Origin of the sequence: Streptomyces sp. NPDC004609, from assembly GCF_042873655.1 — a bacterium.
Lineage (GTDB): Bacteria > Actinomycetota > Actinomycetes > Streptomycetales > Streptomycetaceae > Streptomyces.
The window spans coordinates 225,318-282,988 of the sequence record NZ_JBIALS010000008.1; the positions used below are offsets into that span (position 1 = coordinate 225,318).

Annotated in this window: 45 protein-coding genes, 1 pseudogene and 1 riboswitch (1 of these 47 only partly in view); of the genes and pseudogenes, 21 read left to right on the plus strand and 25 right to left on the minus strand. The window is 72.6% G+C overall.

Annotated elements, in window-relative coordinates:
• Positions 1-826 carry the 3' portion of an FAD-binding protein gene (locus tag ACFYT4_RS11365; protein WP_389267312.1) on the plus strand. Its footprint begins 560 nt before the window's first position, so only the last 826 of its 1,386 coding nucleotides appear in the window; its start codon lies off the left edge, out of view; it ends in the stop codon at positions 824-826.
• A gap of 162 nt (positions 827-988) precedes the next feature.
• Positions 989-1,744 (plus strand): decaprenylphospho-beta-D-erythro-pentofuranosid-2-ulose 2-reductase, encoded by a 756-nt coding sequence (locus ACFYT4_RS11370; RefSeq protein ID WP_389267314.1) that lies wholly within the window; start codon positions 989-991, stop codon positions 1,742-1,744.
• A 33-nt stretch (positions 1,745-1,777) separates the two neighbouring features.
• On the opposite strand, the gene ACFYT4_RS11375 is transcribed toward ACFYT4_RS11370, so the two are convergent.
• The 3 genes from ACFYT4_RS11375 to trpS all read right to left on the minus strand — a co-directional run bounded on the left by ACFYT4_RS11375 (position 1,778) and on the right by trpS (position 4,472).
• Complete coding sequence (locus ACFYT4_RS11375; RefSeq protein ID WP_389267315.1) at positions 1,778-2,413, minus strand: hypothetical protein; 636 nt, start codon at positions 2,411-2,413, stop codon at positions 1,778-1,780.
• 76 nt (positions 2,414-2,489) lie between these two features.
• Positions 2,490-3,077: a 2'-5' RNA ligase family protein gene (locus ACFYT4_RS11380; RefSeq protein ID WP_389267316.1), complete on the minus strand. Its 588-nt coding sequence runs from the start codon at positions 3,075-3,077 to the stop codon at positions 2,490-2,492.
• A gap of 381 nt (positions 3,078-3,458) precedes the next feature.
• Positions 3,459-4,472, minus strand: coding sequence for a tryptophan--tRNA ligase (gene trpS, locus ACFYT4_RS11385; protein ID WP_389267317.1), 1,014 nt, complete (start codon positions 4,470-4,472; stop codon positions 3,459-3,461).
• A 28-nt stretch (positions 4,473-4,500) separates the two neighbouring features.
• On the opposite strand from trpS, the gene ACFYT4_RS11390 reads away from it, so the two are divergent.
• From ACFYT4_RS11390 to ACFYT4_RS11400, 3 genes are all read left to right on the plus strand, one after another.
• The gene (locus ACFYT4_RS11390) at positions 4,501-5,133 is read left to right on the plus strand and encodes an RNA polymerase sigma factor (protein ID WP_389267318.1); all 633 of its coding nucleotides are present in this window, start codon (positions 4,501-4,503) and stop codon (positions 5,131-5,133) included.
• Positions 5,126-6,037 (plus strand): hypothetical protein, encoded by a 912-nt coding sequence (locus ACFYT4_RS11395; protein ID WP_389267319.1) that lies wholly within the window; start codon positions 5,126-5,128, stop codon positions 6,035-6,037. The genes ACFYT4_RS11390 and ACFYT4_RS11395 overlap by 8 nt, the downstream gene beginning before the upstream one ends.
• 170 nt (positions 6,038-6,207) lie before the next feature.
• Positions 6,208-6,954 carry a hypothetical protein gene (locus ACFYT4_RS11400; RefSeq protein WP_389267320.1) on the plus strand — a complete coding sequence of 249 codons (747 nt, stop codon included), beginning with the start codon at positions 6,208-6,210 and terminating at the stop codon, positions 6,952-6,954.
• Between the two features lie 646 nt (positions 6,955-7,600).
• Here the strand turns inward: ACFYT4_RS11400 and glyA are convergent.
• Complete coding sequence (gene glyA / locus ACFYT4_RS11405; protein ID WP_389267321.1) at positions 7,601-8,869, minus strand: serine hydroxymethyltransferase; 1,269 nt, start codon at positions 8,867-8,869, stop codon at positions 7,601-7,603.
• Positions 8,870-8,965: 96 nt separating this feature from the next.
• Positions 8,966-9,056, minus strand: a riboswitch (ZMP/ZTP riboswitch).
• 135 nt (positions 9,057-9,191) lie between these two features.
• Between glyA and rocD the strand changes: the two genes are divergently transcribed.
• Positions 9,192-10,397, plus strand: coding sequence for an ornithine--oxo-acid transaminase (rocD, locus tag ACFYT4_RS11410; protein WP_389267322.1), 1,206 nt, complete (start codon positions 9,192-9,194; stop codon positions 10,395-10,397).
• 470 nt (positions 10,398-10,867) lie between these two features.
• The gene (locus ACFYT4_RS11415; protein ID WP_389267372.1) at positions 10,868-11,854 is read left to right on the plus strand and encodes a hypothetical protein; all 987 of its coding nucleotides are present in this window, start codon (positions 10,868-10,870) and stop codon (positions 11,852-11,854) included.
• Between the two features lie 684 nt (positions 11,855-12,538).
• Here ACFYT4_RS11415 and ACFYT4_RS11420 read toward each other — a convergent pair.
• The gene (locus ACFYT4_RS11420) at positions 12,539-14,860 is read right to left on the minus strand and encodes a chitinase C-terminal domain-containing protein (protein ID WP_389267323.1); all 2,322 of its coding nucleotides are present in this window, start codon (positions 14,858-14,860) and stop codon (positions 12,539-12,541) included.
• Between the two features lie 472 nt (positions 14,861-15,332).
• On the opposite strand from ACFYT4_RS11420, the pseudogene ACFYT4_RS11425 reads away from it, so the two are divergent.
• Positions 15,333-15,671, plus strand: a pseudogene (locus ACFYT4_RS11425) (SDR family NAD(P)-dependent oxidoreductase); the annotation flags it as partial.
• A gap of 252 nt (positions 15,672-15,923) precedes the next feature.
• Here ACFYT4_RS11425 and ACFYT4_RS11430 read toward each other — a convergent pair.
• The gene (locus ACFYT4_RS11430) at positions 15,924-16,460 is read right to left on the minus strand and encodes a VOC family protein (protein WP_389267324.1); all 537 of its coding nucleotides are present in this window, start codon (positions 16,458-16,460) and stop codon (positions 15,924-15,926) included.
• A 182-nt stretch (positions 16,461-16,642) separates the two neighbouring features.
• On the opposite strand from ACFYT4_RS11430, the gene ACFYT4_RS11435 reads away from it, so the two are divergent.
• On the plus strand, positions 16,643-16,756 hold the full coding sequence (locus tag ACFYT4_RS11435) for a hypothetical protein (protein ID WP_389267373.1): 114 nt from the start codon (positions 16,643-16,645) through the stop codon (positions 16,754-16,756).
• A gap of 145 nt (positions 16,757-16,901) precedes the next feature.
• Here ACFYT4_RS11435 and ACFYT4_RS11440 read toward each other — a convergent pair whose 3' ends face one another.
• The 3 genes from ACFYT4_RS11440 to ACFYT4_RS11450 are packed head-to-tail and all read right to left on the minus strand — an operon-like array spanning position 16,902 to position 17,786.
• On the minus strand, positions 16,902-17,360 hold the full coding sequence (locus ACFYT4_RS11440; RefSeq protein WP_389267325.1) for a hypothetical protein: 459 nt from the start codon (positions 17,358-17,360) through the stop codon (positions 16,902-16,904).
• Positions 17,338-17,604: a hypothetical protein gene (locus ACFYT4_RS11445; protein WP_389267326.1), complete on the minus strand. Its 267-nt coding sequence runs from the start codon at positions 17,602-17,604 to the stop codon at positions 17,338-17,340. Before ACFYT4_RS11445 ends, ACFYT4_RS11440 begins: the two co-directional genes overlap by 23 nt.
• Positions 17,601-17,786, minus strand: a complete 186-nt coding sequence (locus ACFYT4_RS11450) for a hypothetical protein (protein ID WP_389267327.1) — start codon at positions 17,784-17,786, stop codon at positions 17,601-17,603. The genes ACFYT4_RS11445 and ACFYT4_RS11450 overlap by 4 nt, the downstream gene beginning before the upstream one ends.
• Before the next feature lie 151 nt (positions 17,787-17,937).
• On the opposite strand from ACFYT4_RS11450, the gene ACFYT4_RS11455 reads away from it, so the two are divergent.
• From ACFYT4_RS11455 to ACFYT4_RS11475, 5 genes are all read left to right on the plus strand, one after another.
• A complete protein-coding gene (locus ACFYT4_RS11455) occupies positions 17,938-18,765 on the plus strand; it encodes a Scr1 family TA system antitoxin-like transcriptional regulator (RefSeq protein ID WP_389267328.1) in 828 nt (275 codons plus the stop codon).
• Positions 18,762-18,980 (plus strand): DUF397 domain-containing protein, encoded by a 219-nt coding sequence (locus ACFYT4_RS11460; RefSeq protein WP_389267329.1) that lies wholly within the window; start codon positions 18,762-18,764, stop codon positions 18,978-18,980. The genes ACFYT4_RS11455 and ACFYT4_RS11460 overlap by 4 nt, the downstream gene beginning before the upstream one ends.
• A 96-nt stretch (positions 18,981-19,076) precedes the next feature.
• Positions 19,077-19,295 carry a DUF397 domain-containing protein gene (locus tag ACFYT4_RS11465; protein ID WP_389267330.1) on the plus strand — a complete coding sequence of 73 codons (219 nt, stop codon included), beginning with the start codon at positions 19,077-19,079 and terminating at the stop codon, positions 19,293-19,295.
• 364 nt (positions 19,296-19,659) lie between these two features.
• A complete protein-coding gene (locus tag ACFYT4_RS11470) occupies positions 19,660-20,250 on the plus strand; it encodes a hypothetical protein (protein ID WP_389267331.1) in 591 nt (196 codons plus the stop codon).
• A 633-nt stretch (positions 20,251-20,883) separates the two neighbouring features.
• On the plus strand, positions 20,884-22,338 hold the full coding sequence (locus ACFYT4_RS11475; RefSeq protein WP_389267332.1) for a S28 family serine protease: 1,455 nt from the start codon (positions 20,884-20,886) through the stop codon (positions 22,336-22,338).
• A 168-nt stretch (positions 22,339-22,506) separates the two neighbouring features.
• On the opposite strand, the gene ACFYT4_RS11480 is transcribed toward ACFYT4_RS11475, so the two are convergent.
• The 6 genes from ACFYT4_RS11480 to ACFYT4_RS11505 all read right to left on the minus strand — a co-directional run bounded on the left by ACFYT4_RS11480 (position 22,507) and on the right by ACFYT4_RS11505 (position 29,886).
• Complete coding sequence (locus ACFYT4_RS11480; protein ID WP_389267333.1) at positions 22,507-23,496, minus strand: malate dehydrogenase; 990 nt, start codon at positions 23,494-23,496, stop codon at positions 22,507-22,509.
• A gap of 682 nt (positions 23,497-24,178) precedes the next feature.
• Positions 24,179-25,495, minus strand: a complete 1,317-nt coding sequence (locus ACFYT4_RS11485) for an RNA polymerase sigma factor (protein WP_389267334.1) — start codon at positions 25,493-25,495, stop codon at positions 24,179-24,181.
• Complete coding sequence (locus tag ACFYT4_RS11490) at positions 25,468-25,887, minus strand: YciI family protein (protein ID WP_389267335.1); 420 nt, start codon at positions 25,885-25,887, stop codon at positions 25,468-25,470. The genes ACFYT4_RS11485 and ACFYT4_RS11490 overlap by 28 nt, the downstream gene beginning before the upstream one ends.
• A 310-nt stretch (positions 25,888-26,197) precedes the next feature.
• On the minus strand, positions 26,198-27,556 hold the full coding sequence (locus tag ACFYT4_RS11495) for a DUF2690 domain-containing protein (RefSeq protein ID WP_389267336.1): 1,359 nt from the start codon (positions 27,554-27,556) through the stop codon (positions 26,198-26,200).
• 461 nt (positions 27,557-28,017) lie between these two features.
• A complete protein-coding gene (locus ACFYT4_RS11500) occupies positions 28,018-28,962 on the minus strand; it encodes a DUF3017 domain-containing protein (RefSeq protein ID WP_389267337.1) in 945 nt (314 codons plus the stop codon).
• Between the two features lie 63 nt (positions 28,963-29,025).
• Entirely contained in the window at positions 29,026-29,886 is an 861-nt protein-coding gene (locus ACFYT4_RS11505; RefSeq protein ID WP_389267338.1) for a bifunctional methylenetetrahydrofolate dehydrogenase/methenyltetrahydrofolate cyclohydrolase, read from the minus strand.
• A 383-nt stretch (positions 29,887-30,269) separates the two neighbouring features.
• Here ACFYT4_RS11505 and ACFYT4_RS11510 point away from each other — a divergent pair, with 383 nt between their 5' ends.
• Positions 30,270-30,911, plus strand: a complete 642-nt coding sequence (locus ACFYT4_RS11510; RefSeq protein ID WP_389267339.1) for an RDD family protein — start codon at positions 30,270-30,272, stop codon at positions 30,909-30,911.
• Positions 30,912-31,134: 223 nt separating this feature from the next.
• On the opposite strand, the gene purH is transcribed toward ACFYT4_RS11510, so the two are convergent.
• Together purH and purN are read right to left on the minus strand one after the other, a co-directional pair.
• A complete protein-coding gene (gene purH / locus ACFYT4_RS11515; RefSeq protein WP_389267340.1) occupies positions 31,135-32,706 on the minus strand; it encodes a bifunctional phosphoribosylaminoimidazolecarboxamide formyltransferase/IMP cyclohydrolase in 1,572 nt (523 codons plus the stop codon).
• On the minus strand, positions 32,703-33,302 hold the full coding sequence (purN, locus tag ACFYT4_RS11520; protein ID WP_389267374.1) for a phosphoribosylglycinamide formyltransferase: 600 nt from the start codon (positions 33,300-33,302) through the stop codon (positions 32,703-32,705). The genes purH and purN overlap by 4 nt, the downstream gene beginning before the upstream one ends.
• Before the next feature lie 419 nt (positions 33,303-33,721).
• On the opposite strand from purN, the gene ACFYT4_RS11525 reads away from it, so the two are divergent.
• On the plus strand, positions 33,722-34,510 hold the full coding sequence (locus ACFYT4_RS11525) for a hypothetical protein (protein WP_389267341.1): 789 nt from the start codon (positions 33,722-33,724) through the stop codon (positions 34,508-34,510).
• 386 nt (positions 34,511-34,896) lie between these two features.
• On the opposite strand, the gene ACFYT4_RS11530 is transcribed toward ACFYT4_RS11525, so the two are convergent.
• Complete coding sequence (locus ACFYT4_RS11530) at positions 34,897-36,642, minus strand: DUF6350 family protein (protein ID WP_389267342.1); 1,746 nt, start codon at positions 36,640-36,642, stop codon at positions 34,897-34,899.
• Between the two features lie 125 nt (positions 36,643-36,767).
• On the opposite strand from ACFYT4_RS11530, the gene ACFYT4_RS11535 reads away from it, so the two are divergent.
• Positions 36,768-38,222 (plus strand): sigma factor-like helix-turn-helix DNA-binding protein, encoded by a 1,455-nt coding sequence (locus ACFYT4_RS11535; protein ID WP_389267343.1) that lies wholly within the window; start codon positions 36,768-36,770, stop codon positions 38,220-38,222.
• A gap of 165 nt (positions 38,223-38,387) precedes the next feature.
• Here the strand turns inward: ACFYT4_RS11535 and sucD are convergent, their stop codons facing one another.
• From sucD to ACFYT4_RS11560, 5 genes are all read right to left on the minus strand, one after another.
• Positions 38,388-39,272, minus strand: a complete 885-nt coding sequence (sucD, locus tag ACFYT4_RS11540; RefSeq protein WP_389267345.1) for a succinate--CoA ligase subunit alpha — start codon at positions 39,270-39,272, stop codon at positions 38,388-38,390.
• A gap of 19 nt (positions 39,273-39,291) precedes the next feature.
• Positions 39,292-40,473: an ADP-forming succinate--CoA ligase subunit beta gene (gene sucC, locus ACFYT4_RS11545; RefSeq protein WP_389267346.1), complete on the minus strand. Its 1,182-nt coding sequence runs from the start codon at positions 40,471-40,473 to the stop codon at positions 39,292-39,294.
• A 1,128-nt stretch (positions 40,474-41,601) separates the two neighbouring features.
• Positions 41,602-42,798 (minus strand): VWA domain-containing protein, encoded by a 1,197-nt coding sequence (locus ACFYT4_RS11550; protein WP_389267347.1) that lies wholly within the window; start codon positions 42,796-42,798, stop codon positions 41,602-41,604.
• A gap of 464 nt (positions 42,799-43,262) precedes the next feature.
• Positions 43,263-45,950 carry a DUF5682 family protein gene (locus ACFYT4_RS11555; protein WP_389267348.1) on the minus strand — a complete coding sequence of 896 codons (2,688 nt, stop codon included), beginning with the start codon at positions 45,948-45,950 and terminating at the stop codon, positions 43,263-43,265.
• Positions 45,947-47,059 carry an AAA family ATPase gene (locus tag ACFYT4_RS11560; protein WP_389267349.1) on the minus strand — a complete coding sequence of 371 codons (1,113 nt, stop codon included), beginning with the start codon at positions 47,057-47,059 and terminating at the stop codon, positions 45,947-45,949. The genes ACFYT4_RS11555 and ACFYT4_RS11560 overlap by 4 nt, the downstream gene beginning before the upstream one ends.
• 138 nt (positions 47,060-47,197) lie before the next feature.
• Between ACFYT4_RS11560 and ACFYT4_RS11565 the strand changes: the two genes are divergently transcribed.
• Together ACFYT4_RS11565 and ACFYT4_RS11570 are read left to right on the plus strand one after the other, a co-directional pair.
• On the plus strand, positions 47,198-48,547 hold the full coding sequence (locus ACFYT4_RS11565; protein ID WP_389267350.1) for an SWIM zinc finger family protein: 1,350 nt from the start codon (positions 47,198-47,200) through the stop codon (positions 48,545-48,547).
• 25 nt (positions 48,548-48,572) lie between these two features.
• The gene (locus ACFYT4_RS11570; RefSeq protein ID WP_389267351.1) at positions 48,573-50,240 is read left to right on the plus strand and encodes a DUF5691 domain-containing protein; all 1,668 of its coding nucleotides are present in this window, start codon (positions 48,573-48,575) and stop codon (positions 50,238-50,240) included.
• 487 nt (positions 50,241-50,727) lie between these two features.
• On the opposite strand, the gene ACFYT4_RS11575 is transcribed toward ACFYT4_RS11570, so the two are convergent.
• Complete coding sequence (locus tag ACFYT4_RS11575) at positions 50,728-51,141, minus strand: cobalamin B12-binding domain-containing protein (protein WP_389267352.1); 414 nt, start codon at positions 51,139-51,141, stop codon at positions 50,728-50,730.
• 384 nt (positions 51,142-51,525) lie between these two features.
• Between ACFYT4_RS11575 and ACFYT4_RS11580 the strand changes: the two genes are divergently transcribed.
• A complete protein-coding gene (locus ACFYT4_RS11580; RefSeq protein ID WP_389267375.1) occupies positions 51,526-52,659 on the plus strand; it encodes an alpha/beta fold hydrolase in 1,134 nt (377 codons plus the stop codon).
• A 298-nt stretch (positions 52,660-52,957) separates the two neighbouring features.
• Positions 52,958-54,769 (plus strand): M23 family metallopeptidase, encoded by a 1,812-nt coding sequence (locus tag ACFYT4_RS11585; RefSeq protein ID WP_389267353.1) that lies wholly within the window; start codon positions 52,958-52,960, stop codon positions 54,767-54,769.
• 276 nt (positions 54,770-55,045) lie between these two features.
• Here ACFYT4_RS11585 and pcrA read toward each other — a convergent pair whose 3' ends face one another.
• Positions 55,046-57,526 carry a DNA helicase PcrA gene (gene pcrA, locus ACFYT4_RS11590; RefSeq protein WP_389267354.1) on the minus strand — a complete coding sequence of 827 codons (2,481 nt, stop codon included), beginning with the start codon at positions 57,524-57,526 and terminating at the stop codon, positions 55,046-55,048.
• Between the last annotated feature and the right edge of the window lie 145 nt (positions 57,527-57,671).

The following is a 57,671-nucleotide window of genomic DNA, read 5'->3' on the forward strand; positions in this document are numbered from 1 at the left end:
GACCATCCGGCTGCACCGGGTCGAGACCTCGATGATGTCCGTGGACACGGAACGGGCCACCGACCTCGACGACGCGATGGCCAGACTCAGCGCCGGTGACCAGCGCCACCGCTACTCCGTCGCCTGGATCGATCTGCTGGCACGCGGGCGCGCGCTCGGCCGCTCGGTCATCACCCGGGGGGAGCACGCGCCCCTCGCCGCGCTGCCCGCGCGCGCCCGCCGGGCGCCCCTCACGTTCCGGCCGGGACAGTTGCCCGCCGCGCCCGCCTTCGTACCCGGGGGTCTGCTCACCCGTACCACGGTCGGGCTGTTCAACGAGTTCTGGTACCGCAGGGCCCCCCGCTCCCGGACGGGCGAACTCCAGCGGCTCTCCACGTTCTTCCACCCGCTGGACGGCGTCCCGCACTGGAACCGGATCTACGGCCGCGACGGCTTCGTGCAGTACCAGTTCGTGGTCGGCCACGGCCGGGAGGAGACGCTGCGCCGGGTCGTACGCCGGATCGCGCGCCGCGGCTGCCCCTCCTTCCTCGCGGTCCTCAAGCGGTTCGGCGCGGCTGACCCCGGATGGCTGTCCTTCCCGATGCCCGGCTGGACGCTGGCGCTGGACATCCCCGCCGGCCTTCCCGGCCTGGGCGCGTTCCTGGACGAGCTGGACGAGGAGGTCGCCGGCGCGGGCGGCCGGGTCTATCTCGCGAAGGACTCCCGGCTGCGGCCCGAACTGCTCGCGGAGATGTACCCCCGGCTCGCCGACTTCCGCGCGCTGCGGACCCGGCTCGACCCCCAGGGGGTCTTCACCTCCGACCTCTCCCGCCGGCTCGCGCTCTGAGCCACCCCGGCCCGTTCGCACCCTCCCGGCCCGTTCGCACCCCGCCCGGCCGTTCGCACCCCGCCCGGCCGTTCGCACCCCGCCCGGCAGGCATCGGCAGACCCACGCCCCGCTCCACCCCCACCTCCCCCTCCCCCAGGACCTCTCAAGGAGTCACCGGTCATGAAGGACGCCTTCGGCACCCCGCAGTCCCTGCTCGTCCTCGGTGGCACATCCGAGATCGGGCTCGCCGTCGCCCGCCGGCTGATCGCCCGCCGCACCCGTACGGTCTGGCTCGCGGGCCGCCCCTCCCCCGACCTCGAAGCCGCGGCCGAGGGGCTGCGCGCGCTCGGCGCCGACGTGCGTACGGTCGCCTTCGACGCGCTGGACCCCGCCCTCCACGAGGAGTCGCTGGGCAAGGTCTTCGCGGAGGGCGACATCGACATGGTGCTGCTCGCCTTCGGCCTGCTGGGGGACCAGGCCAACGACGAGGGCGACCCCCCGGCCGCCGTCCGGGTCGCGCAGACCAACTACACGGGAGCCGTCTCGGCGGGACTCGTATGCGCCGCCTCGCTCCAGAACCAGGGGCACGGCTCGCTGGTCGTGCTCTCCTCGGTCGCCGGGGAGCGCGCCCGGCGCACCAACTTCATCTACGGCTCCAGCAAGGCCGGTCTCGACGCCTTCGCCCAGGGACTCGGGGACGCGCTGCACGGAACGGGCGTGCACGTGATGGTCGTACGCCCCGGATTCGTCCGGACGAAGATGACGGCCGGCCTCCCCGACGCGCCGCTCGCCACCACGCCCGAGGCGGTCGCCCTCGCCGTGGAACAGGGGCTCCGGCGCAGGTCGGAGACGGTGTGGGTACCGGGTGCGATGCGTGTGGTGATGTCGGCGCTGCGTCATGTCCCGCGCCCGCTGTTCCGCAGGCTGCCGGTGTGACGCGTCCCCGGTGGGCGCCGCGGGCGGGCGTGATCAGTACGGGAGCCCGATCAGGCCCCAGCCCCGTGCCCCGGCCCGCGTGACCACCTCGCCCCACTCGCGCATGAGCGCGACGGCGTCGTCGAAGGTGTCGGGGCGGCCCGCCCAGCCGAGGGCCTCGGCGTCGAAGGGCTCGCGGAGTTCCGCCAGCCGCGGCGCCGCCAGTTCCCAGGCGCGGACGAGCTCCGGCACCTCGTCCGGCGCGCGGAGCAGAAGCACCCGGGGGCGCCACGGTGCGGGGTCGTCCGGGAAGCCGCCCGCAGGCGGCGGGTCGTCATCCGGGTCCGTCCCCGCGCCGCCGCCCGGACCGTCCCCCACCAGGCCGCCCAGGAAGCGGTCGAGGGCGTCCCGCAGGCCGGGCGCGGCCGCTGCCCTCATGTCGCCCCAGGCATTGGCCAGATGGACGTGCCAACCGTACGAACCGCTGGTCCCGAAGAACCGGTACTCGGCACACCACGACGACTGGCGCGGCCATACCCAGCCGCCCCGCACCGCGAGGCCGGCCTCCTCGCACGGGACACAGCAGAAGGACGGGTACACGGCATCGGTCAGCGCCTCCAGGCGCCCGGCCGCCGGTATCCGGGCCAGCCGCTCCCAGTCGGCCATGACCACGGTGATGTCCAGTCCCATCGGCGCAGGCTAACAACCGGGCGCGGATCCGAGGGCCGCGCGACCGGGGCTCCGCGCCCGACCGGCCGGACACGTCCTACGTGAAGGGCGCCGCCGCGGGCTCGTCGACCGGGGAGCCCTGCGACGGTACGCCTCCGATGCCGCCCCCGAAGGCGTACTCGTGCAGCTTGCGCCACACCCCGTCCGGGCCCTGCTCGTACAGCGCGAACGAGGCGCAGGTCCAGGCCGCCTCGAAAGCGGCCAGTTCCTCGTACGCCCGGTCCATCGCCTCCTCGGCGATGCCGTGCGCGACGGTCACGTGCGGGTGGTACGAGAACTGGAGCTCGCGCACCAGCGGCCCGGACGGCTCCCGCACCTGCTGCTGGAGCCGGGAGCAGGCCGCCGCGCCCTCGACGACCTGGACGAAGACGACGGGGGAGACCGGGCGGAACGTTCCGGTCCCGCAGAGCCTCATGGGGAACGGCCTGACCGCCATGGCCACCCCGGTCAGATGCTCCTCGATCCCGGGCATCGCCCCGGGGTCGACCTGGGTGGGCGGAAGGAGGGTGACATGGGTGGGAATGCCGTGCGCGGCAGGATCCCCGAAGCTCGCGCGCCGCTCCTGGAGCAGGCTGCCGTAGGGCTCCGGGACCGCGATCGAAACGCCGAGCGTTACGGTCCCCACGTCGTTCTCCTCAGTCGTCTCGCGGCTGTCCTGCCGGGCTGCTGTTCGGTCTGTCGTGCGATCTGTCGTACGGTCCGCCGCGCGTGGGCCGCGCGGCTGCCCGCCGAGGTCCGCCGAGTGTTCGCCGGCTGTCCGCCGGTCGAGCCCTCGGGCGGGCTCTCGGGTCGTGCGTGCTCGTGCTCTCTGGTCGTCCTGTCCGTCGTCCAGCCGCCAGTGTGGCGGCTGGACGACGGATGTGGCCAGAGGCGTTGGACACACTGGCCCGCGACCATCCGGCCCTGCTAGGTGCTCCGCCGCAGCTCAGGCCGGTGCCGGACCCTGAATCCCCGCACGCTTCAGGGTCCGGACCGGTGGGTGTCGCGGGGGGCCGGGTGGCTGGATTCAGTGCTTGGCGGGCAGGAATCCGACTCTGTCGAACGCCGTGGCGAGCGTCTCCGCGGCCACGGAACGCGCCTTCTCCGCGCCCTTGGCGAGGATCGAGTCCAGCGTCTCGGGGTCGTCGAGGTACGCCTGCGTACGGCTGCGGAACGGCGTGACGAACTCCACCATCACCTCGGCGAGGTCCGTCTTCAGCGCGCCGTACATCCTGCCCTCGTACTCCTTCTCCAGCTCGGCGACCGTCCGGCCGGTGAGGGTGGAGTAGATGGTGAGCAGATTGCTGACACCGGGCTTCTCGACGGGGTCGAAGCGGATCACCGTGTCGGTGTCGGTGACCGCGCTCTTGACCTTCTTCGCGGTCGCCCGGGGCTCGTCGAGCAGATTGATCAGGCCCTTGGGGGTGGACGCCGACTTGCTCATCTTGCTCGTCGGGTCCTGGAGGTCGTAGATCTTCGCGACCTCCTTGACGATGTACGGCGCCGGGAGGGTGAAGGTCTCGCCGAAGCGGGTGTTGAAGCGCTCCGCGAGATCGCGGGTCAGCTCGATGTGCTGGCGCTGGTCCTCGCCCACCGGGACGGCGTCCGCCTGGTACAGCAGGATGTCCGCGACCTGGAGGATCGGGTAGGTGAACAGCCCGACCGTGGCCCGGTCGGCGCCCTGCCTGGCCGACTTGTCCTTGAACTGCGTCATCCGGGACGCCTCGCCGAAGCCGGTGAGGCAGTTCATGATCCAGCCGAGCTGCGCGTGCTCGGGCACATGGCTCTGGATGAACAGGGTGCAGCGATCGGGGTCCAGCCCGGCCGCGAGGAGCTGGGCGGCGGCGAGCCGGGTGTTGGCGCGCAGCTCGGCGGGGTCCTGCGGAACGGTGATCGCGTGCAGGTCGACGACCATGTAGAAGGCGTCGTGGGTCTCTTGCAGCGCCACGTACTGACGGATCGCTCCGAGGTAGTTCCCGAGGTGGAACGAGCCTGCGGTGGGCTGGATACCGGACAGAGCGCGGGGTCGGAGTGCGGCCATGGTTCTCATTCTCTCAGGTGTGGAACCGATGTCCGGCCGCCGGTGTATCAAAGGTGTGAGCACGCGGGAGGGGACCCTGGAGGGGGGCCGCAGCGTCGTCGACGAGCAGGCTGTGATCGCTCGGGTGCGCGCCGGAGAGCCGGAGGCGTACGCGGAGCTGGTGCGCGCCCATACGCAGGTCGCGCTGAAGGCGGCGGTCGCGTTCGGCGCGGGGGCGGACGCGGAGGACGTGGTGCAGAGCGCGTTCCTCAAGGCGTATCAGGCCCTGGGCCGGTTCCGGGAGGGCGCCGAATTCCGGCCCTGGCTGCTGCGGATCGTGGTCAATGAGACGAGGAACACCGTGCGCTCGGCCGGGAGGCTGAGAGCGCTGGCGGGCCGGGAGGCACTGCTGCTCGGCCCGGAGCCGCTGATACCGGAATCGGCGGATCCGGCGGTGGCCGCCGTCCGGGAGGAGCGGCGGGAGCAGCTGATAGCGGCACTGGACGAGCTGAGCGAGGAGCAGCGCCAGGTCGTGGCCTACCGCTATCTGCTGGAGATGGACGAGGCGGAGACGGCGGAGGCGCTGGGCTGGCCGAGGGGGACGGTGAAGTCCCGGCTGAGCAGGGCGCTGGCGAAACTGGGGCGGTCGATAGGGGCGACGGGAGGTGAGGAGCATGAGTGAGGACTTCGGCGCCGCCGCCGGTGGAGACGGGGGCAGGAGCAGGAACGGGGACGGGAGCAGGGGCAGGGACGGGGGCAGGGGCAGGGACGGGGGCAGGGGCAGGGACGGGGGCAGCGGGCGGGACCGCGAGACACCGGCCCCCGACACCCTGGCCGAGGAGCTGCGGGCGATCGGGCGCGGGATGAAGGTCCCGGATGTCGACGGCGAGACGATGGCGGAGCGCGTGCTCGCCCAGCTCCTCGCCGATGCGGTTCCGGTGCCGCCTCCCGGTCGCGCCGAGCGGCTGCGCGGCTGGGCGCGCCGGAGATGGCGCGCCCTGACGATGCTCCTGTCCGGGGTGCTGGTGGTGCTGGCGCTCACTCCCCCGGTGCGGGCGGCGGTGGTGGACTGGTTCGACTTCGGCGGTGTCGAGGTGCGGTACGACCCGTCCGCGACCCCGGCTCCGGGCGCTCCCGTCCCCGGCTGCCCGGCGCCGGTCACCCTGGCGGAGGCCGAGCGCCGGGCGGGCTTCCGCGCGCTGGTCCCGGAGAAGCTCGGCCCTCCGGACGCGGTCTCGGTCGCGGAGAGGCCGGGTGACCGCGCGATGCTGACCCTGTGCTGGGGCGGCCCCGACCGGACGGTCCGGCTGGACCAGTTCCCGGCGCGGCTGGACTTCGGCGTCGCCAAGCTGAGCGCTCACCGCCCCGATTGGGTCTCCATGGCCGGAGGCACGGGCCTGTGGTTCCGCAGCCCCCACCTCCTCCGTTTCGCGCTGCTCGACGACCGGACCGGCACCTGGACGGAGTCCGGACGGACCGCGGGCCCCACCCTGCTGTGGCTCACCTCCGACGAACGCACCACGCTCCGTCTGGAGGGCGTCGACGCGCTGCCCGACGCCCGGGAAGTCGCCGAATCGACCCCGTGAGGCACCGCTCCGGCCGGTCGTCCGCGCCGCGCCGGGTCTCCGTGGCCCCGCCCTGAAATCGGTGGGCGCGGAGTGGGAACGGGATCGCGGTGGGCGGTGTATCAGAGGTGACGCGGTACGGAGGGACCGTACCGGCGCATCGGGTGACCGATCTATCGACAGGGGGAAGTATGCGACTGCTGCGACGACTTGCCGCGCTGGCGGCGGCGCTGGTGCTCGGCCTCGCGTTCGCGCCGAGCGCGGTGGCGGGTGGACCGACGAGTGTGCTGCTGGTGTCTCCGTCGACCGGTGAGACGGCCTCGCTGTATGCCGACGACAGGAAGTACACGACCCTTCAGGACCAGCTGGGCGGCGGCTTCGACCAGCCCCAGGGCGGGGCGAAGCCGCCGACCGGACCGGATCTGAACGGCCGGCTCGGCCAGATCAATGTGACCTGGATGGTCCATGACGCGCAGCCCTGGCGCTGGGATCGCGTCTATCTCGGCTCCGACCCCCGCGTGGTGTGGATCCACTCGACGGTGACGGAGACGGGCGCGGACGCCTGGTCCGAGCCGGGCGCCTGGCACCGGGCCGAGGACCCGCGCGCCCTGACCGCGCTGCTCCGCTCCCTGGGGATCTCGGCCGAGAAGACCGCGACCGGCGAGGGCGGGGTGACCCCGGTGGCGCCCACCTTCGAGCCGCCCGGGGCGGAGGAGGGGAAGCGGGCCGGGGCCGACGACCCCGTCCCGGCCACCAGGACGGCCGCCGCGTCCTCGGACGCGACGGCCAACTGGTGGTGGGCGATACCGGGCCTGGTCACGGGGGCGGTGCTGACCGTCCTCCTGCGCCCCCTGCTCTCCCGGCTCCCGCGCCCGTCTTTCAGGAGGCCCGGCGGCCGCCGGGGCAAGGAGCCCCGCGGACAGCTCCTGGACGGCTGACCGCCCGACTCCGGCCACGGACCGCGCCCGGGGCCGGGCGTCTCAGCCCCGGTCCACGGCCAGGCCCGGGACCACGGGTCGGACCGGGACCACGGGTCGGACCGGGACCACGGGTCGGACCGGGACGGGGCCGGGACCGGAACCCGGGGTGAGACGTCGGCTCGGACCTGAACCGGGCCGGGACCACGGCTCGGACCAGGACCGGGCCCCCGGGCCGGGACCCGGGCTGAGACGCCCGGGCCCGACTCGGCCCGAGGCCAGAGCGGGGCCAGGGCTCCGGGGCCGGGAGGCCGGGGCGCGGGGCCACGGACCGGCGGCGGGGACCGGGAGCATGACCACCGCGAGCACGGCGATGATCGGGGAGACCACCAGCGTGACCCATGGCCCGCGCGGGAACACGGGCGCCGTAGCCCCTGGTGTCCGGGGCGGAGGCGGTCGAGGTCGCCCGGGACGTCATCCGCGCGGGTACGGACCCGGCCACCGGCTGGGACCGTTCCCGCCCGGATCATCCGATCGCCGGTCCGGGTTGTGCCGCTGACGGATGTGCGGTGGGCGCTGATCGAGCCGCTCGGCGCGATGATCCACACCGGGACACCGGGACACCGGGACACCGGGACACCGGGACACCGGGACACCGGGACACCGGCTATGCGGAGAGCCCCGGCGCGGGATACGCGGACATCAGCTCGGCGACCTCGGCGCGGATGGCGGCGAGCGCGTCCTCGTCGCCGGAGCCCGCCGCGTTCACGCTCCGGTCGATCCAGTCGGCGACGGCGGCCATGTGTTCCGTACCGAGACCACGCGAGGTGAGGGAGGGGGTGCCGATGCGGATGCCGGACGGGTCGAAGGGCTTCCTCGGGTCGTAGGGCACGGTGTTGTAGTTGACGACGATCCCGGCCCGGTCGAGGGCCTTCGCCGCCACCTTGCCGGGCACGTCCTTGGGGGTGAGGTCCATCAGGATCAGATGGTTGTCCGTGCCGCCCGACACCAGGTCGAAGCCACGGGCGAGCAGCGCCTCGGCAAGGGCGGCGGCGTTGGCGACGACCGCGTGGGCATAGGTCCGGAAGGAGGGCTGGGACGCCTCGTGGAGGGCGACCGCGATGGCCGCCGTGGTCTGGTTGTGCGGACCGCCCTGGAGGCCGGGGAAAACCGCCTTGTCGATGGCCTTGGCGTGCTCCTCGCGGGACATCAGGATCGCGCCGCGCGGGCCGCGCAGGGTCTTGTGGGTGGTCGTGGAGATCACATCGGCGTGCGGTACCGGAGAGGGGTGGGCGCCGCCCGCGATCAGCCCGGCGATATGGGCGATGTCGGCGACCAGGACCGCGCCGGCCTCCCGGGCGATCTCCCCGAACGCGGCGAAGTCGATGGTGCGGGGCAGCGCCGTGCCCCCACAGAAGATGATCTTCGGTCGCTCCTTCAGGGCGAGTTCACGGACCTCGTCGAAGTCGATGAGCCCGGTGTCCTGGCGTACGCCGTACTGGACGCCCCGGAACCACTTGCCGGTGGCCGAGACGCCCCAGCCGTGGGTGAGGTGGCCGCCCATCGGCAGGGCCATGCCCATCACGGTGTCGCCGGGCTCGGCGAAGGCGAGATAGACGGCGAGGTTGGCCGGGGAGCCGGAGTAGGGCTGGACGTTGGCGTGGTCGACGCCGAAAACGGCGCGGGCGCGGGCGACGGCGAGGCGTTCGACCTGGTCGATGATCTGCTGGCCCTCGTAGTAGCGGCGGCCCGCGTACCCCTCGCTGTACTTGTTCTGGAGCACGGTACCGGAGGCTTCCAGCACCGCGCTGGAGACATAGTTCTCGCTGGGGATCAGACGCAGGGTCGCGGCCTGGAGCTGTTCCTCGGCGCCGACGAGCGCGGCCAGTTCCGGATCCGCCGTGGAGAGTGCGGGGTGGGGCAGGGGAAGGGTCATGGTGTCCTCCGAGCTCACTGAGACGGTTCCCCGGAAGGGCTGCCCAGGTCACCGTCCGGCGGCGGACCCGGGCGCGCCCACCCGGGGGTGGGGTCGCCGGGGTACCCAGGCGGGCGGCACCTCGTGTGCTCCTGCACGCACGGCTCCCTCGGGGTTACTTCCCCGTACGCCAGTCGCCGCGCGTACGGTCAACTTTAGTGCTCGCGGAGACAGGAAGGTTTCCTCATACCCGCCGCGAGTGACGATAGGAACAGGGGCAGGGGGCCGTCCCAGCCGGACGACTTGCCCCACCGGACGCCTGTCACACCTGAACGGAGATCCCGTGTCTGCTTCGGAGAGTGCCATCGCCGCCGCGGAGGCCCACAGCGCGCACAACTACCACCCGCTCCCCATAGTCGTCGCCTCGGCCGACGGCGCCTGGATGACCGATGTCGAGGGCCGCCGCTATCTCGACATGCTCGCCGGGTACTCGGCACTCAATTTCGGCCATGGCAACCGCAGGCTGATCGACGCGGCCAAGGCGCAGCTGGAGAGAGTCACGCTCACCTCGCGGGCCTTCTACCACGACCGGTTCGCCGACTTCTGCGCCCAGCTCGCGCAGTTGTGCGGCATGGAGATGGTGCTGCCGATGAACACCGGGGCGGAGGCGGTGGAGACCGCGGTGAAGACCGCCCGCAAGTGGGGCTACCGCGTCAAGGGCGTCCCGGACAACATGGCGAAGATCGTCGTCGCCGCGAACAACTTCCACGGCCGGACCACGACGGTCATCAGCTTCTCCACGGATCCGGAGGCGCGGGCGGACTTCGGGCCGTACACCCCGGGGTTCGAGATCGTTCCGTACGGGGACCTCACCGCGATGGAGGCGGCGCTCACGGAGAACACCGTGGCGGTGCTGCTGGAGCCGATCCAGGGCGAGGCCGGGGTGCTGGTGCCGCCGCCGGGGTATCTCCCGGGGGTCCGCCGGCTCACCCGCGACCGGAATGTGCTGTTCATCGCGGACGAGATCCAGTCGGGGCTGGGGCGCACGGGAAAGACGTTCGCCTGTGAGCACGAGGACGTCGTGCCGGACATGTACGTCCTCGGCAAGGCCCTGGGCGGCGGTGTCGTACCGGTGTCGGCGGTCGTCTCCTCCAACGCGGTGCTGGGTGTGCACCGGCCCGGCGAGCACGGATCGACCTTCGGCGGCAATCCGCTGGCCTGCGCGGTGGCCCTGGAGGTGATCGCGATGCTGCGGACCGGGGAGTACCAGCAGCGCGCGGCCGAACTGGGCGAGCACCTCCACCACGAGCTGGGCCTGCTGACCGGCACCGGCGCGGTGGAGGCGGTGCGCGGACGCGGGCTGTGGGCGGGCGTGGACATCGCGCCCTCGCGCGGCACCGGCCGGGAGATCTCGGAGCAGTTGATGGACCGCGGTGTGCTGGTCAAGGACACCCACGGTTCGACGATCCGGATCGCCCCGCCGCTGGTGATCAGCAAGGAGGACCTCGACTGGGGCCTGGACCAGCTGCGGGCGGTCCTGACGGACTGACCTCCGCCGAGGTCTTCACGGTCGCGGGCCGGCCACCCCGCGCCGGGCCCCGCCCCGCGACCGTCACCCCCCGTATCCCTCGCCCCCGGGCCCTCGCCCCGCAGTCCGCCGCGCTGTAGCCGTCACCCCCGGGCCCCCGACCCGCGCCCGCCATTGCCCACCTGGCCCCGCCCCGTAGCCGTAACCCGGCCCCCGCCCGTGACGGCCCGCCTCGCACCCTCCGTGGTTGACGGCGAGCAGCGGGGAACCCCCGGTCCGCGGCCGGACCGAAGCGCGCCGCCCCGGAACCCACCTGTTCGACCGGTCGGGCCCTTCGGAAGGGTCGGTCCCTTCGACCGGTCGGGCAGCCGTTCGGGCCCCTTCGACCGGTCGGGTTCCGGGCGGGCTTCTTCGGACGGTCGGGTTCCGGGCGGGCTTCTTCGGACGGTCGGGCAAGCATTCTGATCTACAGTCAGTTTGTGCTCTTTGGGATGATGTGCGCGTTGGCTTCGGCGGTCTGCTACGGCACCGCCTCCGTTCTCCAAGCAGCCGCCGCCCGCGCCGCCGAACCCGGCACCGGCTCGGGCGTCGACGCGGCGCTGCTGCTGCGCGCCCTGCGGCAGTGGCGCTACCTCGTGGGGCTCGCGCTCGACGGGCTCGGCTTCGTCCTCCAGATCCTCGCCCTGCGCTCCATCCCCATCTACGCCGTGGGCGCGGCCCTCGCCGCCAGTCTCGCGGTCACCGCCGTGGTCGCCTCCCGGGTCCTGCGCGTCCGGCTCAGCGGCAGGGAGTGGGGTGCGGTCGGGGTGGTCTGCGCCGGGCTGGCGATGCTCGGGCTGGCGTCCGGTACGGAGGGCTCCGGCACCGGCCCGCCCGCACTGCGCTGGTCCATGCTGGGCATCGCCCTGGCCGTCCTCGTGGTCGGCGCGCTCGGGGGCCACCTTCCGGACAGGCCCCGCGCCCTGGTCCTCGGCCTCGGCGCGGGCGCGGGCTTCGGCGTCGTGGAGGTCTCGGTCCGGCTGATCGACTCGCTCGCGGTACCGGCGGTGTTCGGCAACCCGGCGCTGTACGCGCTGCTGCTCGGCGGAGGCGCGGCCTTCCTCCTGCTCACCTCGGCGCTCCAGCGGGGCTCGGTGACGGTGGCGACGGCGGGCCTGGTGATCGGCGAGACGATCGGCCCGGCGCTGGTGGGGGTGGTCTGGCTGGGCGACCGTACCCGTGAGGGACTGGAGTGGCTGGCGATCACGGGCTTCGTGGTGGCGGTCGCGGGTGCGCTGGCCCTGGCACGCTTCGGCGAACCGCCCGCCGGGGCGTCCGCCCCGAAGGACAGGGAACACCCGAAGGACAGCGGGCACGCGAACGACAACAGGCAGGCGAAGGACAGCAGGCAGGCGAAGGCACCCGACACGCGCGCCGCCCACCGGCCGGCCGGCGAACCCCCCGCCCCGCCGCCCTCCGGAACGAACCCGAGCCGCTGACCGGGGCAGATCCGGCCAGGCGACAGGTTCGTCCGTATGACTCCCGACAGCCACGGCAACGGCGACCGGCTCCCCGAGCACGCCCCCCACCTCGGCGCGTACCCCCAGGGCTGACCGGGGAGTGTCGTCACACTGCCGTCGTCCGCCCGGAGACCAGGCCGGGCACGCAGGGCAGGCCGGGCAGGCCAGGCACGCAGCGCAGGCCAGGCAGGCCGGGCAGGCCGGACTTCGACGAGATGGCCAGAGCCGCGGGGCACCAGCCGAGAGGCGCGAAAGGACCCGGCATCGACGGTGCCTGTGCGAGGAGTCGGCGCGGGAGTCCCCGTACGGCGGACCGGCCCGGCACGCGCCCGGGCCGACGCCCGTGGGGCGCCCGGGGCTGCGCACCACGCGGCCACCCGCCCGGACCGCCCCGCTGGTCGACCGCGTAGTGCCGCGCAGGTCGCCCCGCCCCGGAAATCGGCCGGCGCGCCCGTCGTCCCGCCCGTCGTCCCGCCCGTCGTCCCGTCCGTCATCCCGTCCCGGAAATCGACCGGCCCGCCCCGGCTCCGGTCGGCGCCCGCGGTGGGCGGTGGTGCGGCCCCGGCCGGGACGGCCCCCGGGCATGGAAGAACCCGGCGGCGCAGGGTCAGGGACTGCGCCGCCGGGTTGTCAGGGGAAGTACCCGGTGTCAGGTATCAGACGTCAGCAGGCACCCAGGTCCTGCCACACACCCCATTCACCGGTGGTTCCGGGCTCCTCGCCCTTCGTCCACCACTTGGACTTCCAGCTGTGGCCCTTGTGGGACACGGTGGTGCCGCTGCCGTACTCGGTGCCCGCGTTCCAGGGGGCCGCGGTGCAGGTGCCACCGGTGGTGCCGGTGGTGCCCGTCGTGCCGCTGGTGGTGCCCGTGGTAGTGCCCGTGGTCGTACCGCCGGTGGTGCCGCCCGGCTCGACGACGGTCGCGCCGCGCGTCAGATCACTGGCCACGGCGTACGTCTTGCCGCCGAAGGTGACCGTCCAGTTCGACGGGGTCGAGGTCGGCAGGTAGTAGACGAAGTCCAGCTCGACCGAGGCTCCCGGAGCCAGCGTCTGCCAGCCCGGCAGCTTCAGGGAGACGCGGTTGAAGTCGCCCTTCAGACCACCCACGTTGTTGCCGGTGTGGTCGCTGCGGACGATCGTCGCGCCGAAGCCCGACTGGTCCTTGGCGTTGGCGGGCGCGGAGGTCGCGTAGTCGAACTGGAACTCCGTGCCGCCGGGCAGCGTCGCCTTGGTGTTGTTGGTGATCTTCAGCTTGGGGCTGATCGGGTAGTTCGAGTCACCCAGGGGGAACTGGCCGAAGTCGAAGTCGACGTTGATCGCCTCGGTCGGCAGCGTGATGCTCGACTTCTTCGCGCCGTACGGGGCAGCCGCCTTGTACTTGTTGTACATCAGCGTGGTCAGGGTGTCCCCGGGCTCGTACTGGCCCTTGGCGGTGTTGTACTGGTAGTCACCCGCCAGCTCCCAGATCATGGTGCCGCCGAGGCCGTTGTTGACGACGTAGTCGGCCTTGGCCCCGATGGACTGCTCGTCCTCGGTGGAGATGAAGACCTTCTTCTGCGCGTTCCAGAGCCACGGCGCGACGAGCGTGGAGTCGTACTTGCGTACGTACGTGCCGGTCAGCTGGGTGTCGGCAGGCAGCCCGAACTTGGTGACATAGTCGCCGACGACACCCTTTTCCAGGTTCTTGGCGTGCCACATAGGGTTGAAGCCCGCCGGGGCCTCCTGGCCGTTGGTGTCCTTGTCGTGCCAGACGTTGTCGATGCCGACGGCTCCGTCACCGCACTTGGTGAGACCCGATCCGGGCGGGCAGGTGGTCGCCGCCGCCTTGCCCCACAGTCCGTCGGTGCCGCCCTGCACGTTCTTCCAGCCGCGCGTGTAGTACGGCAGACCGGCGTTGATACGGCCGGCCGGCATCGAGCCGCGGAAGTAGTGGTACGCCCAGTCGGTGTTCAGGTAGCCGATGCCGCCGTACTGGGAGGTCGTGTAGACGCCTGCGGCGGCCAGCTCCGAGTCCTTGCCGTCGTCGTAGAGGGCGGCGTTGGGACCGACGTGCTCGTTCCAGGTGCCGTGCAGGTCGTACGACATGATGTTGACGTAGTCCAGGTACTTCTGGACCTGGAACGTCTCCATGCCGCGCAGCAGATAACCCGACGAGGGCGCGGCCACGGTCAGCAGGTAGTGCTTGCCGTCGGTGGCGCTCGCGCGGTCGAGCTTCTCGCGCAGGGTCTTCATCAGGGCGGCGTAGCCCTTGACGAGCCCGGCGCGGCGGGCGTTGGCGACGGGCCAGTCGACCGGGTTGCCCGCGTCCTTCATCGACGTCGGGTACTCGTAGTCGACGTCGACGCCGTTGAAGCCGTACTTCTTGATGAACTCGACGGCCGAGTCGGCGAAGGTGTCGATACCGGCCTGGTTCACCGAACCGTCGGCGTTGGTGGCCGTCTTGTAGAAGCCGCCGCTGTCCGCCCAGCCGCCGACGGAGATCAGCGTCTTGACGTTCGGGTGCAGCTTCTTGAACTTCGACAGCAGGTTGAAGTGGCCCTTGTAGGGGAGGGCCGGGTCCATCTCGGCTCCGGCGACGCCCGGCCAGGTCATCCCGGTGTTGGCGTTGTCCGGACCGTCGGCGCCCACGCTGATCTTGTTGGCCGAGTCGATGCCGGCGAACGCGTAGTTGATGTGGGTGATCTTGTCCCACGGGATGTTGTTGGCGAGGTAGGCGGGCCTGCCGTCCTTGCCGGTGCGCCAGTTGGCGAAGTAACCGATGATGCGGCGCTGGTGGTCCGCGCCCATCTTCTCGCGGCCGTCGGTGTCGTAGACCGAGCAGTACGGCACATCGACGCCCGGTGTCGTGTACAGCCCATCGGGGCGACAGGCCTCCTGCGACGCGGCCTGCGACACGCCTGACGTGAGCGTCCCTGCCAGCAGTCCACCGACGGCGGCGGCGCCGGCGGCGAACAGCATCACTCTCGTTTTCTTGGGGGACAGCACGTTCGGATCCTCCAGGTGGGGGGTCCCGCGCCCACCGGGGCGCAGGGTGTTCTGCCTCGCACAACTTGCATGGGGGGTGGGCGCGTTGACACCGGGTGTGCGTATGTCCCGGGGCCGGATCCGCAGAGGTGTCGCAGACATTAAGAGGACTAGACCAGTCAGTCAATAGGTCTGGACCTTACCGATGCGTTTTCTCATGTCCTGATCGAGTGGCCGATTCCGCCCCCTCCGAGGCGGGAGGCCGATCGGGACCCCGAAAACGGGGTCGCACCCGCGAAACCTCTGGTGAGAGGACCTTCACGAGTCCATGAGCCGGAAGGGCCCGGATCCCCTGTTTTTTCTCATGAACCCATCGAGGCATCGCAAATCCGAGACGATACGAACCGTCTTGCGTGCCGATCCCGCGCGACCTCCAGTGATTCCCATGAGTCGAGACGAAGCGTCTCGCCCAAGACAACCGGGAGCCCTCTCGATGACCGAGTCCCCCGCGCCCGCGCCCGCCCGGACCCCGTCCCCCGGCCGCGTGTGGTTCATCACCGGAGCGAGCCGGGGACTGGGGCGGGCCTTCGCCGAGGCCGCGCTCGCCGCCGGGGACAGCGTGGCGGCCGTGGCCCGTACGACCTCCGCGCTGGACCCGCCGGCCGAGGAGTACGGCGAGCGGCTGCTCGTCCTTCCGCTCGACGTCACCGATCGCGCCGCCGTCCGCGCCACGGTCGACGAGGCCGTACGCCACTTCGGCCGGCTCGACATCGTGGTCAACAACGCCGGCTACCTCGCCATGGGCATGATCGAGGAGTTCACCGAAGAACAGGCCCGCGCCCAGCTGGAGACCTGGCCGTCGACACCACCCGCAGGCGCAGGGAGACCTGGGCGTCCTGGGAGGAGACCAGCCGCGCGGCGGAACACGCGGTACCGCCGCCGGAGGGGTACGGCGCCTGAGCGGCTGGCGGGGGCTCCGGTCAGGGGCGGGAGGCGAGGACGGCTTCGTGGCGGACGGACTCTCCGAAGCGGCCTACGGGGACCGGCAGACTCCGACCCGCCTCCTCAGCCGAGTCCAGTGGCATCAGGCATGCTCCTCATGGTCGCCGCGACCGACGCCCGGTGGGGTGATCCCGACGGCTTCCAGGTTCCGCGCCTGCTGACTGTCCGGATCAAAGGGCTTCGCCGCAGTGAAAACGATCCGTGCGTTCTCGGGGGTGATCACCTCCACATCGCGGGTGTTCCAGGGAGTGTCCCGTGGACCGTCGACCGAGTTCGGGCGCACGGCACGACAGGCCTCGACAAGTGAATCGACCTGGCTCAGCACGCACGCGAAACTGAGGCTCATCGCCGGCGTCTGCTCCGGAGCGCTCGCCGCCGGGACGAGGAGTACGTCCTGGAACGCCCACCGGCGCAGATGCACAAGCCTGCCGGGGATGCTGAACAGTTCGAAGAACCCGAGCCCGCGAATCCAGAAGTCCACCGATGCCGCCAGATCGCTCGTGGGGATCGTCGCGAACGCGGGCATCCCATAGATGCCGCGGAACGGCTCCGGCGGAACCGCATCCGGGCCGGGAGCGGGCACGGGACTCGTCTCAAACGCGTTGTAGTAGTCGCTCATGCACCCCACCGTCCAGTTTTACGCAACGTGAAGGTCAAGCCGGGTCCGTGAATCTCGCCCTTACCCGACGACGCAACCGACGTCGTGGCCGGGTTCACCTCTCAGGGGGCTGTCCCGCCCGACGGGGGCCGGGTTCCGGCGGGGGTGGCCTGCTGCGCGGGCCGGGTTAGGCGCGGGCCCGGATTGGGGCACGGGCCCGGATTGGGGCACGGGCCCGGATTGGGGCACGGGCCCGGATTGGGGCACGGGCCCGGATTGGGGCACGGGCCCGGATTGGGGCACGCGTCGCCGTGTGAAGGACCCGTCCGGCTGCCCTTGTTCTCCGGGGACGGCAGCCGGACGGGTTTCCCGCACCCCGAAGCGGGGACGGAGCGCGGAGTGCCGGGGGTGTCACTCCGTCCGCTCCTCATCGGGGGCGGTGACATAGTGCGGGCGGCGGGCCTATTCGCCGTCGTCCCGTCGCGATACGGAAAGGCGCTCGTCCCATTCGGCCTGGAGCCGGTCGTACGCGGGGCTGGCGCGAATCGCGTCGTACTCCGGATCCGAGAACTCGAAACAATGCCCTCCCGGATGCGAATCGAACAATGTGCAGGCGTCCACTTCCGCGCCGGGCAGCGTATTGACCGCCGGGCAGTCCGGCAGCACGGCCACGACATCAGGCTCTCTTCCGCACTCCCACAGGACCCACACCTCGCCCCTGCTCGCGTCGTTCAGTTCGCGTACGAGATCACCATGCGGCCCGCTCGTGTGCGCTTCGAGACCGCACCGGAGTCCGGTGACGATTTCCATCGGATGAACGTCCTCGTCGGGGACGATGTCCAGGACGAGCACCATGGTGCGCAGCGGCAGGTTCGCGGTCGCGGCGCAGATGTGCCGTTCACCATTCGGGCGACCGCTCATCGCACCTCCCCCGCCGGCTCAGTGCGTTCGCGTCGGCCACGGCTTCGCTCATCGCGTCCGACTGGGCGGCCGGCCGCAGGTCCCCGGGCAGCGCGTCCCACTCCCGCCCGCCGTTGAGCGGTCTGAGCTGCACCCGCGCCCCCACCCGGTCCATGACCCGCCCCACCTTGCGGGTGGCCGCGTCCCGGACCACGTCCCCGGGCTCCGGTTCGTACGGATGCTCCCGCGCGGATTCCTCGTTCACGTCAGGTGCCTCCGCTGCCCGCCCGCGACCGCCGCCGGAATCTCCGGCGTCCCTTCCGCGTATCCGCCGCGCGGCACCCATTCCGGAGCGAGCCGCCGGAATCCCCCGCGCCGTAACAGCGCGGCCGGCTCACCCGTCTCGTCGGCATCCGACCGCCCGGTGGGCATTTCCTGATCGGTCATGATTCCCTTGCCGTCGCCCTTCGCATCGCCATCCGATTTCCCGTTCGCATCCTCAATTGCCGTGCCGGGCCATATCGTTGCGTGCGGCAGCGCGGGACCGGGAGTACTTCATGTCCCGGCCCGCGTCACGGGAAACAATCAGGGAGGCATCGTGGTCGCACGTTCGCGCGAATTGACACCGGACCGCTCGGCGAGGGACCTGTTCGGCTCGGAGATGCGCCGGTTACGCACGGCGGCGGGCATGAGCCTGGAGCGGCTGGCCGACGTCCTGAAGTACAGCAAGAGTTCCCTCGCCCGCTTCGAGACGGCGGAATCGATGATCCCGCCGGACCTTCCGGCGAAGCTGGACGCGGCGTTCGGGACGGACCTGTTCGAAAAGCTGTACAGCTTGGCGCGGAAGGAGATCCATCCGGATCAATATCGGCGCCGCATGGAACTCGAAGCCCGCGCCCGGGTGATCGCCGAGTATCTGGGCCACGTCGTGCCGGGTCTCCTGCAGACCGAGGACTACGCCCGCGCGCTGTTCCGGGCACACATGCCCGAGGCTTCTCCGGACACGATCCAGGATCTCGTCACCGCCAGGCTCAGCAGGCAGGACCTGCTGCGGGGCGCGCGCCCGCCGCACTACTCGGCCATTCTGGACGAGGCGGTGCTCAGGCGGCCGGTCGGCGGACCGGCGGTGATGCGGGCCCAGCTCGCGGCCCTGCTCCCCCTCGTGGACAGCCCCACCACCATGATCCAGGTTCTCCCGTTCGAACACGGGGAACACAGCCTTCTAGGAGGCACGTTGACGCTCCTGACGTTGGAGAACAGAAGCGCCGTGGCCTACGAAGAGAGCATTGCCACGGGGACTCTGTTCGAAGACCCTGAAAAGGTGGGCGCACGAGAGCGCGCCTACGAGCTGATGAGGGCCTCTGCGCTGTCGCCCCGAGAAACCACGGCCCTCATCCGATCCACGATGGAGGCATTGCCCGCATGAGAACGAACCTGGACCTCACCCGCGCGACGTGGGTCAAGTCCTCGTACAGCAACGGCAACGGGGGCGGCTGCGTTGAACACGCGCCCGCGTTCGCCATATCCGGTGCTGTCCCGGTCCGGGACAGCAAGGACCCCGAGGGCCCGGCGCTCGTCTTCTCCGTCGACGGCTGGCACGGTTTCATCTCGGCCGTCAAGGCAGACGAATTCGCCGTCTGATCTTCCCCTCTGGTCCCGAGAGACGCCCCGCCGACTCCACGCCCCGGAGCGGCGGGGCCCGACGTTCATCCGGTCGGTAAGGGAGGAACTACCGTCATGAGTACTGAGCCGAACTTCCCTGGCACGGAATGGATCACGTCCACGTACAGCGGCAATGGAGGGGGCAACTGCGTCGAGTGGGCGCCGGATTACGCGCGGACGCACGGTGTTGTTCCCGTACGGGACAGCAAGATGGCGACCGGCCCCACGCTCACCCTCTCCCCCCAGGTCTGGGCGGGCCTGATCGCCTACGCCCGCACCGCCACGCGCGGGTAACCAACACCCTGTGCCCCGCCGGAAACCCCTTCAAGGGCGGCGGGGCTCATTCGCCCCGGGTGTCCACTCCCCTGTCGCATGCGACTTCGAGGGCAAGCCGATCACGCAGCGCGGTCTCGGGCTCCGTCCGGTCCTCCTCCACGAGGGAGAACCCGCGTCACGACACCCTCGCCGCCGCCTGAAGCATGGGCGGCGACCGCCGCGATCCGGTCCTCCGGCCGCCCCTTTCACCGGCGGACGCGAACGCCGCGGCCCACCGGAACTCCGGTGCACAGGACGTGCGGAGTGCTTGCCGCGATCTAAGGTTCTCGGGCAGGGGGGGCGCCGCCCCTCCGGATACGGCTGGGGGCTGAGCATGGCGGAGATGACGGTCCGGCGTCGTCGGAGGCTCGCGTGGGGGCTGGTGGCGGCCTCGGGAGTCCTGGTGGTGGCCGAGGCGGTCGGCTGGTGGTCCAGCCGGTCGGGCGGACTGCTCGTGGTGGCTCGGGTCCTCCACCATCCCCTGCTGTTCGGCTTGTCGGTCCTGGCGGCCTTGACGGCCGCCGTGTTCATCGGCCTTCGGAACGTCGTCGTCCGGGTCCTCTCGGCGGTCGCGGCCGGCGCCGTCGCCCTCGTCGCCGTACCGCTCGCCCTCTTCGCCTCTTCCGGGAACGAGGTGACGACCGACGAAGCGGCGCCCGGCCGCTCCGACCGGCGTCTCGTGGTGGAGGAGGGCGCCGCGCTGATCGACCCGTTGTGGTGGGTCTATGTCGACGAGGGTTCCGGGCTCACCAAACGCCGCTGGCAGGTGGGCTATTTCAACGGTGACGTCGGCGGCAATGCGCTGGCCGAGGCGTCGTGGGAGGGGCCCGACCGGATACGCCTGGTCACCGGCGAGGCCGAGGAGGCGCGGGTCCACCTGGTCGACCTCCGCCCCGGGACCGGTGAGCCCCTGCGCACGATCTCCATGGACTGAGGACTGTCCCACAGCCACCGAGACCGTACGCACCGGTCCGCACCGGTCCGCACCGGTGACGGTCGGCACCTGCCGCCACCCCCGGGCCGGGCCCCGCGGCGCCGCTCTCAGGGCTGAGGCCGGATCGGTCGCAGGGGTCATGGGGTGTCATGCGGGCGCTCTTTCCGGCCGTTCGTGGTGCGCGCGCACCATGAATCGACTCCATGCGCTTGCATACACCACCCGAAAGAGGCCGAGGACCTCCACGGGAAGACGGGCCCCCGGGTTGCGCATGGCGCAATGGGGGTACCACCGGCCGGAATATGAGGGTCCGCAAAAACGGCAGCGGTGTCGCGCAACCACGTTGACCTGGGTGAATTCCCCTGCCCCAGACGGACGTTGGCGTGATTCACATCAATCGGGGACCCGATCACAACCGGCCGAAGGAAGGGGCGCACAATATGCCCTGCAGTTGCTCGAAACAACCAGTGCAGTCGGCCGGAAGCCCCACAGACGCGTCCGGCCGGGCGGTCGGGCACAGGGCGTTCCGTTCGGATCGGGCTGCGTGAGCCCAGCAGGGTCCGAGCGAGCCGCCCTGGCCTCCGGACGCACCCCGGAGGACCGATCGCACCCCCCACCGATACGGAGCAAGCAATGCGCAGAGCGCTCACCGGACTTTTATCGCTGGCCGTGCTGCTGGGCACGGCAACGGCAACGGCGACAGGAGCCATCAGCCCGGAGTCACTGACGCCGCCGGGCATGAGCACAGCACAGCAAACGGACATCAAGGACCTCATCCTCGCGATACCGGGGATGCGGCTGATCAAGGAGACCCCGCATCCGGACTACCGTTTCTTCACGCTGAGCTACAGACAGCCCATCGACCACCGCGACCCGTCGAAAGGAACGTTCCAGCAGCGGCTGACGCTGCTGCACCGCGACACCGCCAGGCCGTCGGTCTTCCACACCAGCGGCTACAGCCTCTACCCGTCCCTGATGCGCACCGAGCCGGCGCAGATCATCGACGGCAACGAGGTGTCGCTGGAGCACCGGTTCTTCTCCCAGTCCCGGCCCGAACGCGGGGACTGGACCACCATGACCATCCGTCAGGCAGCCGACGACCAGCACCGGCTGTTCACCGAGCTGAAGAAGATCTACACCAAGAAGTGGATCTCCACCGGCAGTTCCAAGGGCGGGATGACGGCCGTCTTCTACGAGCGCTTCCACCCGAAGGACATGGACGGAGTGGTCGCCTACGCCTCGCCCAACGACGTCGACGACACCGAGGACTCCGCCTACGACCGCTTCTTCAACTCGATCGGCACCCCGGAGTGCCGGGACAAGCTCAAGAGCCTCCAGCAGGAGGCGCTGGTCCGCCGTGTGCCAATGGAGAGACGGCTCGACGACTGGGCGGTGGCCAACCGCGCCTCGTTCAAGACGCTCGGCTCGCTCTCGGAGGCGTACGAGGCGGCCGTCCGGGATCTGGCCTGGAACTACTGGCAGAGCGGCGCGCGCGACAACTGCGCCTCGGTGCCGGATCCGACCACCGCGTCCGACCAGGATCTGTACGACGCGATCAGCTGGATCACCCAGTTCTCGTCGCTCTCCGACCGGGGCCTGAAGGACACCAGCCCGTACTACTACCAGGCCGGTACCGAACTGGGCTCCCCCGCACTCGACCTGCCGCACCTCAAGGGGCTCACCCGCTTCGCGCCCCCGTCGCCCCGGACGTTCGTACCGCGGCACATCCCCATGGCGTTCAAGCCGGGAGTGATGAAGGACATCGACCGCTGGGTGCGGAACCACGCCCGGCGGATGCTGTTCGTCAACGGCGAGTTCGACCCCTGGAGCGCCGAGCCCTTCCGGCTCGGGGAGGACACGGAGGACAGCTATGTCCTGACCGCGCCGGGCACCAACCACTACACCGAGATCGCGAGCCTGAAGGCCAGGGACAAGGCGCTGGCGACGGCCCGGATCCAGGAGTGGGCGGGTGTCGCGCCCGTGGGCGAGGACCCGTCGGAGGCCGAGGCCCTCGCGCCGTACGACGCCACGCTGGACCGCCGGGCCCGGGACCAGCGTCACCCGGGGCTCAGGCTGCTCGGGCCGTGACGCGGACCGCCCCCGGGTGCAGTGAGAGCACCCGGGGGCGGGTCCTGCCGTGTGGGCAGCCGGCCGGTCGTACGGAAGGCCGTACCGCGCTACGGAACGGCCGGGCTGCCGTACCGCTGCCGTACCGGACGGGCGGCAGGGGCTGCCGTGACGGACGGGAGGGCGGGATCAGATGAGGCCGAGCGCGCGGACCGCCTCGCGCTCCTCCGTCAGCTCCTGCACGGACGCGTCGATGCGGGCGCGGGAGAACTCGTTGATGTCGAGGCCCTGGACGATCTCGTACACGCCGTCCTTCGCGGTGACCGGGAAGGAGGAGATCAGGCCCTCCGGCACACCGTAGGAGCCGTCCGACGGGATGCCCATGGAGGTCCAGTCGCCGTCGGCGGTGCCGTTGACCCAGGTGTGGACGTGGTCGAGCGCGGCGTTCGCGGCGGAGGCCGCCGAAGAGGCGCCACGGGCCTCGATGATCGCGGCGCCGCGCTTGGCGACGGTGGGAATGAAGGTGTCGGCGAGCCACTTCTCGTCGTTCACGACCTCGGCGGCGTTCTTTCCGGCGATCTCCGCGTGGAAGATGTCCGGGTACTGGGTCGCCGAGTGGTTGCCCCAGATCGTCAGGCGCTTGATGTCGGAGACGGCGGCGCCGGTCTTCGCGGCGAGCTGCGAGATCGCGCGGTTGTGGTCCAGGCGGGTCATCGCGGTGAAGCGGTCGGCCGGTACGTCCGGGGCGGCGGCCTGGGCGATCAGGGCGTTGGTGTTGGCCGGGTTGCCCACGACGAGGACCTTGACGTCGTCGGCCGCGTGGTCGTTGATGGCCTTGCCCTGGGGCTTGAAGATGCCACCGTTGGCCTCCAGGAGGTCACCGCGCTCCATGCCCTTGGTACGGGGGCGGGCGCCGACGAGCAGGGCCACGTTCGTGCCGTCGAAGGCGACGTTCGGGTCGTCCGTGATGTCGATGCCGCGCAGCAGCGGGAACGCGCAGTCGTCCAGCTCCATCGCGGTGCCCTGGGCCGCGCCCAGCGCCGGGGTGATTTCGAGAAGACGCAGCTTGACCGGCACGTCCGGGCCGAGGAGGTGGCCGGACGCGATGCGGAACAGCAGCGCGTAGCCGATCTGGCCGGCCGCGCCGGTCACGGTGACGTTGACGGGAGTGCGGGTCATGGCGATCTCCGTAAGACAGCTGGCGGTGGGGGTCCCTGCCCCTGGTGGGGACGCCCCTTCGCGGTTCCTCACGAATTGCGATCACGAATCGCGGATCCCGAGTCACCATCACGAATCTTGATGTGAAGAGACATCCAGCGGTCAGGCTATCCGACCCACCCCGCCGCCATCCCCCGGCCCCTGGTTGCGCGTCTCACGGCTGGTCACCGGGCGGTTACCCGGTGGTACCGGCGCGGCCGTCCGTTCGCAGGAGGCACTCGGGGCGTCCGCACGGCGTCCGGGCGGCCTCAGAACGGCCCGCGGACGGCGTCAGGACGGGTCGCGGACGGCGTCAGGACGGGTCGCGGACGGCGTCAGGACGGGTCGCAAACAGCGTCAGGACGGCTTCCGGACGGTTTCCGGGCCGGGACGGCCACGCCCCGGAGCCCACCCGCCGGGCAGGCGTCGGCCGGTCGTCCGGTGGTCGGGCCGCGTCCGGGGCCGGGCGGCCACTACGGGGCCGTGGAGGTCGCCCCCGTCCCGGGGACCTCGGGCGTCGTCCCGTCCGGGCCCTGGAGGGCTCCCGTCCGGCGCCGGCCCGGTCCGGCTCCCCGCTGTCCCGGGCCCCGGTCCGGGCGGGCTCCCCACGGTCCCGGGCCCCGGTCCGGTCCGGCTCCCCGGGCAGTGGGGAGGCGGACCGGTGTCACCCGAGCGCTGCCGCCTTGCGCAGCAGCACCGACCGCTCGCGGACGTTGCCGCACAGCCGGGCGGCGAACTCCAGCTCGGCCCGTGCCTCGACGGTCCGGCCGAGCCGGACGAGCAGTTCGCCCCGCACGCTCGGGAGCAGATGCGACCCCGACAGGCGGCCGGAGGCGGCCAGCTCGTCCACGAGGGAGAGCGCCGCCAGCGGGCCGTTCGCCATCGCGACGGCGACGGCCCGGTTGAGCTCCACCACGGGCGAGGGAGCCACCCGGCCGAGCGCCTCGTAGAGGATCACGATCCGTTCCCAGTCGGTCTCGGCCACCGAGGGCGCCGACGTGTGGCAGGCGGCGATCGCCGCCTGCAGCCCGTACGGTCCGAGGCCGCGCCCGACAGCCGTCGCCCGGCTGAACGCGGCCAGGCCGCGCCGGATCGCCGACCGGTCCCACAGGCGCCGGTTCTGATCCTCCAGGAGTACGGCCTCGCCGTCGGGCCCGGTGCGGGCGGGAAAGCGCGCGGCCGTCAGCTCGAACAGGGCGACCTGCCCGTACACCTCCGGCTCCTCGGGCAGCAGGGCCGCCAGCATCCGGGCCAGCCGGATCGCCTCGTACGCGAGATCGGGGCGCAGCAGACGGTCGCCCGTCGTCGCCGTCGAGCCCTCCGTGAAGATCACGTAGAGCACGCTCAGGACGCCACCGAGCCGCTCGCGCCGTTCCTCGGACGGTGGCAGCTCGAACGGCACTCCCGCGGCGGCGATCGTCTTCTTCGCCCGCGTGATCCGCGCCTGGACCGTCGGCACGGGTACGAGGAACGCCCGGGCGATCTCCTCGCTCGACAGCCCACCGACCACCCGCAGCGTCAGGGCCACCCGGGCCTCGGGCGAGAGCACCGGATGGCAGGCCACGAACATCAGCGCGAGGACGTCGTCGTCGACCCGGTCGGGATCCCACGGCAGGTCCTCCGACCGGCCCCCCGGGGCCGTCTCACCTCCGGCGGAGCGGTCGGCGAGCAGGGCGTACCGCTCGTCGAGTGCCGAGCGGCGGCGGAAGCTGTCGATGGCGCGCCGCCGCGCGGTCGCGAGCAGCCAGTTCACCGGGTTCACCGGCTGGCCGTCGCGCGCCCAGGTGACCAGTGCTTCCGCCAGCGCTTCCTGCGCGACGTCCTCGGCGAGTCCGAAGTCCCCGGTGTAGCGGGCCAGCGCGCTGACGATCCGCGCGGACTCGATCCGCCACACGGCCTCGACGGCCCGCCGCGCCGACTCGGTGCTCGGCGGGCCGCCGGTGGTCGGGGGAGTCAGAGCTGGCCGGTCCGCTCGCGCCACGCCCGCTCCTTGATGACCCACTCGTTGTCCTGGGGGAACTCGTCGATGCCGGGCACACGGCGGACCTCGCACTTCGCGCCGGCCATCGCCGGGATCCGCTTGGCCCACTCCACGGCCTCCTCCTTCGAGGCGACCTCGATCACGTAGTAGCCGCCGAACAGTTCCTTGGTCTCGCCGTACGGACCGTCGGTGACCACCGGTGTCTCGCCGCTGTAGTCGACCACCACGCCCTGGGCCGAGTCCTCCAGGCCCTCGGCGGCGACGAGCACGCCGGCCCGCATCATCTCGTCGTTGAAGCGGCCCATGATGTCGAGCATCTGCTCGAAGGGGGTGTCCTGCATCTTCGCGAGGGTTTCGTCCGTGCCCCGCATGATCAGCATGTACTTCGCCATGTTCGATCTCCTTGATGTCGGATCGCTTCTCGACCCTCTCACTCCAAGGTCGAACGGGGCAGCCGCGGATCGACAGCGCCGACGGGCGAGGGCCGTTCTTTTCACCCTGCCCCGGATCCCGGGAGGGCCCGGAAGGCCGCCGCGGGGTTCGGACCGGCGGCGGGTAGCGGTCCGCGGGGCGGGATCGGGGCGCGGGTCACCCCGGAGACCCGCGCGGGCAGGGGGCTGGGCAGGGCGTACGGTCGCGTGGGATGCCCGTCGCATGCGGCGTACGGGAGGGGTCGGGCGGGTGTGCACGGCCGCCGGGCGCTCAGTTCGTCACGTCGGTGCAGGCGGTCGCCCCGGAGGTCAGCGTGGCACACGCCTTCGCGTCCGTCCCCTTCCGCGACGCGGTCATCGGTGTGTACGCGTCGCTGTCCGCGTTGACCAGCCCCTTCTGCAGGCCCTTGCCGCCGACGCTGATCCGGACGGCGTCCCCCGGGGCCGCCTTGGTGATCCGGGCCCATGCGGCCTCGCAGACCTGGCTGTAACGGACCTCCACGCGGGCCGTCCCGACCGTCGCCCGCGACACGGTCCTGGCGAGCTCCCCGCCGCAGCCCATCGCCTCCGGGTCCTGGCCCGCGCACTTCTCGCCGGTGCACTTCACACCCGGGGGGACGATGTCCGTGGGTTTGGCCGTCGGGGCGGTGGACGGTGTCTTGGCGACGTTCTGGGTCTTGTCCCCGCTCGAACCGCCCAGCTCGGTCAGGAAGACCGCCGCCCCTATGACCACCAGGGCGCCGATCACGCCCGACAGGAACATGATGATCCTGCGCCTGCCGCCCTCGGGTCCACCGCCCCCGGCCGACGGGGACGCCGGGCGGGGACGGGCCGCGCGGCGCCCGTCGCCGGACGCGGCCCCCGGCCCGCCGGACTCGCCCGCCGCGGACGGGTGCCCCTGGGCCGACTGTGGTCCGCGCGGGGCCCGGGAGCCCCGCGGGGCCCGGGATCCCTGCCCGGCCGGGAGCCCCGGTCCGTCCTGGGACGGACCGGGCGAGGTCTCGGTGCCGGGCGAGGTCCTGGGTCCGTGCGCGCCCCGGCTCCCGTGCTCCGCCGGTGCTCCCGGGGCGGGGCCGCCCGCCCGGTGCGCTCCCGGGCCGGGAGCGGGGTACGGGTACGGGCCCTGGGGCGAGGTCAGCGGGCCCGACTCCCCCAGTACGGCGTTCCACCTCGGCTTCGACGTGTCCGGGCGCCCTCCGCCGCCCCGGGCGCCGTCTCCGCCCCGGCTCTTCCCGTCTTCCGCCCGGTCCCCGCCTCCGTCACCGCCGGGCCCGTCCCCCACGGGCCCCAGGCCGGCCGCCTCCCCGGCACCGGACCGGGGTATGCGCAGTTCCTCGGTCGCCTGGTCGAGGGGCACCTCGTCATGGCTCCAGATGTGGTCCGCCAGTTCCCACAGGCTCGTGAGGCGGGCCGTGTCGGTGTCGGTCACCTCGGCGAGGGCGACGATCGCGTCCTTGGGCGCGAGGTTCCGCCCGTTGAGACAGCGCTCCCACGACGTCCGGGCGTACCCGGTGCGATCGGCGATCGCGTCCATGTCCAGCCCGCTCCGGTCCACGATGCGGCGCAGCTGCTCGGCGAGATCCCGGATCTCCGGGTCCAGCCCGTCCGGCAGTGCCTTCCAGCGTGGCATCCACTTCCCCCCTCGTCCCCCGCACATCATTCCGGCCCACGGTCCGAACGGGAGCTTTCTGAGACGGTCCCGGCGCCCCAGCCGTACACCCTCCCGATTGACGCTCCAGTCTCCCATCCGCGGTCCAACGATCACACCGTGCCGGAATGGTCACCTCCGTGCCACAGGGCACTGCCGTCCCTTGAACACGCCTCGGCCCGTCCCCGAACCTGGACAGCGAGGCGGCGCCCGTCCTCCCTCGGGGGAGGGGACGGGCGCCGCCCTGGGTCCGTCCGTCCGGCCGTCCGCATATCCCGGCCGACGCACGCCGGTCACCTGTTCCGGTCGGCCGTTCGAGCTGTTCGAGCTGTTCACGGGGCTGTTTCCGGGTCGGTTCGCCTGTTCCGACCGGTCCGTCCGGCTGCTCCCGCGGTACGTCCCGCCCGGCCGCCGGTGCCGGACCGCCGGCCGCTTCCCGCCGGCTATTCCTTGCCGCGTATGGCGAACTCGACCACGCGCTCCAGGAACGGGACCTCCAGCCACGGTTCGGGCTGCGCCATCAGGGCCAGCAGAGTGATGGCGGCCCCCAGCAAGCCGTACGTGACCATGTCGGTGAAGCGCGAACGCACGGCGAGCATGCCGACGGACGGCAGGATCCTGCGCAGCACGGCGGCGACGATCAGCGCCGCGCCGATGACGAGGGTGCCGACCCGGAACGCGTCGGCGAAGGGATCCGCGCCGACGATCACCAGCCCGAGCCCGACGAGCGCGACCACGGTGAGCAGGGGCCACTGCCGCGCGGGAGCGGGCGCGTCCCCGGGGGCCGCCCGGCCGCCGCCCTCGGGCCGGGCGGTGTCGGTCGTCATGGACGGCGGCCGGCGCGAGGTGCTCCTCACGGGACCGCCACCGGTACCGGGGCCCGCGTCGGCGCTCTCCCCGGCGGTGCCCGTGCCGTCGTCGGCAGGCGCGGCGTCCCCGGAGTCCGGGCCGCCCGCCGGGCCGCCCGTTCCGGCGGAACCCCCGGAGCCCCCGGCACTCCCGTCACCGGGACCCGGACGGCTGCCGTTGACCGAGCCGAGCGATCCCGCCGGGTCCGTCGATCCCGTCGAGCCGTGGCCCGCCGTACCGGAACCCGTCGCGGTCCCGCCCGCCGGACCGCGCCCGGAGCCCTCGGCGGCGCGCCCGGAGCCGCCGCCCGCGCGGGACGCCGATCCGTTCGCCGTCGCCCGGGCCCCCCGGCCGTTCGAGGCGGGGCCGCCGCCCGTCGCCGCGGCGCCGTTCACTCCCGTACGCCCGGAACGCCGCGCGCTCCCCGCACCGCCCGCACGTCCCTCACTCCCCGCACCCCGGCCGTCTCCGTCGGCGGACGACGGGCCCGGCGACGGGCGCCCGACCGCGTCCGGGTCGTCATTCGTGCGTACGCCCATGGGGCAAGCCTTCCTTGTTCAGCCGTGCGGGTAGCCGTGCGCCGAGCCGTGCCGTGGCGGTCCTCAGCGCGCGGCGACCGCGCGCTCCGCCGCCTCCACCACGTTCACGAGGAGCTGCGCGCGGGTCATCGGGCCGACGCCGCCCGGGTTGGGGGCCACCCAGCCCGCGACCTCGGTGACTCCGGGGTGCACATCCCCCACAATCTTGCCGTGCTCGTCCCGGCTGACGCCGACGTCGAGCACCGCCGCGCCCGGCTTCACGTCCTCCGGCTTGATCAGATGCGGCACACCGGCCGCCGCCACGATGATGTCCGCCTGCCGCAGATGCGCGGACAGATCACGCGTACCCGTGTGGCACTGCGTCACCGTCGCGTTCTCGGACCTGCGGGTCAGCACCAGCGGCATGGGACGCCCGATGGTGATACCGCGCCCGACGACGACCACGTTCGCGCCGTTGATCTCGACGTCGTGGTGGCGCAGCAGCTGGATGATGCCGTACGGGGTGCAGGGCAGCGGGCCCTCGATGCCGAGCACCAGCCGGCCGAGGCTCATCGGGTGGAGGCCGTCCGCGTCCTTGGCCGGATCCATCAGCTCCAGGATCCGGTTGGCGTCGATGCCCTTGGGCAGCGGAAGTTGGACGATGTAGCCGGTGCACTCGGGGTTGTCGTTGAGTTCCCGGACGACCGCCTCGATCTCTTCCTGGGTGGCGGTGTCGGGCAGTTCGCGCTGGATCGAGGCGATGCCGACCTGCGCGCAGTCGCGGTGCTTGCCGTTCACATACCACCGGCTGCCGGGGTCGTCGCCGACGAGCACGGTCCCGAGACCGGGCACAACTCCCTTCTCCTTGAGGGCCGCCACGCGGGCGGTCAGATCGGACTTGATCGCTGCGGCGGTGGCCTTGCCATCGAGAATCTGGGCAGTCATGCCCCCATCCTCGCGGATGACCCCGTCCCGGTTCCAATCCCCCGCCCGGCCCCCGCCCGCGCGGGACCGGTCCCGTGCCCGCCCGGCCCTGTCCCCCGCGGGCGCCGAAGGCGGCGCCCCTGCCTGCGGCGGGGCCGACCGGTCGCTCCCGTCCGGTGCGCCCCGTGCCCGGGCGGATGCCTCGGCCCGCCGCCCTGGCCGCGTCCGGAGGTTGCACTTGCACAACACCTGCGGATACCGGCTGGACAAAAAGTCAATGTCACTACCACGATGAACCGCACCATGCCGCGGCAGTGTTTTGGGGGGACAGCTCGCTGATACCGGTTTGACGTTCCTCCGCCAGGACCGCGCAGTCCCCGCACGTTCAACGGAGGAACCTCGCCATGAGCTTCGGCGATCCGAACAATCCCTATGGCCAGCAGCCCGCCGGCGGCCAGCAGCCGGGTGGTCAGCAGCCCGGATACGGCTACCCGGGCCAGCAGCAGGGCGGCCAGCCGGGCTATGGCTACCCCCAGCAGGGACAGCACGACCAGCAGCCCGCCTACGGATACCCGCAGGCCCCGCCCGTCCAGCCGTACGGTGGCGGGATCCCGCCGCAGGCGGGTTACGGGGGCGGCATGCCCCCGCTGGCGCACTGGGGGCTCCGGGCCGGCGCCTTGCTCATCGACGTGCTGATCGTCGGGGTCCCGAGCCTGCTCCTGTTGCTCATCGGCAATTTCATGAGCCCGGAAGCGGCGCTCATCCTCCTTCTCGTCCTCCTCGCGTACTCGTTCGGCGCCTTCCTCTGGCTGCGCTACCAGGAGGGCACCACCGGCCAGACCCCCGGCAAGAAGGCCGCGGGCATCCGGCTGCTGCGCGAGCGCGACGGCCAGCCGATCGGTTTCGGCATGGCCTTCGTCCGCAACCTGGCGCACGCGCTCGACAGCTTCGCCTGCTACATCGGCTATCTGTGGCCGCTGTGGGACGAGAAGAAGCAGACGTTCGCCGACAAGGTCTGCTCCACCGTCGTCGTCAAGACCAACTGACCTGCTCCGGTCAGCCACGCGGAAGGCCGCGCACCCCCGGGAGGGTGCGCGGCCTTCCGCGTACATGAGCGCCCGGCTCCCGCCGTCTACGCCCGGCTCCCGCGTACGTGAGCCGGGCTTCCGCGCGGGTGCGGGCCCGTGCCCGCGGCGAGGTGCGCACACCGTGGCACCGCCGGCGCGACGCACGCGGTGGAGAACGCTCGGCGGCACGGCGCTCGGCGGCTCAGTGGAAGAAGTGGCGCGTGCCCGTGAAGTACATGGTCACGCCGGCCTTCTTCGCGGCCTCGACCACCTGCTCGTCGCGGACCGAACCGCCGGGCTGCGCGATCGCCTTCACACCGGCCTCCATGAGGGTCTCGGCGGCGTCCGGGAACGGGAAGAACGCGTCGGAGGCGGCGTACGCGCCCCGCGCCCGCTCCTCGCCCGCCCGCGCCACCGCGAGCTTCGCGGAGTCGACGCGGTTGACCTGGCCCATGCCGACGCCGACGGACGCGCCGTCCTTCGCCAGCAGGATCGCGTTCGACTTGACGGCGCGGCAGGCCCGCCAGGCGAAGGCCAGCTCGGCCAGCTCGTCGGCGGACAGGGCCTCACCGGTCGCGAGGGTCCAGTTCGCGGGGTCGTCGCCCTCGGCCTGGAGCCGGTCCGTGGCCTGGAGCAGCGCGCCGCCCTGGATGTACGTGACCTCGACCGGGGACGCGGGAGCCTCCGCACAGCGCAGGACGCGGATGTTCTTCTTCCGGGCCAGCACCTCGACCGCGCCGTCCTCGTACGCCGGAGCGACGATCACCTCGGTGAAGATCTCCGCCACCTGCTCGGCCATCGCGACCGACACGGGACGGTTGACCGCGATCACCCCGCCGAACGCGGAGAGCGGGTCACAGGCGTGGGCCTTGCGGTGCGCCTCGGCGACATCCGCGCCGATCGCGATCCCGCAGGGGTTGGCGTGCTTGATGATCGCGACGCACGGCTCGGCGTGGTCGTGCGCGGCACGCCAGGCGGCCTCGGTGTCGGTGTAGTTGTTGTACGACATCTCCTTGCCGTGCAGCTGCTCGGCGCCGGGGAGCCCGCCGTCGCCGTTGGTGTACAGCGCGGCGCCCTGGTGCGGGTTCTCGCCGTAGCGCAGCACGTTCGAGCGCCGGTAGGTGGCGCCCAGGAAGTCCGGGAAGACGGTGTCGTCGGCGGGGGCCTGGGAGGCGAACCAGGAGGCCACGTCCACGTCGTACGCGGCGGTGTGGGCGAACGCCTCGGCCGCGAGCCGCCGGCGCGCGGACAGGTCGAACCCGCCGTCCCGTACGGCGCCCAGCACGTCGGCGTACCGCCCGGGGCTGGTGACGACCGCGACCGACGGGTGGTTCTTGGCGGCGGCGCGGACCATCGAGGGGCCGCCGATGTCGATCTGCTCGACGCACTCGTCCGGGGAGGCGCCGGAGGCGACGGTCTCACGGAAGGGGTAGAGATTGACGACCACGAGGTCGAACGGCTCGACGCCCAGCTCCGCGAGCTGCTCGCGGTGGGAGTCGAGGCGCAGGTCGGCGAGGATGCCCGCGTGGACGCGCGGGTGCAGGGTCTTGACCCGGCCGTCCAGGCACTCGGGGAAGCCGGTCAGCTCCTCGACCCTGGTGACCGGTACGCCGGTCGCGGCGATCTTCGCGGCGGTCGAGCCGGTGGAGACCAGCTGGACGCCGGCCTCGTGCAGGCCGCGGGCGAGATCTTCGAGGCCCGTCTTGTCGTACACGCTGACCAGCGCTCGCCGGATGGGCCGCCTGGCAGTCGCCTCAGCAGGCTGAGCAGTCACGGGAAAACAACCTTTCGTCCCTCGATGCGGTAGCCGTGACGGGCCAGACGCCCCACGACCTCGACGAGCAGCACACGCTCGACTTCCTTGATGCGCTCGTGCAGAGCGGCTTCGTCGTCCTGCTCCCGGACCTCGACCACGCCCTGGGCGATGATCGGTCCGGTGTCGACGCCGTCGTCGACGAAGTGGACGGTGCACCCGGTGACCTTCGCGCCGTAGGCGAGCGCGTCACGCACGCCGTGGGCGCCGGGGAAACTGGGCAGCAGGGCGGGATGCGTGTTCACGCAGCGTCCGCCGAACCGGGCGAGGAACTCCTTGCCCACGATCTTCATGAACCCGGCCGAGACGACCAGATCGGGCTCGTACGCGGCGGTCGCCTCGGTGAGCGCGCGGTCCCAGGCCTCACGGGACGCGTAGTCCTTCACCCGGCACACGAACGTCGGCAGCCCGGCGCGCTCGGCGCGCTCCAGACCGGCGATCGCCCCGCGGTCCGCCCCGACGGCGACGACCTCGGCGCCGAAGCCCGCGGGATCGTCGCCGATCGCGTCGAGCAGCGCCTGGAGATTGGTGCCGGAGCCGGAGACCAGGACCACCAGCCGGGCGGGGCGGTCCTCGCGGGCCGGGGAATCCTCGCGAGCCGGGGGGCCCGGGCGGTCCTCGCGGCCGGGTCGGGCGGAAGGGGGCGGGGAGGCCACGGCGGGTCTCTTTCTCTTTCTGTCCAGCGACGGGTTCCGCGGCTCTTCGCGTGTGCGTACGGAGCCACGGGGCCGGGGGCGGGCGTGCGGATGACTAACGTGTACGGGCTTTGTGTGGTCGTACGAACGAATCGCGCCCCTCGATACGGGGAACTCTACGAAGAAGCCGACCGTCAGCAACGATACCGGCACACAGGACGGCCCCCACGGGACGGGGGCGTGGCCGGGAGGTAGCGTCAGGGGACAGCACCCGTCCCCTGACGGGCACGACGACACGAGACCCCATGTGCGAACGGGTCTGAGGGGAAGACGTTCACCAGATGCGGGACCGACGCCACCGTACGGACCTCCTGTTGCCGCGGGAGCGCCAGTCCACCGACGACAACAACCCCTTCGCGCCGCCGCCGGAGGGCAGGCCGGACCAGCCGTGGCAGCCGCGCCGCCCGGAGGGTCCGCCGTCCGACTCCTCGGATTCGCCCGACTCCTCGGGTTCCTCGGGTGCGCCCGGGCCGGATGGTCCCGGTTCGTCCGGCGACCCGTCCGGGTCACCGGAAGGCCGCTCGGGCTGGGGCAGCCAGTGGAGCAGCCGGCAGCCCGGTCGTTCCTCGGGCGGGGGCTTCGGCGGCCGTCCCGGCGGTCAGAACACCCCGGACAACGGCCAGCAGGGCCCCGGAGGCCCGCCTTCCGGCCTCCGCTGGGACCCGACCGACCCCGCCCAGCGCCGGGCGCGGTACGCGCTGCTCGCGGGCATGTGGGCGTTCTTCTTCGCGCTGTTCGACTTCCCGGAGATCGCCCTCCTCCTCGGCGCGCTGGCGGTCTACTGGGCGATCAGCTCCCTCCGCGCCAAGCCCCGCCGCCCGGACCCGACCGCCCCGGCCCAGCCCGCCTCCGCGACCCCTTCCGCCAGTCGCTCCCAGCGCACCTCGGCGGTGACCGGCCTGGTCATGGCGACGATCGCCCTGCTGATCGTCGCCTCGGCCTTCACCGCGCAACTGGTCTACCGCGACTTCTACACCTGCGAACGGGACGCCCTCACCAAGGCGGGCCAACTCTCCTGCAACGACAAACTCCCCGAACCTCTCCGCGGCCTCTTCGGCGTCAAGCAATAACCCCTGGAATCCGCCGGCCCCGGCCCCATCGGCGCGCGGGGCCACCAAGCCGTCCCCACCGACGTCTGCGGCGCGGGCCACCACCCCGGCGCCATCGGCGACCGGGGCACGGAGCCACCAATTCAGCCCCGCCGGCGACCGGGGCACAGGGCCACCACACCAGCCTCGCCGGCGATTGAGGCGCGGGGGCTCGGGGCCAGCACCCCCGACAAGAACCCGCACCCACGGACAGCCGCACGCACAGGGCCCCGCTGGCAATCGAGGCACAGGGCCACACAAAACAGCCCCGCCGGCGATTGAGGCGCGGGGGCTCGGGGCCAGCACCCCCGACAAGACCCCGCACCCACGGACAGCCGCACGCACAGGGCCCCGCCAGGACCACCCCGTCACGTACCGCCGGACGCCGAATCCGCGGACCCGCCCCCAGGGCTCTCGGGCCAGGGACTGGGAGGCGCGGCCCAGGGCTTCCCGCCCCCGGGCACGGCATCCGCCTCGGCCCCGGACCGGGGCCCGGGCGGAGAATCAGACCCGGGCTCGGACCCGGCCCGGGGCTCGGGCTTCCCACCGGACCCCCGCCCGGCCAAGGGCCCCGCGTCCTTCCGCTCCACCCACGCCCCCAGCGGCACATAGTCGTATGGCTCGGACGCCGCATCCAGCGCGTCCAATGCGTCCAGCGCATCGAACGCGTCCGTGCGCGCCCCCCCGTCGGCCACCGTCACCGACGCCGGACCGGCGACCCGTGCAGGGGCCGCCCCGGAACCCGTGGCCGAGGTCGCCGCAGGAGCCGGCGACGGCACCGGGCCCGGCTCCGCATCCACCCCCCGCACCCGCCACACCGGCACCGGCCACAGCCGCACCGGCCACACCCTCGCCCGCCACGCCCGTACCCCCAGCGCCCCCGGCACCCCGATCACCGCCGCCCAGACGAACGCCGCCGCCCCCGTCAGCCACCACACCGGGCCGAACTCCGCGAGCCGGTGCGTCCCCAGCGGACCGCCCGAGACCGCCGCCATCAGGGCCGTCAGCCCTCCGCAGCAGGCCGCGCCCAGCAGCGCCGTGAGCGCGGTCTCCCGCACGCCTCGGGCGCTCTCCCCCCGTACGGGTGCCGCCCTCGCCGCCGTGAACCAGGCGATCACGCCCGCCGCGACCACCGGCAGAGCCAAGGACGCCCAGTTCAGCGGGGTGCCCGGCCCCTGCGGGGGAATCGCCGCGACCAGCGGGAAGGGCGGCATCGCGGGGTCCCCGAGGACCCCGGCGGGCGTCGCGGTCGCGGCCGTACCGAGCGCGAAGCCCGGCCCGAGGCCGTACGCCGCACCCCACACCGCCGCGTTCGGCACCAGCGCGATCCCCAGCAGCAGGACCGCGAGCCGCCCCGACCACACATCGGAGAGGTGCAGAAAGGAGTCCTGGGTGGCGTCCGCGTGCCACACCAGGGAGGACGCGACGAGGAGCGCTCCGCCTCCGAGGAGGACGAGCGCCCCGGCCGCCCCGGCCCGCAGCGCCACGGCCACCCGGGTGCGGGCCAGCCGTACCCGTACCGCCTCGGGCAGCCACTGCGGCAGCGGACCGGTGGGACGGCCGCTCGCCGTCCACACCCCGGCCGCCGCCGCGAGCACGGTCACCAGTGGCACATGCAGCACCGCGCTCAGCGGGTCCACGGCGAACGGCCCGCCCGCCGCGTAGCCGATCGTGACCCCCGCCACCAGCAGATATCCGGCGCTCACCGCGCACAGCGCACCCCAGGGCGACGGCCGTGGCCGCGTCCCCGCCGTGTCCGGCAGCAGCCCGTCCCGCGCGGCCCGGTGCGTCAGCCACGCGGGCACGAGGACGAGGAGCAGCGGGACGACCCCGACCGGCGCGGGCCCGCCGTACAGGGTGTCCGTGCGGACGAGTTCGGTGCCGTGCGCCAGCAGCCACAGCGCGGCGGCGACGTGCAGCGCCCCGTCGGGACCGCTGTCCGGGTACGGGGAGCTGATCCACATCGCCATCACCAGGACGGTCAGCGCGCCGAGCCCGAGCCCCGCCGCGGTCGCCCCGCGGACGAGACACGCGGCCAGCGCCACTCGGCTGCCACCCTGCACCAGAACCGGGGCGGGTGCGTACGAGCTGCCGTGATCGGTCGTCTGAGTCACGCGGCCATGCTCCCAACGACACGCGCTTTAACCGCGTAACAGGCGAACAGCCGTTGTGTCGCTCAATATACGTTTATGTACTTCTATGCCGAGTGCAGCTATTCGGGGACCCCCAGGGGCCATTCATGACCCACAGCACGACCCATTCCGCTTCCGAGGCCCCTCTGCCGCCTCCCGAGGAACGGCGCAGGCTGCGTGAGGCGATGGCCATGAGTGAGGCGCAGGTCGCCAGGGCGGTCGGCGTGACCAAGGCGAAGGTCCGCGCCTGGGAGACCGGCCGCAGCGATCCGCGGGGGCACAGGCGCGAGGTGTACGTGAAGCTACTGGCCGCCCCGGAGGCGGCCGATCGCACGGGCATCCGGAACGGTGACGGGTTCACCTCCCGTACCCGTGCCGGAGCGGGCACCGGAGCAGGTTCCGGGGCCGGCACCGCTCAGACCAGTTCCGCATCCGGCGCCGAGGCAGGCGCGAAGACCGACGCCGAGGCACGTGCCATGTCCGAGACGAAGCCCGAGAGCCAGACCGGCGCGAAGCCGGAGACCCCCTCCGAGGCCGGACCCCCGTCCGGGTCCGCGAACGCGACCGCCCGGGCCGCGAGCCGTTCCCCGGCGGGGCCGGGGGCCGGGCCGGACACCCGCGCGGACGCCGCCACCGGCGCACGGGCCGACACGAAGGCCGACCTGAAGGAGCCGAAGGAACCGAAGGGCGGTGCGAAGGCGGATACGGGGGCCGGCGCCCGGTCCGGCCCCCAGACCGCCCCGCCCGTACCGGATCAGCCGCCGCTCACCCCCGAGGAGGCGTTCGACACGCTGTACACGTTCGCCGCGCCCCCGCTCGTACGCCAGGCGTATCTGCTGACCGGACGGCGGCGGCTGGCGCACGAGTCCGTGGAGCGGGCGTTCCACCACGCCTGGCAGCACTGGCCGGACGTCGCCCGGGACCGCGATCCGGTGGGGTGGGTGCGGGCGGCCACGTACGAGTACGCCATGTCCCCGTGGCAGCGGCTGCGGCCCGCGCACCGCCACCGCGACCGCGCGCCCCTGGACCAGGCCCGGCGGGACCTGCTCGACGCACTGCTGGAACTGCCGCCTCCGTATCGCCGTACGGTCCTTCTCTACGACGGTCTGGGCCTCGATCTGCCCGAAACGGCCGCCGAGACGGAAGCGAGTACTCCGGCCGCGGCGAACCGGGTGCTGCACGCGCGTGAGGCCATCGCCGAGCGGCTGCCGCAGCTGAACTCGCCCGAGGCACTGCACGAGCAGCTCGTCGCTCTCACGGCGGCCGTTCCCCTGCCGCAGCCCGCCGCGGCCCCGGCGGTGCGGCGCAGCAGCGAGCGCCGCGGCTGGTTCTGGACGCGGTTCGCGCTGGGCGCCGGCGTGCTGATCATCGGCGCCACGGGCTTCACCCTGGCGACCGCGCCGACGCGGTACGTACCGGAGGTGGCACCCGGGCAGCAGGTCGGCGGGGTCCCGGGGCACGCGGGCCCGCAGCAGCTGTCCCCGCAGGAGCGGGAGCTACGGCGGAAACTGCTCTCGGAGCCGGCGCACGGCCCCGGGCGCCTGGTCCCCGACCCCCGGTAGGGGTCCGGGGCGGCCCGGGGGCCGTGCGGGGCGCGGGCCAGGCGGCGGCGAGTCCGCGGGGTCCGCAGGGTCTGCGGGTCCATGTGGGAAGAACAGCAGGTCAGGGCAGACGTACGGGCCCGCGCTCCTGTCCGGAGCGCGGGCCCGTACGCCGATACGGCCGGGTCAGCCGCCCAGGATCTCCCGGGCCAGCTTCGCGGTCTCGGTCGGGGTCTTGCCGACCCTGACGCCCGCGGCCTCCAGGGCCTCCTTCTTCGCCTGCGCGGTGCCGGACGAACCGGACACGATCGCACCGGCGTGGCCCATCGTCTTGCCCTCGGGGGCGGTGAAGCCCGCGACGTAGCCGACGACCGGCTTGGTGACATGCGCCTTGATGAAGTCGGCCGCGCGCTCCTCGGCGTCGCCGCCGATCTCGCCGATCATCACGATCAGCTCGGTCTCCGGGTCGGCCTCGAAGGCCGCGAGCGCGTCGATGTGGGTGGTGCCGATGACCGGGTCGCCACCGATGCCGACGGCCGAGGAGAAGCCGATGTCACGCAGCTCGTACATCATCTGGTAGGTCAGCGTGCCGGACTTGGACACCAGACCGATACGGCCGGGCTTGGTGATGTCGCCCGGGATGATGCCGGCGTTGGACTGGCCGGGGGTGATCAGACCCGGGCAGTTCGGGCCGATGATCCGGGTCTTGTTGCCCTTGCTGACGGCGTACGCCCAGAAGGCGGCGGAGTCGTGCACCGCGATGCCCTCGGTGATGACGACCGCGAGCGGGATCTCGGCGTCGATGGCCTCGACGACGGCGGCCTTGGCGAAGGCCGGGGGCACGAAGAGCACGGAGACGTCGGCTCCGGTCTCCTTCATCGCCTCGGCGACCGAGCCGAAGACCGGTACCTCGGTGCCGTCGAAGTCGACCGTCGTCCCGGCCTTGCGCGGGTTCACACCGCCGACGATGTTGGTGCCGTCACCCAGCATGAGCCTGGTGTGCTTCATGCCCGTGGCACCGGTCATGCCCTGGACGATGACCTTGCTGTCCTTGGTCAGGAAGATAGCCATGGTGTCTGTCCCGAATCCCTTACTTCGCGGCCGCGGCGAGCTCGGCGGCCTTGTCTGCCGCACCGTCCATGGTGTCCACGCGCTGCACGAGCGGGTGGTTGGCGTCGGAAAGGATCTTGCGACCCAGCTCCGCGTTGTTGCCGTCGAGGCGCACGACCATGGGCTTGGTGACGTCCTCGCCCTTGGACTTGAGCAGCGCCAGGGCCTGGACGATGCCGTTGGCGACCTCGTCGCAGGCGGTGATGCCGCCGAAGACGTTGACGAAGACGGACTTGACGTCCGAGTCGCCGAGGATGATCTCCAGGCCGTTCGCCATGACCTCGGCGGAGGCGCCGCCGCCGATGTCGAGGAAGTTGGCGGGCTTCACCCCGCCGTGGGCCTCACCGGCGTACGCGACCACGTCAAGCGTGGACATGACCAGGCCGGCGCCGTTGCCGATGATGCCGACCTCGCCGTCGAGCTTGACGTAGTTGAGGTTCTTGGCCTTGGCGGCGGCCTCCAGCGGGTTGGCCGCGGCCTTGTCCTCAAGGGCCTCGTGCTCCGGCTGGCGGAAGTCGGCGTTGGCGTCGAGGGAGACCTTGCCGTCGAGCGCGATGACACGGCCGTCGGCGACCTTGGCGAGCGGGTTGACCTCGACGAGGAGCGCGTCCTCGGCGATGAAGGTCTTCCACAGCGTCACCAGGATGTCGGCGACCTGGTCCGCGACCTCGGCCGGGAACTTCGCGGCGGCGACGATCTCGGCGGCCTTCTCCGGGGAGACGCCCTCGTTGGCGTCGACCGGGATCTTCGCGAGGGCCTCGGGCTTGGTGGCCGCGACCTCCTCGATGTCCATGCCGCCCTCGACGGACGCCATGGCCAGGAACGTGCGGTTGGTCCGGTCGAGGAGGTACGAGACGTAGTACTCCTCGGCGATCTCGGGCGCGGTCTCCGCGAGCATGACCTTGTGGACCGTGTGGCCCTTGATGTCCATGCCCAGGATCTGGCCGGCCTTCTCGACCGCGTCATCCGGGGTGGAGGCGAGCTTGACGCCGCCGGCCTTGCCTCGGCCGCCGACCTTCACCTGCGCCTTGACGACCGACTTGCCGCCCAGCCGCTCCGTCACCTCGCGCGCCGCCTCAGGCGTATCGATGACTTCACCGGCCAGCACCGGTACACCGTGCTTGGCGAAGAGGTCCCTCGCCTGGTACTCGAACAGGTCCACGCGCGTCCGTCCCTTTTCTGATGATCGCGGTTCGTTGTCTGCGTGGGCGTGCCGCGAAGGGCAACGTGACTGCGATGTCACAAGGAAGGCGCACACGGTGACCGGGCACGCGGCATGTCCGTCTCGCAGGTTATCCCCGTGGAAGGTGGCTCCCTAAATCGGAGCTCACAGAACGGTCGTGAGAACAGTCACAGATCGCACACCCGGCCGCGCCACGGTGGACACCCGCCCTCGCGACCCTCCGACCGCCCCGGGAGCCCCTTCTCCGCAGACGCCGAGGTCGGGGGCGGTACGGGTCCCGCGGGCCCTGCGGATCGCGCGGGTCCCGCGGGTCGCGCACCGCACGACGGTGCGGGTGCGTGGCTGCCCGGGTGCACGACCGCCGAGCGGCGGGCCACGGGGGGGGCGGGTGGGCATGCGGGCGCGGGAGCGGGTAGTAGGCCCGGCTACAGGCGGTGGGCATGCGGGCGGCGGGCGCGGGAGCGGGCGGGCATGCGGGGCCCGGCCGCGGGCGGCGGGCACGGCTTCGGGGTGGGCGGCCCGGCTGCGGGCGCGGGCACGGGGGCCCCGGCTGCAAGCAGCGGGCACGGGAACGGGTGGCCCCGGCTGCGGGCGGCGGGCACGGGAACGGGTGGCCCCGGCTGCGGGCGGCGGGCGGGGCCGTCCGCCCCGGGTACGCGGCCGGGCGCGGGCGGGCATGACCGGGGCCCTGGCTGCGGGCGGCGGGCCCCGGGGGGCGGGTGGGCATGCGGGCGGCGGGCCCGGCTGCGGGTGGTTGGGGTGCCCGCGGCCCCGGCAGCGGGCGGCGGGCACGGGAGCGGTTGGGCATGCCCGCGGCCCCGGCTGCGGGTGGTGGGCACGGACGGGCATGGGGGGCCCGGCTGCGGGCAGCGGGCGGATGGGCGGGACCGTCCGCCCCGGGTACGCGGCCGGGGGTGCCCGCGCCCCGGAGCGCGCGTGACGGGCGCTCCGGGGTACGGCGGGTCGGAGTACGCCGGGCCCGGGGTACGGGCAGGCCCGAGCGGCCTATGGGTTCGAGGCGGCGGTACCCCGCCCGGGGCCACGCGCCCCGGAGTACGGACGCACTCCGGGGTACGGGCGCCCCGCCCGGTGCCCGGGCGCGGCCGGTCAGGCCCGCGCCGGGTCCGGTATCGGGAGCGGGCGCTTCTCGATCGCCGCCGCCATGACATCCGGGAACAGGTCCGGCGTACACGCGAAGGCGGGCGCTCCCAGCGCGGCGAGGGCCGCCGCGTGCTCCCTGTCGTACGCCGGGGTCCCCTCGTCCGAGAGCGCCAGCAGCGCGACGAACTGCACTCCGGACGCCTTCATCGCCGCCACCCGCTTCAGCATCTCGTCCCGGATCCCGCCCTCGTACAGATCGCTGATCAGCACGACCACGGTGTCGGCCGGGCGGGTGATCTGCGACTGGCAGTACGCCAGGGCCCGGTTGATGTCCGTGCCGCCGCCGAGCTGGGTGCCGAACAGGACGTCGACCGGGTCGTCGAGCTGGTCGGTGAGGTCGACGACGGCGGTGTCGAAGACGACGAGCCGGGTGGCGATGGAGCGCATGGAGGCGAGAACCGCGCCGAAGACCGAGGCGTAGACGACGGACGCCGCCATGGATCCCGACTGGTCGATGCAGAGCACCACCTCCTTCTTGACCGACTGGGACGCCCGTCCGTAACCGATGAGGCGCTCGGGGACGACCGTGTGGAACTCCGGGAGGTAGTTCTTCAGGTTGGCCCGGATCGTGCGGTCCCAGTCGATGTCCCGGTGTCTCGGCCTGCTGATCCTCGCCGAACGGTCGAGCGCTCCCGTCAGCGTCGACCGCGTCCGTGTGGCCAGCCGCTTCTCCACGTCCTCGACGACCTTCCGTACGACGGCCCGGGCCGTCTCCTTGGTCGTCTCGGGCATCGCCTTGTTGAGGGAGAGCAGGGTGCCGACGAGATGGACGTCCGCCTCGACGGCCTCCAGCATCTCCGGCTCCAGGAGCAGGGTCGACAGCCCGAGGCGCTCGATGGCGTCACGCTGCATGACCTGAACGACGGAGCTGGGGAAGTACGTCCGGATGTCGCCGAGCCAGCGCGCGACCGAGGGGGCGGACGCCCCGAGTCCGGCCGAGCGGTTCCGCCCGGCGGTCCGCCCGCCCTGGGCGTCCGCGCCGCCGTAGAGGGCGGTGAGCGCGCCGTCGACACGGGCGTCGGTCCCGTCGAGGGAGCAGCCCGTACCGTCGGCGGCCTCCCCGCCGAGGACGAGCCGCCATCGGCGCAGCCGCTCGTCCCCGCCGACCCACCCCCCGGCGCCCGAGGGGTCGCCCTCGCCCACCCCCTCCTGGGAAGGGCCCCGGGAACCTGACGGGTCCTGGGAACCTGACGGAGCCTGAGGGCCTGACAGGTGCCGGACACCTGACGACTGCTGGAGACCTGATGGGTCGTCGGCTGCCGGTGGGTGCTGACGGCCCGATGAGGCGCCCGCGCTCCCACCCTCACCCGACCGGTCCCGGGAGGCGGGCCGCCCCGGGAGACCCGGTGGGTCCTGAGAGCCTGGCCGGTCGGCGCCCGGCGAGGCGCCGGTCCGTTCCTCCGCGCCGGTCCGCACGGGGACGACCGCCCGCCAATCCGTCTGCGCACGCGGTTCGGCGCCCCTGCCGGTTGCCGTTCCCGGGCCGGTGGTGCCCGAGACGGTGCCGGTTGCCGTTGCCACCCCGGACCGTTCGTCCGTGTCGGAGCGGGTGTGCGCGTCCGCCCAGGCGCCCGCGCCCCCCGGCACATCCCGTGGTGTTGTCACAGTCATCGCCCCACCCCCGCAAGGTTGTCCGTACGGTCGCCGTCGTCGATTCCGAGGAGCAGCCGGAGCACCGGCAGCACGGCGTCCGCGCGCTGCTCGTCCAGCCCGGGCCCGAAGCCGGGTGCCGCGATCCCGGCACCGGCCGGGCCGCTGCCTCCCGGTGCCGCAGACGGTCCGCGGCGGACCAGTTCGCCGAGGGTGCGGCGCACCCCCGGTTCGTACACGGAGAAGGTGCGGCGCAGCAGCGGCAGGACGTCGGTGAACGCGTCCGCCGGCACCCCCGTGAGCCATGCGTCGACCAGCCCGAGCAGGCGCTCGTCGTGTACGAGGAGCAGTCCCCCGCCGGACGCGCCGCCGACGAAGCCCTCGATCCAGGCGGCCGCCTCGGTGGGCGGGGTGCCCGGCGAGAGCGCGAGGCTCATCAGCCGTGCGGCCTCGTCGACTTCGAGCCGCCCGTCGTCGAGCAGGAGGCGGGCGGCCCGGCCCCGGATGACCCCGGGCACGGTGTCGCGGGCGGCGAGCCGGTGCAGTACGGCCCCCCAGCGCCCGGCGAGCTGCTCCGCCGCCGGCAGCAGCCCGATCGCGGTGTGGACGGCGTCCAGATGACGGCGCATCGCCTCCGCGCCGTCCGCGTCCAGCCCCGTGCAGGCGGGCGGCAGCCCGACGCAGATCCGCTCGGCGAGACCGGTCGCGACCTCGGCCAGCGCCGCGGTGTCGGTGGACCGCACATCGCCGTACCGCAGGGAGCGGGCCAGGGCGGGCAGGGCCTGGGCGAGATGGCCGACGTCGGTGTCGAGCGCGGCGCGGTCGGCGAGCGCGCGCATCACGACGGGGAGCGCGTCGGTCAGCTCGGCCGGCAGACACGCCTCGGCGAGGGCGGTGATCTCGGAGAGAACGGTGGTCGAGAGCGCCTGGTGCTCGGCCTTGGCCGTGGCGGCGGAGAGCACGGTGGTGCCCCAGACCCCCGCCTCGGCGACCCGGACGAACAGCTCGGGCTCCCAGCGCAGCCGCCAGGTCTCCCGGAACGTGCCGGTGCTCCCCCGCCCCGTGACCGGCTCGCCCCAGCCGATGGAGAGCAGCCGCAGCCGGTGCAGCAGCCGGCTCCTGGCCGCGTCGTTCTCCTTTCGCAGATCCAGCTCCAGCTCGCGCTCCAGGGCCTCCGGCCTGAGCCGCAGGCTTCGCTGGGACCGGCCCAGGTCGCGCTGCAACGGCACGGCGGGCGCGGCGTCCGGCACCTCCCCGAGAACGTCCCCGACGACGAGCCGGTCCCGGATCAGGTCCAGCGGCACATCGGAGCCGTCGCACATCACCGCCCGGATGGCGTCGGTCGTCTCGGTCAGCCCGGCGAGGGGCCTGCCGCGCATGGCGGCGAGGGTCTCCGCGAGCCGTACGGCCTCGATGACATGGGCCGACGACACCATCCGGTCCTCGTCGCGCAGCAGCCCCGCGACCTTGGTCATCCAGCGCTCGATCGGGCGGTCCTGGGCCCGGAAGAGATGTCCGTACCATCCGGGGGAGTCGATCCCCGCGCCGTACCCGCTGCGGCGGGCCAGTCTGCGGTGTGTCCAGGGCACCCAGGTCATCTCGGCCTTGACCTTGGGCAGGCCCTTGATGAGGGCCTTGTCGGCGGCGATGGTCGTCTTCTCCGCGAGCGCGGGCACATGCCATGCCCCGCAGACGACGGCGACGTCGTCCCCGAACTCCTTGCGCGCGGCCCGCAGCTGGAGCCGCATGTACGCCTCGCGGGCGAGATCCCGCTCGTGTCCCCCGTGGCCGTACACCCCGCGCAGCTCGGCCATGGCCTCCCCGAGCGCGACGAACGGCTCGTAGGCGCCGTGGTCGTGGACGTCGTGGTCGCGGCCCTCCCGTTCGCCCCGATCGCCCTGGTCGTCGCGGTCGTGCCGGTCGTCCCCGTCGCCCTGGTCGGCCGTCTCACCCCGGACCACCCGGTCGTCGCGGCCGTCCGGACCGCCCCGGGCATCGCGGTCCGCCCCGGCCGGCGGGCCGGCCCAGTCGGCTCCGGCGCGCCGGTCTCCCCGCCCGCCGTTCCGACCGGGACGGGCGCCCTGGCCCCGGTGCTCGACCACGTCCTCCCACCATCGCTCGGGATCGTCGTATCCCGCGGCCTCGGCGAGCACGGCGATGGGATCGATCCGCATATCGGTACCGCCCGCTCCCTCGGCACCGTCGCCGGGACCGTCGTCGACGCCGTCCGGCCGCTCGGCGGAACCCGCGGGCGGAGCGTCCCCCTCCGCCGCACCGGGCTCCCACGGGGGCCCGGGTGCGGGCCGCGGCCCGGGGTCCCCGGGGCCCTCTCCCCGGCCGGCCGCCGGAGCCGGCTCGGCCGGGGATGCCTTGTCCTGTGCCGCCAGCGCCAGCGAGAACGCCGCGGGAAGATCGATGAACCGCACCGGAACCCCCCGTCCGAGCGCCCAGCGGATCGCGACCCACTCCGGGGAGAACTCGGCCAGCGGCCAGAACGCGGCCTGGCCCGGGTCGTCCACCGCGTGGGCCAGCAGCGCGACCGGCGGGCGCATCTGCTCGTCCGCCGCGAGCGGGAGCAGCGCGTCGCCCTCGGGCGGGCCCTCGATCAGAACCACGCGCGGGCTCGCCTCTTCCAGTACGGCCCGGACCGCGCGCGCCGAACCGGGGCCGTGGTGGCGGACGCCGAGCAGCAGAGGTCCGGTCATGCGCTCACCTCACGGCAGGCGCGGTAGAAGTCCTTCCAGCCGTCGCGCTCGCGGACCACCGTCTCCAGATACTCCTGCCAGACGACCCGGTCGGCCGCCGGGTCCCGGACGACGGCGCCGAGGATGCCGGCGGCGACGTCGCCCGGCCGGAGCACGCCGTCCCCGAAGTGCGCGGCGAGGGCGAGACCACCCGTGACGACGGAGATCGCCTCCGCCGTGGAGAGCGTGCCGGACGGGGATTTGAGCTTGGTGCGCCCGTCGGCCGAGACCCCGTCGCGCAGCTCCCGGAAGACGGTGACCACCCGGCGGATCTCCTCAAGTCCCTCGGGCACGGCGGGCAGATCGAGCGAGCGCCCGATCTGGTCGACGCGCCGGGAAACGATGTCGACCTCCGCGTCGGGCGTGGCGGGCAGCGGCAGCACCACGGTGTTGAACCGGCGGCGCAGGGCGCTGGAAAGGTCGTTGACCCCCCGGTCGCGGTCATTGGCGGTGGCGATGAGATTGAAGCCGCGAACCGCCTGCACCTCCTGGCCCAGCTCGGGGATCGGCAGGTTCTTCTCGGACAGGATCGTGATGAGCGTGTCCTGCACGTCGGCGGGGATACGGGTCAGCTCCTCGACCCTCGCCGTCATGCCGTCGGACATGGCGCGCATGACGGGACCGGGCACGAGCGCGTCCCGGCTGGGGCCGTGGGCGAGCAGCTGCGCGTAGTTCCACCCGTAGCGGATCGCCTCTTCCGGGGTGCCCGCCGTGCCCTGCACGAGGAGGGTGGAGTCGCCGCTGACGGCCGCGGCCAGATGCTCGGACACCCAGGTCTTGGCGGTGCCGGGCACGCCGAGCAGCAGCAGCGCGCGGTCGGTGGCGAGGGTGGTGACGGCGACTTCGACGATGCGGCGCGGTCCCACGTACTTCGGGGTGATGACCGTGCCGTCGGGGAGGGCGCCGCCGAGCAGATAGTGGGCGACGGCCCACGGCGACAGCCGCCAGCCGACCGGACGCGGCCGGTCGTCGGCCGCGGCGAGCGCCTTCAACTCGTCGGCGAAGGCGTCCTCGGCGTGCGGTCGCAGTGCCTCCGCGCCGGTTGCGGCTGAGGTTTCGGACATGGTCATGGATCCCCCTCCAGATCGTTCGACTCGTTCGATCCGACGTGGCTTCCACACTGCACCACGCCACTGACAATCGACCGTCTACGCAGGTCAGGTGCCGATCCGGGCCGATTGTCAGTGGTGGCCCGTACGGTCGGTGACATGAATCAGATGGGGGTGCGCTGGACGTCTGAACAGGTGCTGGCACTGGCTCCTGACGACGCATCACGCAGAGCGGGAAACAAACTGGGCTCGGCCGGGCCGTGGTCCGACGCGGGCAGCAGCGGCGCGGGTGCCGTGTGGGGTCTGTGCAAGGGCAGCGGGAGCAAGCCGTATCAGACGGTCGTCGACACGGCGGGCCCGGCGTACAAGTGCAGTTGCCCGAGCCGGAAGTTCCCGTGCAAGCACGCGCTGGGGCTGCTGCTGCTGTGGGCGGCGGACGAGGAAGCGGTGCGGGCGGGCACCGCGCCGGACTGGGTGGACGAGTGGTTGGAGGGGCGTCGCAGGCGGACCGAGAAGGAGCAGACCGGAGCAGGCGAGGGGCAGCCGGCGAGGGCGGCGGACCCCGAGGCGGCCAGGCGCAGGGCGGAGCGCAGGGCCGGGCGGATCACGGCGGGCGCACGAGAGCTGGAGCAGCGCCTGGAGGATCTGGTGCGCGGTGGTCTCGCGTCCGCCGAGCAGTCGGGGTACGGACTGTGGGAGGAGACCGCGGCCCGCATGGTCGACGCGCAGGCGCCGGGACTGGCGGCGCGGGTGCGGGAGTTGGGGGCGATTCCCGGGTCGGGGCCTGGGTGGCCGGTGCGGCTGCTGGAGGAGTGCGCGCTGATCCATCTGCTGGACTCCGCGTGGCTGGGGCTGGAGCGGCTGCCGGAGCCGCTGGCGGCGACGGTCCGCACCCGGGTGGGCCTCACCTCGCCCGCCGAGGGCCCGCCGGTACGGGACCACTGGCTGGTCCTCGCCCAGTACGACTCGTCCGACGGGAAGATCGTCACACGCCGTATATGGGTGTCCGGAAGGGAGTCGGGGCGCATCGCGCTGCTGCTGTCGTTCGGGGCGGCGGGCCGCGCACCGCAGCTGGCGCTGCCCGTGGGGATGTCGATCGACGCCGGGCTGACCCCGTACGCGGGCGCGGGGCAGCTGCGGGCGGACATGGGTGAGCCCTTCGGGCCGCCGGTCCCGGGCGGGAGCGCGCCGCGCGGGGGGCCGGTCGCCGCGGCGCTGGAGGCGTACGGGCTGGCGCTGCGCGACGACCCCTGGCTGGAGAGCTGGCCGGTGACACTGACGGACGTGATACCCGTCCCGGACGTCGGCGGCTGGCAGCTCGCGGACGCGGACGGCGGGAGCGCGCTGCCCGTGGCACCCGCCGCGCTCTCCCGGCCGGGTCTGTGGAAGCTCGCGGCGGTGTCCGGCGGGGGGCCGGTCACCGTGTTCGGGGAGTGCGGGCATCAGGGCGTGACACCGCTGGCGGCCTGGGAGCCCGGCAGCGACGCCGAGACCGTCCCCCTGATCTGAATCCGGGTCCGCGAAGGAGGACGCCATGACCGGCATCACCGACACCTCACCACCCGTGGAGCACACGGCGCACTGGGAAGATCTCGTGACCTCGGCCCTTCTCGGCACGGATCGCCGTACCCCGCCGCCCGGGGTCCTGGCCTCGGGCCGGGACGCTCCGGCCGCGCTGCTGGACGCGGCGGCGGTGCACACCGTGCGGCGCCGGGCGGGGCTGCTGCCCGCTCCGGCCTCCGCCCGCCCGGAGCCCGCGCCCGGGGATCCGCGGCCCCGGCTGCCGGTGGCCGCGCGGCGGCGGCTGGCCCAGCTGCTGGCCGACCGTTCCGCACCCTCGTCGGGCGGCCGGCGGGGTACGGCTCCGGACCTGACCGAGCTGCTGCCGCAGTGGCTGGCCGCCGCCAACGGGCACGGCTATCAGGCCCCGCCGTCGCTGCTTCCCGCCCTGCTGGACGCGGCCCGGGCGAGGACGGATCTGCGACCGTCCGCGCTCGCCTTCGCCGGGGCGCGCGGGCTGTGGCTGGCCCGTTTCAACCCGGAGTGGAAGTTCGCCCTGCGCGGCTCCTCGGGCGGCGGGGTGCTCCTGCCCGACGCCGCCGACGCGGCGGCCGTCCAGCGGCTGTGGGACGAGGGCCTCTTCGCCGAGCGGGTCGCGCTGCTGGGAGCGGTCCGTGCCTATGACGCGGGCCGGGCGCTGGCGCTGCTCGCCGGGACCTGGTCCGGTGAGCGGGCGGAGGACCGGCTGATGTTCCTCGACTCGTTGCGGACGGGGCTGTCGGGCGCGGACGAGCCGTTCCTGGAGCAGGCGCTGGCCGACCGCAGCCGCAATGTCCGTGCCACGGCCGCGGAGCTGCTGTCCGCACTGCCCGACTCCGCGCTCGCCGGACGGATGGCGGCCCGGGCCGCGGCCTGCGTACGGCTGGACCGGGGCGCGCAGGGCACGATGGCCGCCGTGGAGGCGCCGCGGGAGTGCGATGCGGACATGCAGCGAGACGGTGTCGTCGCGGCGCCGCCCACGGGCCGGGGCAAGCGTTCCTGGTGGCTGGGCCAGCTGGTGGAGTCCGCGCCGCTCTCCGTCTGGCCCGAGCACTTCGGGGGGCGTACGGCGGCGGAGATCGTCGCCCTGCCCGTGACCGACGGCTGGGCCGCCGAACTCCACGCGGCCTGGTGCCGGGCCGCGGTGCGCCAGCGGGACGCGGAGTGGTCCCGGGCCCTGCTCGGCGCCCCCGGCACACCGCCCGAGGTGGGCCCCGGCACCTCTTCCCTGGCGGAGCGGGCGAAACTGCTCGCGACGCTTCCCGGGGAGGAGCGGGCGGCATGGGTCGCGGACTTCATAGCGGCCCACGGCCTGTCGGAGGCGTTCCAGCTGCTGGGGGTGTGCGCGGTGCCCTGGGCGGAGCCGCTGGGCCGTTCGGTGGTCGACGCCCTGGACATAGCCCGGGAGGCCGGCAGCTATCCCTGGAGCTTCAGTGGCGTCATGGGCCTGGCCGAGCGCTGTCTCTCCCCCGAGGAGGCCGCCCGCCTCGATCTCCTGACGGCCACCCCCGACGAGACGGAGGGCGCCTCCCCGGGCGCGGGAGCCTACTGGTCGGAGGCGTTCCAGCGCCTGGTCTCCACGCTCCGCCTCCGCGCCGCCATGCACGACGAACTGAGACCGGCCGCCGTGCACGACGGCCCGGGAGAGGCCGCCCCCGCCTGACGCCGGGCTCCCGGGGTGGCACCACCACCCCGGGACCCACCCCGGGAATCGGTGGCCTCGCGCGCCAACCGGGCGGCGCCGGAGGATCGCACGGGCGTCGGGGGCCGGGCCGAGACCGTACGCGTCCCGGGGAGCGGCTTCCTCCGCCCGACCGGGCGCGTCCGCCCTTCAGCCGGCCTCTTCTTCAGCCAGCTTCTCCGCCCTTCCGTCCGGGCCTTTCGGCCCCTTCAGCCGGGCCCGCCACAACCTTCAGGCGGCCTCTCCGCCTTCATCCGGGCGCCTCCGGCTCCCTCCCCCTAGGAGCGGCTGAAGAGAGACCCGCCCGAAGGGCGGAAGGAGACTTCCCCGCGGACTTCTCCCGGCCCCGGGGCGGCGGACACCGTCCTGGGCCAGGAGTAAGGACAGAACCGGGGCCGGGAGAGCCCGGGGCGGGACAGGAGAGAAGCAGCAACAGGAACAGGAAGGGGAGGGAAAGAGGGCGGGGCGGTCAGGCGCCGGCCGGCTGGCGGACGTTCGCGTTGACCCATTCGACGATGGAGGTCGTCGTGGCTCCGGGGGTGAAGATCTCCGCGACCCCCTTCGCCTTCAGGGGCGCGATATCCGCCTCGGGGATGATGCCGCCGCCGAAGACCTTGATGTCCTCCGCGTCACGGTCCTTGAGGAGGTCCAGGACCTTCGCGAAGAGGGTGTTGTGGGCGCCCGAGAGGATGGAGAGCCCGATCGCGTCCGCGTCCTCCTGGATCGCGGTGTCGACGATCTGCTCGGGGGTCTGGTGCAGACCGGTGTAGATGACCTCCATGCCGGCGTCCCGCAAGGCGCGGGCGATCACTTTGGCCCCGCGGTCGTGACCGTCGAGCCCCGGCTTGGCCACTACTACGCGGATAGGACCGGTCACACCCATCTCTGCCTCCACACGACTGACTGCGCCACCAGTGAACGATCGTTATCTACAGCATCCCGCACCTGGCCGTTTCGCGGTGGGCGGGGAGGGGGAAATCACACATGGGACAAGTTCACTGTGCGTCGTTCCCGCACCACGCGACACACCAGTCGCGGCGGGGCGAGCACGAGGGAGCCGCTTCAGGGCCGTTCCACCGGGCCGCCAGCCAGGCGGCACGGCGGTGTGGTTCCCAGGTCGCCGACCCACCGCCGAGCCGTCGGCACCGGGCCGGGGACGAAGGGGCCCATGAGGGCATGCGGGGACGAAGCCGTCTCCGGCGTGCCGTACGGAGGTCGGCCCATGAAGGTTCTGCCCTTCCTTCCCCCGAGTCTGAACCCCATGGGCATGCTCACCGCAAGCCTGGAGACCGTGCGCAGACTGGGGAACGTATGCGATCTGCGCGTTCCGACCGTGGTGCTGCGCGCCACCGCCCTTGAGCTGGCGATCCTCGCCGGGCATGTGCTGCTCTACCCCTCCGGCCTCACCCAGGAGCGCCCGGGCGCGGACCTCGCGCAGGACCCCGGCCCGCCCGGGGCCGCCGGCACACCGCGTCCCCCGGACGCCGCCCGGACCCCCGGCAGCCCCCGGAAACGTGACCGGGGCCAGGGCGGGGACCAGCGCGCGGCCTCGGACCGGAAGCAGGCCGCGGACCGGGGGCCGTCCCAGGACCGGGACCCCGTCCAGGACCGGAGCGCGGCCGAAGCCGTGCCCCCTCCTCCCCCAGGAAGCGGCGCCCCCGACGCCCGGAAGCTGAAGGCCGCGCCTCCCCGGGCACGCGGCCCGGAGACCGGGATCGCCGAGCCCACTCCCCTGCCCGTCCCCCTGGCCGCCGACGGCCACCCCGGCCATCCGCCCGTGGTCCTCCTGCACGGCTTCGTCGACAACCGTTCCGTGTTCGTACTGCTCCGCCGCTCCCTCTCCCGTCACGGCTGGCGCCATCTGGAGTGCCTGAACTACTCCCCCCTCACCTGCGACATCCGGGCCGCCGCCGAGTTGCTCGGGCGGCATATCGAGGAGATCTGCGCCCGCACCGGGCGCAGCGAGGTGGACATCGTCGGACACAGCCTGGGCGGCCTGATCGCCCGCTACTACGCGCAGTGCCTCGGCGGTGACCTTCGGGTGCGTACGGTCGTCACCCTCGGCACCCCCCACTCCGGCACCACCGTCGCCCCACTCGCGAGCGCGCACCCGATCGTGCGCCAGATGCGCCCCGACTCGGATGTGATCGAGGAGCTGCGCGGGCCCGCCCCCGGCTGCCGGACCCGGTTCGTGAGTTTCTGGAGCGATCTGGACCAGTTGATGACCCCGGTGGAGACCGCACGTGTCGAGCACCCCGACCTGATCACGGAAAATGTGCAGGTCAGCGGCATCGGACATCTTGCCCTGCCGGTCCATCCGGCGGTCGCGGCCCGGATCCGGCAGTGCCTGGAGGGCAGCGAGTCCGAGACGGGCACTCCGGGAGCCGTCTCGGTCGCCTGACGCACGCCCGGACACCCGGCCGCCGAGCCCCCGATGGCCCTTCGCCCCGCCAAGGCGCGCCCCTGAACCTCACCTCAGGTAACAGGATGTCGAACGTATTTCGAACGTAGGGCCAAAGCTCTTCCTCCGGCCCCCGAAAGACGCTCGAATGCCCGTTTCCTGACCGCCCAAAACCAGGGGAAGATTGTCGCCGTCGCATACCGCCGGGTACAGTCGCCGCCACTGGTTCCCCTCTGGGACCCGTCTGCTCCATGGCCCCAGATCCAGAGGTCCTGCTGCCGAGGCGAGAGAGAAGTTGGTGAACGACCAGCACGCCCACGCCGGGTACGTCGGCCACGACCAGTACCCCCCAGGCAGCTTTGACACCGACCCGCTTTTCGGTGCCCTTCCCGACGGTCCGGGTGGCTACGAGACCGGTCACAGCGGTCAGTACGACTCCACTCAGTGGGACACCGGCTCGCCCTGTGCCACCACCGCCGGTTACGGCGTGTACACGGAGTCCCCGGCGGTCCAGCAGACCCCGCCGTCACAGCAGACGCAGCAGACACCGCAGTTCGTTCCGTACGACGCGACGGGCCAGTGGGACGCCACCGCCTGGTGCCCGCCCGCCGCGACCGGGGAGTTCGGGACCGGAGAGTTCAGTACCGGGGAGTTCGAGGCCGGTCGGCTCGACAGCGGGCAGTTCGAGACCTCCGCCGCCGCCCTCGCGTACGACACCACCGGCCAGTGGGCGGCGCCCGCCTTCGCGACCGGGGAGTTCGGCACCGGGCAGTTCAGCACGGGGCAGTTCGAGACAGACCGGTTCGAGGCCGATGCCGCCACCGGCTGGGACACGGCGGGTGTCGAGCCGCTCCCCCTCGTACCGCAGCAGTACGTGCCCGAGCAGGAGTTCACCGAATACCGCGGAACCGGCGACTTCAACGCCGAGTTCACCCCGGTCGCGCAGGAATTCGGCGGCACCCAGGAGTTCCGCCCCGAGCCGATGCAGGAACGCGCGCAGCAGCTCGGCACGGAAGCGCCCGAGTACGCCGAGGTCCCCGACTACGCGGACCTCCCCGAGTACACGGCGACACCCGAGTACGGAACGGCCGACTACGGGACCCGCGCCCCCGGACACCCCTCCTACGAGAGCGACCTCGACGGCGGCGACACCGGCTCCGCCCCGGACAGCGCCTCCCTCACGGACACCGAAGCCACCGGAACAACGGGTGCGGGGCCGAGCGACCCCGGTACGGGACTCGACCCGGAATCCGGCTTCCACGACGGCCCCGACGCCGCACCGGAAGCGGACCCCGAACCGGAACCGGAGCCCATCAGGGCGGCTACCCCCGTCACCCCCCGCCCGGTGCGCCGCGCGGGCGGCGGAGCCCGCGGCCGTCGCCGTACTCCCGCGAAGCGCTCCGCACTTCTCACCGTCGCCGTCCCCTCCGCCTGTGTCATGGGCGTCGCGGGCATCGCCGCCGCCTCCGTCGGCGGCATGGGCGGCGAGAGGCCCAAGGAAGACACCACCAAGCTGGCCGCCGCCGACGCCTCCTCCGTCAAGGAGGTCGCCGCGAACAGCAAGATGGACACCCAGCTCGCCGCACTGAGCGCCGAGGCCCGTGACTTCGGCGACCGCGCCTCCCGCACCCAGGAGCGCATCGACCTGAAGGCGCGCCAGGAGGCGGAGCGCCAGAAGCGCGAGGAAGAGGCCAAGCGGCGCGAGGCCCTGCGGCCCAAGTTCGCGCTCCCGGTGAAGCAGAAGGGCCTCAGTACTTACTACGGCCAGTCCGGCGTCAACTGGATGGCCCTGCACACGGGCATCGACTTCCCGGTGGCCTACGGCTCCGAGGTCATGGCGGCGACCGACGGCACCGTCCGTACCCAGTTCAACAGCGCGTACGGCAACATGGTCATCGTGACCGCGCCCGACGGCACCGAGACCTGGTACTGCCATCTGTCGAGCGCCAAGGTCCGCTCCGGCAAGGTGAAGGCCGGTGACGTCATCGCGTACTCCGGCAACTCCGGCAACTCCACCGGCCCCCACCTCCACTTCGAGGTCCGGCCCGGCGGGGGCTCCACGATCAACCCCCTGACGTGGCTGCAGAGCCACGGCCTCAACCCGATCTGATCGAGCGCCGCACCACCCACCCGGTCGCGGGTCGCCGCCACGGGCTGCCCGAACCCCGGCGAGGGCAACACCCGCGCGCGGCCGTCGCCGGGACACACCCGCCCGGCGCCACCGCCATCGCCGGGGGACCCGCGACGGCCCCCTCACCCCGAGCCGACGGCTCCCACCCGGACCGGATCACGCGGGCGCACCCCCGCACGGGACTTCGGCCGGACCGGATCAGCGGGTCCCGGACCAGCCGCTCCCGCCGGGACCCGGATCAGCTGCCCGCAGCGGTCAGAGCTTCTCGACCGGCGCGTACCTCAGCAGGAGCCGCTTCGGCTTGGCGCCGCCGAAGTCGATGACCGCCTCCGCGGTCTCCGCCATTCCCGACACCTCGACGACGGTCCCCAGCCCGAACTGGTCGTGCGTCACACGGTCGCCGACCGCGAGGGAGATCACCGGCTTGTCGGACGCCCCGCGCCGGGTGGCGAACCCGGTGGCGCCGGACGTGCCCGAGCGCCGCGACGACGGCATCGACGGCAGACGCGAGCCGATACCCGCCGTGGGGCCCGCGGGCGCGGCCATCGGGCCCGTGCGCTTCCACTCCAGATGCCGTCCCGGGATCTCCTCAAGGAAGCGGGACGGCGGGTTGTACGAGGGCTGGCCCCAGGCGCTCCGCATCGACGACCGGGTCAGATACAGCCGCTCACGCGCGCGTGTGATGCCGACGTACGCGAGCCGGCGCTCCTCCTCCAGCTCCTTCGTCTGGCCGAGGGCACGCATGTGCGGGAAGACGCCGTCCTCCATGCCGGTCAGGAACACCACGGGGAATTCGAGGCCCTTGGCGGTGTGCAGGGTCATCAGGGTGATGACACCGGAGCCCTCCTCGTCCTCGTCCGGGATCTGGTCGGAGTCGGCGACGAGCGCGACCTGCTCCAGGAACTCGGCGAGGGTGCCGGCGCCCTCCTCCTCGCCGCGCGCCTGCTCGAACTCCAGGGCCACCGCCGCCAGTTCCTGGAGGTTCTCGATCCGGGTCTCGTCCTGCGGGTCGGTCGACGCCTGGAGCTCGGCGAGATAGCCGGTGCGCTCCAGGACGGCCTCCAGGACCACGGCGGGTCCCGCGCCGGACTCGACGATCGTCCGCAGGTCCTCCATCAGCACGTTGAACCGCTTGACCGCGTTCGCGGAGCGGGCCGCCATGCCGTACGCCTCGTCCACGCGCCGCAGCGCCTGCGGGAAGGTGATCTTCTCGCGCAGCGCGAGCGCGTCGATCATCGCCTCCGCGCGGTCGCCGATACCGCGCTTGGGCACATTGAGGATGCGGCGCAGCGGGACGTTGTCCTCGGGGTTGGCCAGGACGCGCAGATAGGCGAGAACGTCCCGGACCTCCTTGCGCTCGTAGAAGCGGACACCGCCGACGACCTTGTACGGCAGGCCGACGCGGATGAAGATCTCCTCGAAGACACGGGACTGGGCGTTCGTACGGTAGAAGACGGCGACGTCGCCCGCCTTCGCGTCGCCCGCGTCGGTGAGCCGGTCGATCTCGTCGGCGACGAACTGGGCCTCGTCGTGCTCGGTGTCGGCGACATAGCCGGTGATCTGCGCGCCCGCGCCCGCGTTGGTCCACAGGTTCTTGGGGCGGCGGCTCTCATTGCGCTCGATGACGGCGTTGGCGGCGGACAGGATCGTCTGTGTGGAGCGGTAGTTCTGCTCCAGCAGGATGGTCGTCGCCTCGGGGTAGTCCTCCTCGAACTGGAGGATGTTCCGGATGGTCGCGCCGCGGAAGGCGTAGATCGACTGGTCGGCGTCGCCGACGACACACAGCTCGGCGGGCGGCAGATCCTCGTATCCGGTGCCCACCAGTTCGCGTACGAGCGTGTACTGGGCGTGGTTGGTGTCCTGGTACTCGTCGACGAGGACATGGCGGAAGCGCCGCCGGTAGTGCTCGGCGACGTCCGGGAACGCCTGGAGGAGATGGACGGTCGTCATGATGATGTCGTCGAAGTCCAGGGCATTGGCCTCACGCAGCCGCGCCTGGTACATCCGGTACGCCTCGGCGAGCGTCTTCTCGAAGCCGCCCCCGGACCCGCCGGCCTGGTCGCTGAAGGTCTCCTCGTCGATCAGCTCGTTCTTCAGATTCGAGATCTGGGCGCTGAAGGACTTCGGCGGGAACTTCTTGGGATCGAGGTCGAGATCGCGGCAGACCAGGGCCATCAGCCGCTTGGAGTCGGCCGCGTCGTAGATCGAGAACGACGAGGTGAAGCCCAGTTTCTTGGACTCGCGGCGCAGGATGCGGACGCAGGCGCTGTGGAAGGTCGAGACCCACATCGCGTTGGCCCGCGGGCCGACGAGCTGCTCGACGCGCTCCTTCATCTCACCGGCGGCCTTGTTGGTGAAGGTGATCGCCAGTATCTGCCCGGGGTGGACGCGGCGGGTCGCGAGGAGATGGGCGATCCGGTGGGTCAGCACCCGGGTCTTGCCCGATCCGGCCCCGGCGACGATGAGCAGGGGGGAGCCGGTGTGCACGACGGCGGCGCGCTGCTGCTCGTTCAGCCCGTCGAGCAGGGCTTCGGGGTCCACGACCGTCCGGGGCGCGCCGTCACGGTGGTACGCGTCCCGGGCGGGGGGCACGTCAAATGCGCCCTGGAAGAGATCGTCCGGAATCTCCTCCCGGGCCCGGCCCTCGGGACCTTCGTGGTCCTCGGGCGGCGGCGGGGGCTCCTCCGGGGTGCGCTGGAGGTTCGCCAGGAAGTCTTCGTCAAAGAGGCTGCTCATCGCTCTCCGAGTTTATGCCTCGGCACTGACAGCCCGCCGCCGCATCCGGCCGACGGGGCGGCCGGGAGGCGTACGGACGCGGTGATCACACCGATTCGGCCCGGTCGTTGCGTACTGTACGCACCCGGCGACCGTGCGGATACGG

Coding starts and splice junctions, on each gene's coding strand:
- ACFYT4_RS11370 (WP_389267314.1), top strand. CDS start 989: ATGAAGGACGCCTTCGGCACCCCGCAGTCCCTGCTCGTCCTCGGTGGC.
- sucD (WP_389267345.1), bottom strand. CDS start 39,272: ATGGCTATCTTCCTGACCAAGGACAGCAAGGTCATCGTCCAGGGCATG.
- ACFYT4_RS11480 (WP_389267333.1), bottom strand. CDS start 23,496: ATGACCCGCACTCCCGTCAACGTCACCGTGACCGGCGCGGCCGGCCAG.
- ACFYT4_RS11390 (WP_389267318.1), top strand. CDS start 4,501: ATGTCCGGCCGCCGGTGTATCAAAGGTGTGAGCACGCGGGAGGGGACC.
- ACFYT4_RS11450 (WP_389267327.1), bottom strand. CDS start 17,786: ATGACCGATCAGGAAATGCCCACCGGGCGGTCGGATGCCGACGAGACG.
- glyA (WP_389267321.1), bottom strand. CDS start 8,869: ATGACCCTTCCCCTGCCCCACCCCGCACTCTCCACGGCGGATCCGGAA.
- ACFYT4_RS11400 (WP_389267320.1), top strand. CDS start 6,208: ATGCGACTGCTGCGACGACTTGCCGCGCTGGCGGCGGCGCTGGTGCTC.
- ACFYT4_RS11460 (WP_389267329.1), top strand. CDS start 18,762: ATGAGAACGAACCTGGACCTCACCCGCGCGACGTGGGTCAAGTCCTCG.
- ACFYT4_RS11470 (WP_389267331.1), top strand. CDS start 19,660: ATGACGGTCCGGCGTCGTCGGAGGCTCGCGTGGGGGCTGGTGGCGGCC.
- ACFYT4_RS11495 (WP_389267336.1), bottom strand. CDS start 27,556: ATGCCACGCTGGAAGGCACTGCCGGACGGGCTGGACCCGGAGATCCGG.
- ACFYT4_RS11525 (WP_389267341.1), top strand. CDS start 33,722: ATGCGGGACCGACGCCACCGTACGGACCTCCTGTTGCCGCGGGAGCGC.
- ACFYT4_RS11565 (WP_389267350.1), top strand. CDS start 47,198: ATGAATCAGATGGGGGTGCGCTGGACGTCTGAACAGGTGCTGGCACTG.
- ACFYT4_RS11570 (WP_389267351.1), top strand. CDS start 48,573: ATGACCGGCATCACCGACACCTCACCACCCGTGGAGCACACGGCGCAC.
- ACFYT4_RS11475 (WP_389267332.1), top strand. CDS start 20,884: ATGCGCAGAGCGCTCACCGGACTTTTATCGCTGGCCGTGCTGCTGGGC.
- ACFYT4_RS11490 (WP_389267335.1), bottom strand. CDS start 25,887: ATGGCGAAGTACATGCTGATCATGCGGGGCACGGACGAAACCCTCGCG.
- ACFYT4_RS11500 (WP_389267337.1), bottom strand. CDS start 28,962: ATGGGCGTACGCACGAATGACGACCCGGACGCGGTCGGGCGCCCGTCG.
- ACFYT4_RS11465 (WP_389267330.1), top strand. CDS start 19,077: ATGAGTACTGAGCCGAACTTCCCTGGCACGGAATGGATCACGTCCACG.
- ACFYT4_RS11430 (WP_389267324.1), bottom strand. CDS start 16,460: ATGAGCGACTACTACAACGCGTTTGAGACGAGTCCCGTGCCCGCTCCC.
- ACFYT4_RS11535 (WP_389267343.1), top strand. CDS start 36,768: ATGACCCACAGCACGACCCATTCCGCTTCCGAGGCCCCTCTGCCGCCT.
- ACFYT4_RS11440 (WP_389267325.1), bottom strand. CDS start 17,360: ATGAGCGGTCGCCCGAATGGTGAACGGCACATCTGCGCCGCGACCGCG.
- ACFYT4_RS11395 (WP_389267319.1), top strand. CDS start 5,126: ATGAGTGAGGACTTCGGCGCCGCCGCCGGTGGAGACGGGGGCAGGAGC.
- ACFYT4_RS11560 (WP_389267349.1), bottom strand. CDS start 47,059: ATGACCATGTCCGAAACCTCAGCCGCAACCGGCGCGGAGGCACTGCGA.
- pcrA (WP_389267354.1), bottom strand. CDS start 57,526: ATGAGCAGCCTCTTTGACGAAGACTTCCTGGCGAACCTCCAGCGCACC.
- ACFYT4_RS11555 (WP_389267348.1), bottom strand. CDS start 45,950: ATGACCGGACCTCTGCTGCTCGGCGTCCGCCACCACGGCCCCGGTTCG.
- ACFYT4_RS11505 (WP_389267338.1), bottom strand. CDS start 29,886: ATGACTGCCCAGATTCTCGATGGCAAGGCCACCGCCGCAGCGATCAAG.
- ACFYT4_RS11415 (WP_389267372.1), top strand. CDS start 10,868: ATGATGTGCGCGTTGGCTTCGGCGGTCTGCTACGGCACCGCCTCCGTT.
- ACFYT4_RS11375 (WP_389267315.1), bottom strand. CDS start 2,413: ATGGGACTGGACATCACCGTGGTCATGGCCGACTGGGAGCGGCTGGCC.
- ACFYT4_RS11580 (WP_389267375.1), top strand. CDS start 51,526: ATGCTCACCGCAAGCCTGGAGACCGTGCGCAGACTGGGGAACGTATGC.
- ACFYT4_RS11575 (WP_389267352.1), bottom strand. CDS start 51,141: ATGGGTGTGACCGGTCCTATCCGCGTAGTAGTGGCCAAGCCGGGGCTC.
- ACFYT4_RS11510 (WP_389267339.1), top strand. CDS start 30,270: ATGAGCTTCGGCGATCCGAACAATCCCTATGGCCAGCAGCCCGCCGGC.
- trpS (WP_389267317.1), bottom strand. CDS start 4,472: ATGGCCGCACTCCGACCCCGCGCTCTGTCCGGTATCCAGCCCACCGCA.